The organism is Paenibacillus sp. ATY16, assembly GCF_003399985.2.
Taxonomy (GTDB): Bacteria; Bacillota; Bacilli; order Paenibacillales; family Paenibacillaceae; genus Pristimantibacillus; species Pristimantibacillus glycanilyticus.
Genome location: NZ_NMOK02000037.1, coordinates 1 through 57,671 on the forward strand (window position 1 = coordinate 1; position 57,671 = coordinate 57,671).

A 57,671-nucleotide genomic window follows, 5' to 3' on the forward strand; every position below is an offset into this window, starting at 1 on the left:
GGGTAACCGCCGCCGCAGCCGCCACCCCAACCGCCTACAAATCCGCAACCGCAGACGATGATCACCAGCAAGATGAACAGCACAAGAATTGAACCAACATGGTTAAAACCATGGCCAAGTCCTGACATAATTCACAACACCTCCTTACGTCTGGATATACTTTACTATATGAGCGAGAAGCGGATGTGCTTGGGTATTTGCCTCGGAGGCATTTAACCAATTCCATTTGCCCCTCCGGTACAGAGGTAACGGGTGGATAATCGCCATGCACAGCAAACAGAAGACCCGCAGAGGGGTCTTCTGTCTGCTGCATCTATTTAAAGAATTACATTCATCAGCATGCATGGAGGCAGTAACTGCATGGATTAGTAGTAACCTTTACCTGTACCTACGCCTCCAACTCCCGGGTAACCGCCGCCGCAGCCGCCACCCCAACCGCCTACAAATCCGCAACCGCAGACGATGATCACCAGCAAGATGAACAGCACAAGAATTGAACCAACACTGTTAAAACCATGGCCAAATCCTGACATAATTCACAACACCTCCTTACGTCTGGAGTATTCTTCAATATATGTGGGTGGAGGAGATATGCTTGGGTATATGCCCCTCGGGTACAAAAGCCGGGCTAAGCCAATTACACAAGCTTTCTCCGGATCGCGCCGGAGATAAGGTCAATGACGGTAATCATGACGATTATCCCAAGCAGAATAATGCCGACACGGTCCCAATGCCGCGTGCTTAAAGCGAAGATGAGCGGCGTACCGATTCCTCCTGCTCCGATAAAGCCAAGGATGGTCGCCGAACGGACGTTAATTTCGAACCGGTACAACGTATAGGACAAAAAGCTTGGAAGCACTTGCGGCAGCACGGCAAACCATAATTGCTGGAAGCGATTGGCGCCGGATGCAAGCAGGGCTTCGGAAGGACCGCGGTCGATGCTCTCGATCTCCTCGGCATACAGCTTGCTAAGCATGCCGACGGAATGAATGCCAAGAGCAAGAACGCCTGCGAACGAGCCCGGACCTACGGCTTTGATGAAGAGGAGGGCCATAACCAGCTCGGGGAAGGTGCGCACAAAGCTCAGAACAATCTTTCCCAATCCGGAGACCGTCCGGAACCTGCTCATATTTCTGGCCGCCCAGAAGGCAAAAGGAAAGCTGACCACCGCAGAAATAATCGTTCCCAGAACGGAAATAGCGAGCGTATCCAGCAATCCCCGCAGCAAATCCTCCCCGTCCGGCAAATAAACATAATCCCAATCGGGCTCAAAAAGTCCCGTTAAGATGGATTTCATAATGGTTCCGGCGGTTTCTTTAATGCCTGTAAAAGGCACGCCGCTAAAAGCCCAGATGTATACGGCGAGAACGGCGACATAGACCAGCCAGCGATAGGGATTTTTTTTCGGCTTTTGAAGGATGATGTTATTCATAACAGTCGCTCCCTTAGCTTCGTGCTGGCATAGTCGATGACAAGAACTACCGCAAGCGTAAAGAGGATAATGACGCTTGTCTTGTCGTACTCCAGGAAGCCAAGCGTTGCTTCGTAATATAGACCGATGCCGCCTGCTCCGACCAGACCCAATACGGCGGCGGCACGGACGTTAATCTCGAAGGTATAGAGCACAAAGGACATAAAATTAGCCTGGATTTGCGGTACAACGCCGTACACGATTTTTTGCGCAAAGTTGCCTCCGGCGGCCGTTAAGGCTTCAAGCGGTCCGTGGTCGATTGTTTCAATCAGCTCGTAGGTCAGCTTGGATATGAGGCCAACCGAGAATACGGTCAAAGCCAATATCCCGGGAATGGGACCCAAACCAAAGACGGACACGAAGATCGCGGCAAGAAGCAGGTCCGGTACCGTGCGAACCAGATTAAGAAGAAACCGGGACGGATAATAAAGCCAACGGGAACGCGTCAGATTAGCCGCGCAAAGCAGGGAAACGGGAATAGACAATATGGCGCCAATCGTTGTGCCGATCAGGGCCATGCGGATCGTTTCCAGCATGCCGTGAACAATGTTGTCGAAGTAGCTCCAGCGCGGCGGGAACATTTCCTTCAGCAGATCCCACATATTGGGCATGCCGGTAATAAGCTCGGGAAGGGAGGCTTCGGTTTGTTTGCTGCTTGCCCAGAGCAGAACAAGAATCAGAACGATGGTCAAATAATGCTTGATCCGGCTTGGCGGCTTCGGACGCGCGGACTTTTCGGACGCGAGGGGCTTCGTATTCACGCGAAGACTCATACGACGACCTCTCCAAGCAGTTCATCCCGCTGGGGCGGACGGCCGTAAATTTCGGCGAACCGTTCATCCGTCGCTTCCGATACGGGACCGTCAAAGACGACCTCGCCTGCGCGGAGGCCGATAATCCTGGTGGCATACGTTCTGGCCAGATCGATGAAATGGAGGTTCACAATCGTCGTAATGCCAAGCTCCATATTGATCTTTTTCAAATCGTCCATGACCTGTTTGGTCGTTAGAGGATCAAGGGAAGCGACGGGCTCGTCGGCCAAAATGATTGTTGCTTCCTGGGCCAGAACGCGGGCAATCGCGACACGCTGCTGCTGGCCGCCGGACAGCTCATCCGCGCGGGAATACGCTTTTTCCATAATATTGACCCGGCCAAGCGCTTCAAAGGCTAGATCGATATCCTTCTGCGGGAATCTGCCGGTTAAGGTCCGGAGGGTAGAGTGATAACCAACCCTGCCGGCTAATACATTGCGCAGGACGGAAGATCTTTTGACCAGATTAAAGCTTTGGAAAATCATGCCGATATCCCGGCGGATCAATCTCAGTTTTTTCCCTTTCGCTTTCGTAATCGATTGGCCGTTGATCAAGATATCGCCTTCGGTAATATCATGGAGCCGGTTAATCGAGCGGAGGAGGGTGGATTTGCCGGCGCCAGACAAACCGACAATCGCGATAAATTCTCCTTCTTGAATGGTCAAGTTGATATGGTTTAACCCTTTGGTCTGGTTCGGGTAAATTTTCGATACTTGGCGAAGCTCGATCATGGGAACCCATCCTTTTAGAAAGTTTCGGTAACGGGACAAGCCAGCACAAGCCGCGGGCGGCGTTGTACTGGCTTGTTCGATGCCTTAGTTGGCGTCAGTTGACGAAGACCGGAGGACTACTCGGTTTTTACTTTTTCGTTGTATTGGCGTACGATGTCAAATACGCTGTCATCCGATTTTACATAGCCCTGGTGCGAGTATACGTCGAAAATAATTTGGTGACCTTCCGGGTCAGTGCCGATGTCGATGAAAGCTTGCTGAATTTTGGCGACCCAATCCGCATTCATGTCCGAACGAACGCTGATGGTATCGTTAGGAATAGGTTCCGTGAAAGTAAGAACGCGGGTATCTTCAAATACTTTCGGATAATCCTTCGACACGAGCGTGCGTGCATCCTGGAAAATCGCAGCTGCATCCACGTCGCCGTTCAGAACGGCGAGAACGCCTTGGTCGTGGCCTTTTACGGTAACCGGTTGAACGTCCTTCAACGGATCAAGACCCGCGTCCATCAGCGCGGCTGCCGGCCATACGAAACCTGCGGAGGAAGTCACGTTCTGGTAAGCGATTTTTTTGCCTTTCAGATCCGCAACCGTTTTGATTGGCGAATCCTTCTTCACGATAATCATGGATTTGTAGCTGTCTACCAGCTCCGTAGTAGGAGCGCCGGTAGCGTCGTCTACGCCAAAGCGCTGCGCTTGCAGCATAACTTCAGCCGCGCCTTTTTCTTTCGCGAGTACGTAAGCTGTTGGCGGCAGGAAGCCTACGTCTACTTTTTTCGAAGCCATAGCCTCGATGATCGTGTTGTAGTCGGTCGATACGCTGACTTTTACCGGAATGCCAAGCTTATCGCCGAGCAGCTTTTCAAGCGGCTTTGCTTTCGCTTCAAGCGTATCCGCGTTTTGCGAAGGAACGAATTGGACAGTCAATTCCGTTGGCACGTAACCTTCCGGAGCTTTGCTTTCTTCCGGCGTGGACGGATCGGTTGATGCTTCGTTCGACGGGCTTGCAGCGTTCGCAGCGTTGTTGCTTGCGTTCGAATTGCTGTTGTTACCGCAGGCGCTAACGAGTAAAGCGAGCAATAACAGTGGTAAAACGATCAGATGCAGTTTCTTCACTTCCAAAACCCTCCAAAAATTTCTATATTTTTAATACTTGTCCACTATAGGTAATCTCTATTAACGGAAGGTCAATGGCGGGATAAGTATTTGTAAATACGCCTAAAGGCATATCTTGGCGAATAGGGCTCTGTTACAATAGCGCTTATTGAAAGGAGAGGAAGACCTGACAGTGGAAAGTGAGAAAATGAGATTCGTCATCCTGGTTACCAGCGATATTCACGGCTATATTCAACCGGTCGATTACCGGACAAGAGAAGAGATTCATTCCGGACTTGCCAAGCTGGCTACGCTTATTAAGGAAGAGAGAGCGAAGTGTCCGAATCTGTTGCTTATCGATAACGGAGATATGCTGCAGGGCTCGCCATTCGCCGCTTACGCCGCAGCGCATGCTTCCGGCATTCATCCGTGCATTGAAGTGATGAACCGTCTTCGATACGATGCGGCCGTACCTGGGAATCATGAGTTTAATTATGGATTCGAGACGCTGAAGCATGCTGCTCTTGCCTCGTGTTTCCCATGGTTATCATCCAATATTTTATCGAAGGAGTCGGGAGAAACGGCTCTCGGACAGCCATATTTAGTGAAGCGGGTAGAGGACAAGCTGAAGGTAGTCATTCTTGGGGCTACGACGCATTATATTCCTCATTGGGAGAAAGCAAGTCATATTATCGGACTGCAATTCCGGGATAGTCTTGAAGCTGTCAAAGCATGGGTCGCCTACATACGGGAGCATGAGCAGCCGGATCTTCTTATTGTCAGCTATCATGGAGGCTTCGAACGCGATTTGGCTAATGGCGAAGCTACCGAGCGGTTAACCGGGGAGAACCAGGCTTACGCGATGTGCACGAAGGTCCCGGGCATTGATGTATTGATTACCGGGCATCAGCACCGCTTGATCGCGGAGGAGCTGAACGGAGTGCTCGTCGTGCAGACGGGAAGCAATGGACAAGCCCTTGGACATCTTGCAATTGAGTTTGAGCATAACGAAGACGGCTGGCGAATTGTTTCAAAGGCGGCCCGGCTGCTCAAGCCGGAAGCGGATACTGCGGCGGATAGGGAGGTAGAGGCCCTAACCGGGGCTATGGAAAGAAAGACGCAGGAATGGCTGGACCAGCCCATTGGAACGACGGAAGGGGACTTGTTCGTACGCGATCCATTTGAATGCCGCAGGGCACCGCATCCCTTTGTGCAGTTTATTCATCAGGTACAGCTTGAGTCGACAGGCGCGGAAATATCAGCTGCGGCTTTGCTTAGCGAAGAGTCCAAGGGCTTTGGAGCTGTCATTACGGTCAGGGATGTGCTGTCGGCTTTCGTATACCCAAACACGTTAACGGTTCTTCGGTTAACCGGGGAGGATATCCGCATGGCGATTGAACAATCTGCGGCTTATTTCGATCTTGGCACGGATGGAAAACCAGGCATCAGCGATGCGTATCTTCAGCCTAAAGCCCAGCATTACAATTATGACATGTGGTCGGGGATTGAATATGACATTAATCTATCATTTCCTGTTGGCAAACGCATTACTAAGCTTTCCCGGAGTGGCGAGGAACTCCGCATGACGGCTGAATACTCGGTAGTTATGAACAGTTACCGCGCTGGGGGCGGAGGAAACTTCGATATGTTCCGAGGGAAGCCCGTTCTCTTTGAAGGGGCGGAAGATATGGCCGATTTAGCGGTTGGGTATATTCGGTCGAAAGGCCGGCTGACGGCCTCGGAAGATAGGAATTGGCGATTAACGTGGTAGGAAATAGAAAGAGGGCCGCTCTTCTATCGAAGAGTAGTCCTCTTTTTTCTATATTAAAACGAAGAGAAAATGCTTATATGTGAACAAATCGAACATCATCTCAAATAAATTTGAAAAAGGGGCTTGAAAAACCAAATTTACATGTTATATTAAATAACATCAAGTTGAAACGAAGAATGTAAGCTTACATTACGCGAGCAACTGAATAGCCATTGTTCTCTAGGGTTCCGCAGCAATCTATTCCGCTGGTCTGGTCCGAGAGAGGACGCACGGCCAACAGGCTGTGTCCACGGAGGGAGAAAAGCCCGGGAGGATATGAATAATATCTTCCCGCGGCTTTTTTTATTCTCCGGATCGAAACGCGTTCTGCCGCCTAAGGACGGCAAGCCGTTTTACCTTGTTTGTCCAGAGAAAGGGAGGAGTATGGAGATGAAACAAGAAATTACGCTGCGCCAATCACTTACGCTTGTTCAGGTCGTCGCGCTTGGCTTGGCCTGGATGACGCCAATGATTTACTTCTCGGTATTCGGAATCGCTTATGACGCTTCGAAAGGGATGATTACGGAAGCCTACTCGCTGTCCATAGTAGCGATCTTCTTCACGGCGTACAGCTACAGCATTATGGCCAAGATCTTCCCGGGTTCCGGTTCCTCTTATACTTATGTTAAGAAATCGATGCATCCTATTCCGGGCTTTACGGTAGGATGGGCGATTCTGCTCGATTACTTGTTCTCCCCGATCATTGCCTGCCTGACCTTCGGCATTTACCTGAATGCTCAATTCCCAGCGGTTCCGGCCTATGTGTGGATCATACTGCTGAACATCATTTTGGCGGTCGTCAACATCGCGGGCATTAAATTCTCCGCCAGCTTAAGCAAGCTGTTTGTTCTCTTCCAGATCATATTTATCGCTTTGTTCTGCGGCTATTTGATGAAAGGCTTGAATGGCGTGCATGACGTTGTGCTGCCTTTCACCCACATGGATGCCGGATTATCGACGCTGCTTGCCGGCGCTTCGCTGATCTGCTTCTCATTCCTTGGCTTCGATACCGTATCGACGCTGTCGGAGGAAACGATCGACGCGAAAAAGACGATCCCAAAAGCCATTATGCTCATCATTCTGATTGCGAGCATTCTCTACATTACAACATCCGTCCTGATTCAGGTGAGATATCCTAACCTGACCTTTAATAATTTGGATGCAGCAGGCTTTGAGCTGATGAAGCTTGCGGGCGGGGCGGCGTTAGGGGCTATATTTACGACCGTCTTGATATTTGCCATCTTCACGCAAGGGCTGACTTCCGTGACGAGCGTATCCCGGTTGATGTATGTGCTTGGCCGCGACTCGATTCTGCCGAAAAAGTTTTTCGGAGCCCTGCATCCCAAATACCGCACGCCGGTTAACAATATCGTGCTCGTATCCGTCATTTCTCTGCTTGCTTTAGTTATCAGTCTGGATATGGCCGTTAAGTTCGTAAGCTTTGGCGCATTAACCTCGTTTGCTTTTGTTAACCTTTCTGTCATTGTGGAATGCTTCATCAAACGCAAACAGCGTTCCCTTAAGCAAACGTTCCAATATTTGATTTTCCCTCTAATCGGAGCGTCGTTCATTATTTGGCTGATCACGCTGCTTGATTCTCAAGCGCTGCTTCTTGGCTGCATTTGGCTCGTTTTCGGCGTTACTTATTATCTGTTCCGCACAAGAAAGCTGCGCGCGGCGGAAATGAAGCCTTCAGCACCAATCTTTCCTTCATCAGCAGCGATCGAAACGGAATTCAAATAATTTTTATGTAATGTATATTGACAGGGAAAATCAATCCACTTATACTTGGGCTATGTTAGAAATCATTACATCTGAATAAGTTCCGGAATAGCCGGAGCGAAAAAGCTGTCTAGGGTTCCGTTGACGGGTAAACGTCAAGTCTGGTCCGAGAGACGGCGTATGGCGGAAGCTTATCGAAGCAGCCGGCCATATGACACGGAAGGACAAAAGCCTGGGAGATCATTCTCCCGGGCTTTTTTTATTCAAAGGGGGACATAACGATGAGCAGCATTTGGAAAACATCGATTCGCGCCGGGGAGAAATGGTCTGGGACGGTAAGCAAAGGCAGACGGATTCGTTTTACGGCTGAGGAAGCAGGCGCGAACCTGTCGATTATGCTTTTTAACGCGAAGGATTTGACGGAGCGCTACAACATGCCGGATTCGCTCAAGGCGCAATACACCGCGCATTTGACGAAAGGCCATACACTTATGAGCGATAACGGAAGAGTGCTTGCAAGCATCGTGGAAGACAGCCTGGGCTGGCATGATACGATCAGCGGCTACACGACAAGAGCTCTTACCGACCGCAAGTACGGCAAGACGACCTACCAGGAGCTCCGGAATGAATGGCTTCGGTCCGGGCAAGAGAACTTCGCTGTTGAACTGACGCGTAACGGGCTTGGCTTAAGGGATATGTCGCCTGTTGTGAATTTGTTTTCCAAGGTTTATGTGGATGACGATGGGCAAATGCATTATGAGCTTGGTCATTGCGAGGCCGGTGCATCCGTTGTACTTCGCACGGAAATGGATGTTCTCATTGTCGTATCGAATACTCCTAACCCGCTGGATCCAAGAACGGAATACCCGGCCGTACCGGTTGGCATTGAAGTATCCGCAGCCGAACCGGTGACCGAGGATGATTATTGCTTGAACTTCAGATCGGAGAACCGCAGGGCGTTCGAGAATACATGGAGCTACTATCAATTGCTGGAACTCTAATAGACGGAATATTACGAAAAGTTGAGGAGGATACACCAATGGGAAGCTTTAACCGGGTAGAAAGCACGCGCTTGCCTGAGGCGGCGATATATAACGAGGTAGTACTGGCAGGGGATGGCTGGATGCATGATCTGGAGCCTGGTCAAGTGCTCCGCATCGTGGATCTGGAAGGGAATCAAGCGGCTGATACGTTGTTCTTCGATGCGGATAATCCGGAGGATCATTACAGCGCGGTTGCTACGATTACGAATCAGCAGAACATTTACCTGACAACGGGTTCGGTCCTGCTTGCCGAATCGGGCAAAGAGCTGGTGAGGATTGTTGCCGATACATGCGGCCGGCATGACACGGTTGGGGGCTCCTGCTCCGCGCAGAGCAATACAGTCCGTTACGCCCATGAAAAGCTGCACATGCATAACTGCCGGGATACGTTTATGCTGCAGCTTGCACAACGCGGCGAGCCGTACAACAAGCGCGATTTGGCGCCAAACGTCAACTTTTTCATGAATGTGCCGGTTACGCCGGAAGGCGGCTTGAAATTCGATGACGGCGTCTCCTCGCCGGGAGCTTACGTGGAAATGCAATCCGTCGGTCGGACTGCCGTGCTGATCAGCAATTGTCCACAGCTTAATAATCCGTGCAATGCCTATAATCCGACGCCGATTCGCGTCTTGATCTGGAACGAATAGCCATCTTGGGAGAAGGGGAGAGATTACGATGTTTACAAAAGTACTGATTGCCAACCGGGGAGCTATTGCGGTTCGAATTGAAAGAACCCTTCGCAAAATGGGCATTGCCTCCGTTGCCGTATATACGAAAGCCGACCAAGACAGCCTCCATGTGGATATGGCGGATGAAGCGGTGCTTCTGGGTGAAGGGCCGGCGAAGGAAAGCTACCTGAACGCGGATCTCATTCTGCAGATTGCGAAAGACACCGGTGCGCAAGCGATCCATCCCGGTTACGGCTTCCTGAGCGAAAACGCGGATTTTGCCCGCGCATGCCGCGAGAACGGCATTGCCTTTATCGGACCTACTCCCGAGCAGATGGAAGCCTTCGGCCTGAAGCATTCCGCACGCGAGCTGGCCGAGCAAGCCCATGTTCCGCTCCTGCCGGGTACTCCTCTTCTGACCGAGCTGGATGAAGCTGTTGCTCATGCAGCCGAGATCGGCTATCCCGTTATTCTGAAGAGCACGGCCGGCGGCGGCGGAATCGGCATGCGGGTGTGCGACGATGAAGAAGCGCTGCGCGCTGCCTTCGATAGCGTGCGTCACCTAGCGGAAGCAAACTTCAAGAACGGCGGCATGTTCCTCGAGAAATATATTGCGAAAGCGCGCCATGTGGAAGTGCAGATCTTCGGTAACGGCAACGGCGAAGTTGCAGCCCTCGGCGAACGGGATTGCTCGGTGCAGCGCCGCAACCAGAAGGTTGTGGAAGAAAGCCCGGCTCCGCAATTCCCGGAGGAGGTGCGGGCTGAAATTCTTGCCTGCGCGAAGCGCCTTGCGGCCGTGGCCGGTTACCGCAGCGCAGGAACGGTTGAGTTCCTGTACGATCCTTCGAGCTGCAAATTCTACTTCCTTGAAGTAAATACCCGCCTGCAGGTTGAGCATGGCGTTACCGAGGAAGTGCTTGGTCTTGATCTCGTGGAGTGGATGGTGAAGGAAGCAGCGGGAGAGCTGAACGGCTTGGAAGCCCTTGTTCCGGTGTCCAAGGGTCATAGTATTCAGGCCCGTATCTACGCGGAGGATTGCCTGCAAGGATTCCGTCCAAGCGCGGGCCAGCTGGATCAGGCGTTATTTTCCGGCGAAGCGCGTACGGAAACTTGGGTTCGCGATGGCATTACAGTAACGACGCTGTACGATCCGATGCTCGCTAAAGTAATCGTGCATGGCGAGAACCGCGAGGATGCCATTGCCAAGCTGAAGCAGGCATTAAACGAAACACGCTTCTATGGCATTACGACAAATCTGCAGTATGTTCAGGCGCTGCTTGACGAGAAGCAATTCGTTTCAGGCGATGTATATACCCAGCTGTTAAACGGTTTTGCCCCGGCGGAGTCCGCGCTTGAAGTACTGGACGGCGGCGTTCAGACGACGGTTCAGGACTACCCGGGCCGGGTTGGCCATTGGGATGTAGGCGTGCCGCCATGCGGACCGATGGATCCGCTCGCTTTCCGGATCGGCAACAAGCTGCTTGGCAATGCCGATGAGGCGAGCGGTCTTGAACTGACGCTGCGCGGCGGCTCCTATAAATTCCGCGAGAGCATGCTGTTCTGCGTTACCGGCGCCGATATGAAGCCGGTTCTGGATGACGAGGTTATTCCAATGTACACACCGGTAAGAGCGGAACGCGGACAAGTGCTTAGCTTCGGAGAGTCGGAGGAAGGTCTGCGCACGTACCTGCTGATCGAAGGCGGATTAGATATGCCGCTTATTCTGGGCAGCGCGGCAACCTTTACGCTAGGCGGCTTTGGCGGTCATGGCGGACGCGCGCTGCGAACCGGGGACGTTCTTGGCGTGAACCGTAAACAAGGAACGGCTGTGAGCATAGTGAAGGAGCCGCTTCCTGCGAAGCTGCAGCCGGCTATTTCCCGCGAATGGACGATCGGCGTTATTCCGGGGCCGCATTGCACAAGCGAGTTTTTGAAGCCGGAATATCTGGAGCAGCTTGCGAATACAAGCTTTGAGGTTCACTTCAACAGCTCGAGAACCGGGGTGCGCTTAATTGGTCCTGCTCCGCTGTGGGAGAGAGAAGACGGAGGGGAAGCGGGGCTTCACCCGTCCAACATACACGATAATGCCTATGCGGTCGGAACCCTTGACTTGACCGGCGACATGCCGATCCTGCTTGGCCCGGACGGTCCCAGCCTTGGAGGCTTCGTCTGCCCGGTAACGACGGCATCCGCCGAGTTCTGGAAGCTGGGTCAGCTCCATCCCGGCGACAAAGTACGATTCCAGCTCGTTACGTTGGAAGAAGCCGAAGAGCTTCGCAAGCAGCAGGAGGAACTGCTGGATGCGATTGAGAAGGGTCATGCCAACGAGCTTCAAGCTGGCGGATTGCCGGCGGTGCATGCGGCCTTCTCGCCGGAGTATCCGGTTCTGTACCGCGAGGAAGCAGGGCGCAAATTCCCGATTACCATCCGCTGCAGCGGCGACGAGAATCTGCTTGTCGAGTATGGTTCCTTGGAGCTGGATCTTCTGCTTCGCTTCCAGGTGCATGCCCTTGTAGAAGCTATCCGGGAGAGCGGCGTTATTCCGGTGCTAGATCTGACGCCGGGCGTCCGTTCGGTGCAGGTGCATATTGACGCCGCACGGATGAGCGTCCGCGAAGCGGCCAAACAGCTGCTTGCTATTGACAGCAGCCTGCCGCCGCTCGAATCGATCCGCGTTCCGTCCCGTATTGTCCGTCTTCCGTTGTCTTGGGATGATCCGGCTACGCAGCTCGCGATTGACCGTTACCAGCAGAACGTTCGCCCGGATGCGCCTTGGTGCCCGAGCAACCTGGAGTTTATCCGTCGCGTGAACGGCCTTGACAGCATTGACGATGTTCAGCGCATTGTATTTGACGCCAGTTACTTGGTGCTTGGTCTTGGCGACGTTTATCTCGGCGCTCCGCTGGCTACGCCAATCGACCCGCGTCACCGGCTTGTTACAACGAAATACAATCCGGCCCGCACCTGGACACCGGAGAATGCCGTTGGCATCGGCGGAGCTTATATGTGCGTATACGGCATGGAAGGGCCAGGCGGCTACCAGTTTGTTGGCCGTACTATCCAAATGTGGAATAAGCTGCGCTCGACGGAAAGCTTCAAAGCCGGCAAGCCTTGGCTGCTCCGCTTCTTCGACCAGATTCAATTCTACCCGGTTACGGCCGAGGAGCTGCTGCAGCTGAGGGAGGATTTCCCGCGCGGCAGATTCGAAGCGGATATTACGGAAACAACGTTTGACCTTGGCGAATACCTGCAATTCCTGGATAGCATCGAGGAGAGCGCGGATAAGTTCCGAAGCCAGCAGCAGTCAGCTTTTAATGAAGAAAGAGATCGCTGGAAGGAGCTTGGACTTGCCGAGTACGTGTCGGAACAGGATTCGGCGAAGCCGGTTAGCGACGAAGAGCTGCCTTCCGACGTGGATGCGATGAAATGCTCCATGCCGGGCAGCGTATGGAAAGTGCTTGTAAACCCGGGCGATTCCATCAAGAAAGGCGATTCCCTTATTATCGTAGAATCGATGAAAATGGAGTTCTCGCAAAATGCTCCGTTTGACGGCATCATTCATTCCGTGCATGTCAAGCCGGGTGACGGCGTTAATGCCGGCCAATTGATTGTTGGCATTTCGAAACTAGCGGAAAGAGAGCTGACCCGCATATGAGCGAATTCCAATCGGTAATGACCATTTCATGGCTGCGCGAGCAATATACGAACGGTACGCTTACGCCTTCGCAAGTCATTCAATCCATTATTGATCGTGCCGAGGCCGATCGAGATAAACATATTTGGATCACGCCGCCGTCGCTCGCATACATCCAGCGCTACCTGGACCGGTTGAATGAACTGGACATGGCGTTGCTGCCGCTGTGGGGGATCCCGTTTGCGGTAAAAGACAACATCGACGTTGCCGGCATGCCCACAACGGCCGGCTGCGAGGAATACTCGTATCTGCCTTCGGAGCATGCGGCAGTCGTGGAACGTCTTATCCATGCAGGCGCAATCCCTGTCGGCAAAACCAATCTCGACCAGTTCGCAACCGGACTGGTCGGAACCAGAAGCCCTTACGGCGATACGCATAACGCGCTGCGTCCGGAGCTCATCAGCGGCGGCTCCAGCTCCGGCTCGGCCGTAGCCGTCGCTTTGGGGCAAGCGGTATTTTCCCTAGGCACGGATACGGCCGGCTCCGGCAGAGTGCCTGCCGCGCTGAACAATCTGGTTGGCCTAAAACCAAGCGTTGGAGCATGGCCGAGCAAAGGAGTTGTTCCGGCTTGCGAGAGTCTGGACTGCGTGACTGTATTTGCCCATACTCTCGAAGATGCGGAGCTGGTAGACCAGGTTGTCCGCGGTATTCAGCCGGATGATCCTTGGTCGAAGGAGATAACGGTTGGCGAACGCAAGCTTCCTGCGAAGCTGCTTCTTCCTGATGGTCCCCTGACCTTCTATGGTCCGTTTGCCGACTCCTACCGGGCGGCTTGGGAGAAATCCGTAAACAACCTGGAGGCTCTTAAGCTTCCCGTTGAATATGTAGATATTCAATTGTTCCAAGCTGCGGCCGCCTTATTATATGAAGGTCCGTGGGTGGCCGAGCGCTGGTCGGCGCTGGGGAGCTTTATTGAAGCCCATCCGGGTGTTACGTTCCCGGTAACGGAAAAGGTACTCCGCGGCGCGACTAAGCCGGAGTTTGACGCGGCATCCGTGTTCACCGCCTTTCACAAGCTGCAAGGCTACAAACTGGCGGCTAAAAAGCTTCTGCAAGACGCGGCGCTCGTCATGCCGACAGCAGGAGGAACGTGGACGCGCGAACAAGTGGCGGCTGACCCGATCAGCACGAATAGCGCGATGGGGCTGTATACAAACCACTGCAACCTGCTCGATTTGAGCGCGCTTGCCGTTCCTTCCGGCGCTGCGGCTACGGATTTGCCGTTTGGTATTACGCTGTTTGCCGCATCTGGTGAAGAAGGCAGGCTGTTCCAATTGGCCGAGGCGATTCGTGCGGCGCAAGAACCACAGCCAACTACGCTTGTGGCCGTCTGCGGCCTGCATATGAGAGGTCTGCCGCTAGAACGCCAGATGCTGGAGCATGGAGCCGTTTTTGTCCGCGAGGACCGGACGTCGCCATCCTATAAGCTGATGAAACTGCGGACGGTACCGCCCAAGCCGGGGCTTCTGAAGCTCCCGCAGGGCGGAGCATCCATTGAAGTAGAAGTATGGGAGATGCCGATTGCGACATTTGGTGCTTTTACGGCTGCTATACCGGCGCCGCTTGGGATTGGCAAAGTCGAGCTCTCGGAAGGAAGCATCGTGCCAGGCTTTATATGCGAGGCTTACGGAACGGTTGATGCCGAGGACATTACCTCCTATGGAGGCTGGAGAAAAGCGCTTGCCGCCATAGCCGAAGCGAAGGCTGAAGCTGCGCTGCAGCTGGATTGACTCCAAGAATAGCCAACGATTAAAATTTAAAAAGACAGACGCACTTCTCCTTATGGAAAGTGCGTTTTCTTTTTCTAGGAGGGAGAGTCGTCATGAATCATGTTTATATTATTTCCGGTCCGGCTGGTGTGGGGAAGTCCGCGACATCGAAGCAGCTTGTGCAGCGCTTCTCGAATTCTGGTTATATTTCCGGTGACTATATTAGCCATCTGCATGTAAAAGGCAGGCAAAAGCCCTGGGAGAGCAAAGAAGAACTTGCGCTTATTTGGACAAACCTATTGGCTTTGACCCGTAACTTTCTTGCTCAAGGCATTGATGTCGTTATCGACTATGTGACTTTTCCGAATGAAGCTTTATGGTTGAAGGAACAGCTGAGAGAGACTTTGGCGAACGTATCCTATGTTGTTCTATGGACGGATCGGGAAACGCTGCTTGCCCGGGATCAATCACGGATTCCCGAGCATCGGATGGGAGAACGCTGCCTTGTATTAATGAACGAATTCCTTGAATCGGGAGTTGAGAATCGGCATATTGTAATTAACAACAGCCGCTCTATTGAACAGGTCATAGAGATGATTATCTCAGGCGAACGGTATATAATGTAGGTAGGGCATGCATAAAGAGGTGACCAATGAGAGGTCTGGAAGTTATTTATACTTATACCGAAAGGCTTGATCAGTATACAATAGAACAATTACGTTACCGGATCGAGCCCGGAACCTGGTCGATTGGCCAGGTCTACTCGCATATCGTTGATGTTGCTCTCGAATATCTGGACAATATCAGGCAATGCGAAGAGTCCGGCGTCGAGCAGCCGCTTGGCAAAACGGAAGCAGGCGAGAGATTGTTCGGAGAGGGCGCTTTTCCGCCGGTCAAGATCAAATTGCCTGAAGGCATGGAATACAGCCCAAACGATGCGAACAATAAAGAAGATCATCTTCATGATTTGAATCGGTTAATAGATAACATGAGAGCTTGGGATTTGCGGATTGCAGGCATTCATCCCCTATATAAGGTGAGGCATGGCGGATTCGGCTGGTTGAATGCCAGAGAGTGGCATGATCTGATTGAGATGCATTCCCGTCATCATCTACGACAAATAAAGGAGATCGAAGAACGATGGAACAAAGTGACAGTCGACAGGTGAGCAGAATATGAAGGGGCTAATTGGTCCGGACAGACGTATCGCAGACCTGGTCAAACAAGTCGATCATCGCGTCCTGGCTTTATGGGCGGCGGATTGTGCGGATCGGGCCCGTCCATGCTTCGAAATTGTCCTCTCGGAGGATAATCGGATGCAGGAGGCTATACTTGCAGCCCGCGCCTGGTCGCGCGGCGAGCTTCCGATGTCCTCCGCGCGCAAAGCGGCATCTGCCGCGCATACCGCAGCGCGCGATGTCATTGCCGCGAGCAGCGCGGCTTCCCGCGCAGCCCGTGCCGCCGGCCATGCGGCCGCTACTGCCCACGTTGCCAGCCACGCGGTGCATGCCGCTTCTTATGCGGCTTCGGCTATCCGGGATCTGGCGGATAAAGCGCAGGCCAAGCTGATTGCCGATCAGGAGCGGGAATGGCAATATATGCGCCTTCTTGAATTGCTTGAACAATTAAGATAAAGACTTCAATTATTAATCTACAATGTTTAGACAAAGGGGCATTAGAACGTGCAGATCGGCGAAATTCAAGAAATATACCGTTATCCGGTGAAATCGTTTGCAGGCGAAAAGCTCGAGGATTGCGTAATCGAAGAGTATGGCATGCTCGGAGACAGGTTTGTCGCCTTTTACGATGAGACGAAGAAGGAATGGTATAAATACATAACCGCAAGGAATATACCCAATCTATTGAACTATCGGGCGACATTCCGGAACGGGATAATTCGGATTACGGGACCTGACGGACAAGAATACGGCTGGGATGAAAGGCTGCTGGAAGAAATCCAGAGCCAGACGAAGACAAGGCTGACGATGTCGGCCATGAAAGAAGCGCATCCCGAGCATCCGCAGCTGCTGTCCGTGGACGGAGCGAGCATTCTGATCATTACGGACAGCTCCTTGAACAAGCTTCAGCAGACCTGGGGCAAGGAGCTTGACGAGCGCCGTTTCCGTGCCAACTTCGTAGTTAAGGTCGCAGAGGATTCGTTTACCGAAGGAGATTGGATCGGTCGCAGGCTGACGATTGGAGATGCGCAGCTGCAGGTGGACAGCTTCTGTCAGCGATGCGTGCTCATTACGATGAATCCGGACACCCAGGTAAAAGACCCGTCTTTGCTACGAAAAGTGAATGAAGAGTTTAATTTGCACTTTGGCGTATACGCTTCCGTCGTCAAGACCGGAACAATCAAGCAAGGGGATAAGGTGTTGCTGGATTAAACGTCAATAACGGAAAGAAACCGTGGGCTGAAGTCCACGGTTTCTTTCCGTTATTGAACATACTTCCCATGCTCCGGAACCGCAAGGATATCGAAATTGCGGGTCAGATTATCCAGTCCGCTCGCGAGCAAGTCTCCCTTTATCGGCATCCCGTGCCCAGTGACGGCAACGGCTGGCTTTAAAGCCTCCAGCTTGCGGACCGATTCGGCAGCCGCCTTCCAGTCCGTCGTTAAATAACGGGGTGGACCGTTTATTTCAAGCTCTTGCGTAATAACGCTCCACATCGATTCTTGCTTGACGGTTACGAAAGCATCTCCGGCGAGCAAGGTTCGGTCGCTGTCCCGGAAGAAAGATACATGACCGGGTGAATGACCAGGGGTATGAAGCCAACGCCACCCCGCCAGATGGGGAACTGAGCCGTCTTCCGGCAGGGTCGTTAGATGATGGCCCAAGTTGATCGCATCTACAGGAAACAAGGGGGAGAGCTTCGCTACCAGTCCGCTATCCACGGAAGGGTCAGGATCCGGGTAATCGCGTTGGCCCGTGAGGTAGGGCAGCTCATAAGGATGGGCATAAACAGGCACGTTCCAATGTTCGACCAGTTCCACAATCGATCCGACATGATCGAAGTGACCGTGAGTAAGAAGAATCGCTTCAGGTCTTGCGCCGGAACCAAAGCGCTCTTCTGCTTCCCCGATAATGGTATCGGCCGCATGCGGCATGCCGGCATCGACGAGGACCCAGTTTTTTTGCCTTGGCATACCTATAAAACAGACATTTACGATTTGGACGGTCAGACAATGCAAGTCGGGCAGAACCTCCTGGCCCTTGCCGCTTTTAATTGAAGTAACCGGGAGGTAATGATAATCCTCGCCGTAGGACATATCTTCATGCTCGTGCATGGGTATCCCTCTCTTTCCTTATTGCCCGTAATTTGTCCCATTCCCCGGCATATCATTACCATCGAATGAAATACTCTCCTGATACACATGCTATTAGCGCTTAAGCCAACTTAAGGAGGTTTCCCCTTGTATTTCTACAAACAGGATTTGATTAACATGATCGTACCGGACAAGCCGGATCCGGCTGCCGCTAAGGTACTGCAGGAGGCGCTGGGCGGGCATTACGGCGAGATGCGCACGATGATGCAATATTTTTTCCAAAGCACGAACTTTAGAGGAAATGCGACGCAATACCGCGATTTGATCAGAGGCGTTTTTCTTGAGGAAATCAGCCATGTCGAGTTGGTGCAGACAACGATAAATCAACTCTTGACTGGTTCAGGTGAGGAAATTCCGGGTAATGCTGGTGTAGATCATGCTCCGCTCGACGAAGCGGTTAAGCATGCCAACCCGCATCACTACATAGTAGGAGCGCAAAGCTCGTTGCCGGTTGATGCGGGAGGCAATCCATGGCTTGGCAATTATGTTTATAATCATGGTAATTTGATTGCCGATCTGCTGGACAATCTGGTGCTTGAATCAACAGGGGTACTGCAAAAATCAAGGATTTACGAAATGAGCTCCAATAAAGCCTTCCGCGAAACCATCGCATTTCTGATCGTCAGGGATAACGCCCACCAGAATGCTTTTGCCAAGGCACTTGAAACGCTTGGCGTAAGCTGGGGGAATCTGTTCCCCGTACCGAATTACGATATCAACAAGTATCCGGAATGCCGGAAATACGTCGAAATGGGTTTCTATAACGCCCAATTCAACTTCAGACTGGACGATACGAGAATTGCCGAAGTATACAGCGGCAAATCGCCTAGCCGAAACGGCGGTGAGCTGAAGGTTACTCCGCCTCCGGAAGGCTATCCGGTACCCTATAATCCCGAGCTGCCTAATGAGCATGCTCCCGGACTTTCGGACATGGGCAGGTAGAGAGGAAGAACGGAAGGGATCGATCGCAATAAGCGGCTGATCCCTTTTGTAATACAAAAGGAAGGGGGAACCCGCTTGGAAATTTTTATTATCGTACTCGTCATGCTTGTCTTGATTGGCGTGTCCAATGTCCTTTATCGCTTTATTCCATTCGTGCCGGTTCCGCTTATCCAGATTGCGCTCGGAGCCGTTATTGCCGTTATTCCGATTGGGTTCCATCTGCATCTGGAGCCGGAATTATTCTTTATCCTGTTCATCGCTCCGCTCTTGTACAACGACGGAAGAAACACGCCGCGCGATGAACTGTGGAGGTTGCGTGCTCCTATTTTGCTGCTGTCCGTAGGGCTGGTGTTCGCAACGGTTGTAGTGGTTGGTTACACGATTCACTGGATGATACCAACGATTCCTATTGCCGCGGCTTTTGGTCTTGCTGCCATTCTGTCTCCTACGGATGCAGTTGCCGTAGGAGCCTTGGCCGGCCGGATCCAGCTGCCCAAAAGCTTGATGCGATTGTTGGAAGGCGAAGCCCTGATGAACGATGCCTCCGGTCTTGTTGCTTTCAAATTCGCCGTCGCGGCGGCGATGACAGGAGTATTCTCGCTGCACAAAGCAACGTTCAGCTTTATAGTGATTGCCGTTGGCGGGCTTCTGGTCGGGGCTGTGCTAGCCTTTTTGATCATCGGCATCCGGCAGCTGCTCAGAAGGGCGGGACTGGAGGACGAGACGATGCATATGCTGCTGCAGCTCGTTACGCCGTTTCTCCTCTATCTTATCGCAGAAGAGCTAGGCGTATCGGGCATCCTTGCGGCGGTTGCCGGCGGGATTGTCCATGCCATCGAGGATGACCGGGTGGATCACAGCATGCCAAGGTTGAAGGCGGTATCCGTCAATACCTGGTCGGTAATCCTGTTTATTTTGAACGGGCTTGTTTTTGTTATTTTGGGTCTTCAAATCCCGCAGGTCACCTCGGTAATCTTTAAGGATCCGGCCTTTAATAACGGGGTCGTCATTGGTTATGCGATCGTTATTTTTGTGTTGCTGCTGGTACTGCGGTTCGTCTGGACTTTTCTGTTCACTTGGATTGGCAAAGATAAGCTTAGTCTTAAAGTCATCGTACTTACGACGGTTTCCGGTGTGCGGGGGGCCGTTACGCTTGCCGGTGCTTTCTCGATTCCGCTTGTGCTGAACAACAACGATCCGTTCCCTCAAAGAGACTTAATTATTTTTCTCGCCGCCTTTATTATTCTGTTGTCGCTTCTGTCGGCCAGCATTCTGCTGCCGCTTATTGCGAAAAAACGGATTGTAGCGGATGAATCCGAGAAGGCCCATGAGGAGAGGGAATGGCAAATGAAAGTGATGGGGGCAGCGATCCGGCATTTGGAACGCGTCACCCATGAGGCGAATGAAGAGGCGATCGAGTCCGTTATTGCCGAGTACCGCAGGATGATCCTGGAGCTGGAGATGCGCGAGAACCAGAACAGACCGCTGCCGCGACGCCGTCAGCAGGAGCTGGAAATGCGGATTGTGGCGCTCGATATCGAGCGGAAATACGTAAACGAGCAGCTTGAGAACGGATCGATCAGCGAGAAGCATGCGGATTTCTACTATAAGATGCTGGATCAGATCGAGCTGATTTTGGCCAACCGGCTTCACCTATGGCGAATGGTGTTGAAAGGGCTATGGAGCAAAGTAAAAGCGAATTTTACAAGCGCGGGGCGAAAATTAGCGTTCTCCGAAGCGGATATTGCAACGCTCCGCGGTCTAAGGCTTCAATGCTCCGAGGCGGTCCTTGAAGAGATGGATGCCAGATGCCAGCCCGATACGAAAGACGATCCGACGGAATGCGTAACCGCGTATTATCATCAGATCATCAAGCGAATGAAGGCGATGCCGGTTCATACGAAGAACAAGACTCAGGACTTCAACGAAGCGCGGAAGGAGCTGCACTGGATTGCGATTCAAGCCGAAAGGGATGAGGTTCAAACCTTGTACGAGAAAGGAACTATCGACCGGGAGCTGGCTTCGAATCTGCGTCGGCATATCCGGGACCGCGAGGCGGCTATGTACGAAGAGGATGAAATCGGTTAATCTTAAAGTTGTGCTCTATTTTGCACAGTATACTTAAGATTGAAGGAGAGATGCACACCATGACGCAATCCTATCATATTGTTGGCCTGACCGGCAGCTTGCGCAAGGCTTCCCTGAACAAAACGTTGTTAAAAAACGCGGCGGTGTTTCTACCGGAAAATTATACATACACCTACGCCGAGCTTGGCGACCTGCCGCTCTATAACCAGGATCTCGAGGAGGATTTGCCGGAATCCGTCAAGCAGTTCGCCGAGCTGTGCAGCTCCGCGGACGGCTTCTTGATCAGTACTCCCGAATATAACGGCCTGATTTCCGGCGTGCTCAAGAACGCACTCGATTGGGTATCCCGGAAAAATATCGGCGCGCCGCTTGCGACAAAGCCGGTTGCGGTTATGGGTGCTACACCAGGCCCGAGCGGCACGGCACGCGCGCAAACAAACCTGCGCCAGCTCATTTTCGCCCTGGATATGGATCCGGTGAACCGTCCCGAGCTGAAGCTTGCCCAGGCGCATATGAAATTCGACGATGACGGCCGGTTAACGGACTTTGCCATCTTGCAGGTGCTGCAGCAATTAATGGATAAATTCATCCATAAAATCGAGCGTTCGAAGGAATAGCGGCATGAATAAGAGCGGGATTTATTTGCGTATGCTTGAGCCCGGAGATGCCAAGCCTATGGTGGATTTGAAGTTGAGGAACCGTGATTTTTCCCAGCCATTCGAACCGATCAAAGGGGATGAGCATTATACGCTCGAGGAGCAGATGAAGGATATCGGCAACGGAATTTCGGCGGCGCAGCAGGGAACGGCTTATATTTACGGCGTATTTCTGACGGAAACGGATGAGCTGATTGGCCGGATTGCCCTCACGAGCGTGACCCGCGGCGTGTTTCAGAATGCGTATATGGGCTACTTTATCGATCAAGCTCATAATGGTCGCGGTTATGCCACCGCTGCCGTAGCGGAAATGGTTGGCCTAGCCTTCAACGATCTTCGTCTTCATCGCATTCAGGCAAGCGTAATGCCGAAAAACGGGCGTTCCCTCCGCGTCCTCGAAAAAGCCGGCTTCCGGCAAGAAGGACTAGCCCGGCGTTATCTGAAAATAAACGGGCAATGGGAAGACCATCTCTTATTTGCAATCACACAAGAAGACTTGCCCTAACAAAAAAAGCGGCTGTGCAGTAGTAATTCTGCACAGCCGCCTTTTTCTTGAAAAGAAAACGGAGCATTTCGAATGATTCTGGAGAAGCGATAGCGCTCGCTTTTGATCGAGGATTCCAACAATCTTTCTTTATTCAAAGGAATCCTCGAGGAATGGCGATCGGAAGAACATTCGAATGAGAAGTTTTGCTTTTCCCCTCAAGTTTCAAACAAAACCTGCCCCGTCAAAGACAAATCATAACCGGATATGGACCGAAGCTCGTTCTGAAAAGCAGGGGAGTTGAGGATGCCGAGCACGGCTGCGATCCATGCCCTATTCTCGGGCTTCTTCAGCAGCACCAGATCATATTGCTCCTGAATGAGCGGAACAAAGTCTACATTGCTCACGATAGTAGCGGCTTTCTCGATGCCAACCCCAACATCGGCTTCCCCCGAAGCGACCTTCCCGGCGACTCCGAAGTGATTGCTTTCCTCATGTTCATAGCCGGAAAGCTGATCTGCCTTAATTCCGTGCAGCCGCAGCTGTTCGTCGAGCAGAACCCGGGCGCCGGAGCCTTTCTCCCGGTTTGCGAACCGGAGGCCCGGTCGTCCAAGATCGGCCCAGCTGCCAAGCTGAAGCGGATTTCCCTTGGCGACATATAAGCCTGCGCGGCGCTTGAGCAAATGAACCACTTTATAGGAGGAGCCAATCAGTAATCTTCGGATGTAAGGCAGGTTGTATTCGCCCGAATCGCCATCCAGCAGATGAGTGCTTACAATATCAGACTCTCCTTTATACATGGAAATCAAGCTATCCAGACTGCCTACATACGAGCGAAGGGGACGGATGCCGGGTATCTGTTTTTCCATATGCTTCGCTAGAAGATCAAGACTGACATCTTGACCGGTAATGACGATTGGGCGGCTTCCGCCAACGGGGAAGCTAGGCACGGACTGTGCAGCAGGATGTGCGGGTGCAGCATATTCCGTTCCTTTCCCCGCGTTTTTTGTTTTAAGTTTATAAGCTTCAAGATCGGAAGAGTCTACCCGCATCTGCTTGCCGACACGGTAGGAGGGCAGATCGCCTTTCTTAATCAGATCATAGACGGTAAGCTTGGATACTTTAAGAATCTGGGCGATTTCTTCGGTTGTATAGGAAATATCATCGGCCATAAAAGACTTCACCTTCAATTCAACGGTTTGGCCATATTGTAACATAACAGACAACTCTATTGTGCCCCGGCAACAAAAAGTCAATTTTCTATTGGATTGTATCATGATGCATGATATAAACTAGTTATAAATAGATATAAAAAGATATATTTGGAGGAGACCGGATGAGCGTGAAGTTTAAAAGCAGTTTGGTTTTATTAGGTCTGGCTATTGTAGTTCTTGTTATGACGGCTTGCGGCAATAACAATACAGCTGGCAATAACGCAGCCAGCAAGGTTGAGCTGACCATATCCGCGGCGGCCAGCTTGACGGATGCGCTTAACGACATTCAGAAAATATACGAGGAAAAAAATCCGAATGTGAAGCTGAATTTCAACTTTGGCGCTTCGGGGGCTCTGCAGCAGCAAATCGAACAAGGAGCTCCGACAGATCTGTTCCTGTCCGCTGCCGCGATTAACCTAAAGGCGCTGGTTGACAAGCAGCTTATCGATACGGATAATCAAACGAACCTGCTCAGCAATGAGCTTGTTGTAGTCGTTCCGGCTGATGGCGATGCTAAGCTTGCATCGGAAGCCGATCTGACCAAAGCGGAAGTGAAGCATGTAGCGATTGGCATTCCGGAGAGCGTGCCTGCCGGCAATTACGCGAAGGAATCGTTAACGAATGCGAAGCTGTGGGATTCGCTGCAATCCAAATCCGTGCAAGGCAAGGACGTTAGGCAAGTGCTTCAATATGTAGAGACGGGCAACGCGGACGCGGGCTTTGTGTACAAGACGGATGCCTTGACTTCGGGCAAAGTGAAAATCGCGTTTAACGTAGATCCGGCAACCTACACGGCCATTCAGTATCCGATCGGAATCGTGAAAGCGACGAAGCACAGCAAGGAAGCGGAAGATTTCTACGCGTATTTGCAATCGCGGGAAGCGCTTGACGTGTTCGTGAAATACGGCTTCTCTGTACCTGCGAAATAATAGTCAATACACAAGAACGGGCAGCCTCCGTTCTTTTTCTTTTGGTTTGTTTTACAAGGGCAGCCTATCGGATTAAACTGGAAATTAGCGAGAAGAGGAGGTATTCATGCGTAAAGTTTTTGTTGCCGCGGTTATTTTGTTCGTTCTGGCAGTTATGGTTTTATCCCGTAAGAGTGAGGAAGGTTTTCGGATTACGGTCCACAATCAATTGGATCAGGAGATTTCTCAGCTGACTCTTGTCTATCCCAAAGGTTCGCAAACATTCGAAATAAAGGCTCATTCGGACCAAAAGCTTCACGTTTATCCCCAACATTTTGGAGAAGGCTCCATAACCCTGCAGTATGAGGATAAGCTAACGAATCAGGAAATCACGATTTTTGGCTATATCGAAAATAATTATAGGGGAAAAGCCGATGTCACGATTATTTCGTTAGCGGACAATGGTGAGCTTCAGGCTACGGTTAAAACAGAAGATCATCTTTATTAAGCTGCATCATTTTATAGTTAGAAGCCGCGATCTTTCGATCGCGGTTTTTTTTGGTTAAATTTCAGGAAGATTATGCAAACTAAGATTTATTCTATCTGTGGCAGGTGAGTGCGGATGACATTTTCTAAAGCGTTGCGATACATGATCGTTAAGGAATCGGCGAGCCAGACCAATCAGGATAAGCAGTCTCCGCCCGAACAAGACTCCCAGCCGCCGACGCTCGCCCACACGATGGAGGAGTTCGTAGACTGCAGCGATATTACGCACCGTACGTTTCCGGATCATCAAACCGATCTCGTGTATTTCGATCAATTGACGGATAAGGATAAGCTCAGCCGGCATATTTTGTCTCCGCTGTTGAGCGGCAGCGACGAGGATGTAGCCAAGATGGTGAAGCATCTGCAGCCTTTTAAAACTACCAGCAGCAAGACGTTAATTTTGGATGTTTTGTCGGGCGGCATTGCTGTCTTTCACGGCCCGGATGCTTACGTATTCGATGTTTATAGCCCTGAAGCAAGGGCAATCAGCCAATCCGAGACGGAGACGGTCATTACAGGCCCGCATGATGCTTTCACCGAGCAGATCAATACGAGTCTCGCGATGATTCGTTCCAGGCTAAAAAGCTCCCATTTGAAGGTCATTAAGCTCGCAGTCGGCGAAGTCTCCAAGACGGACGTGTACCTGCTCTACGTGAAGGATATCGTCAACATGAAATTCGTTGAAGAGGCGAAAAAGCGCATCCAGCAAATCGAGGTTGATGCCATTCTCGATACGAATATGCTCATCCAATACATGGACGACAATAAATATTCGATATTCCCGCAGTACCTGACTTCCGAGCGGCCGGACGCGATTGTCTCGAAGCTGGTAGCCGGTCGAGTAGCGGGAATTGTGGACGGCAGCCCGTCCGTAATGACCCTGCCTACTTCGTTTTTCGAATTTTTCTCTTCATCGGACGATTACTATCAGAGGTGGATACTCGGCAGCGCCATTAGGCTGCTTCGCTTCATCGCGTTTGTTATAACGATCAGCTTTACCGCTTTGTATGTATCGGTTACGACGTTTCATTACGAGATGATTCCGGAAAACCTGCTTATGACGTTAACGGAATCCAGGAGCAGGGTGCCTTTCCCGCCCTTATACGAAGCTTTATTGATGGAAGTGACCATTGAGCTGCTTCGCGAAGCGGGAGCTCGGCTTCCAACCAAAATCGGCCAGACGATTGGCATCGTAGGCGGTATCGTTATCGGTCAGGCAGCCGTACAGGCGGGGTTGACCAGTAACATTCTTATCATTGCCGTTGCTTCCTCCGCCATTGCTTCCTTCGTCATTCCGAGTTACGTAATGAGCGCATCGATCCGGTTAATCCGGTTTGGACTCATCATGTTGGCGGGCTTCTTGGGCAATCTCGGACTGGTGTTCGGCATTGCCGCTATTGTCATTCACTTAAGCGGTTTAACCAGCATGGGAACGTCTTATCTAAACCCTGTAGCTCCGTTTAAGCCAAAAGATTGGAAAGATATCTTTATCCGAGCTCCCTTTACCGCCTTGCGGGAAAGACCATCGCAAAGCTCTTCCCCGAATAAGGTGCGCAATAAAACCAAGGAGTGACCGCTATGAATACGGAGACGAAGGAAAAGCTTTCTCCATTCCATACCACCATCCTCGTCCACATGATTCAAACGGGTGTCATGGCTTTAATTCTTCCGCAGCTGCTCGCGGAGACCTTCGGCACAAACGGATGGATTACGGTGCTGGGGTTTGGTCTTATAGCTACAATTAATATTCTATTGATAGCGGCCGTATATAAGCTTGGCAAAGGGCGCTCGATCTTTCAGATTCTAGAGCATTCGATCCCCAAATTTATGCTGGTACCCGTTTATTTGGCTCTGGCTGTTGTATGGATCATGCTTGGCTGCATGGCGGGGAAGGAATATATTCTTATTTTCCAGATGTACGCCTTCCCGACTACGGATCCGATGGAATTCAAGTTTATCATGGATCTCCTCGTTTTTTGGCTGCTGACTAAAGGCTTGTACAATATTACGAAAGCATCTACCGTATTTTTTGGGCTGTTTGTTTGGATGTTCTTTCTGTTGTTCTTTTTCTATACGGATTTCAGCTGGTCCAGGCTTACGCCATTCTTGTTCAAGGGAGGACATTTCACTTATCTTGAAAGCCTGGATATCTATTCGTCGCTTCTTGGTTACGAGGTTGTTCTTCTCATGTTTGCATATACAAACCGGAAGACAAAGTTCGTAAAATCGGTCTTGATCGGCAATGGCATGACCACTCTGACTTATTCCTATCTCTCGATCGTTACGTTTGGGGTTTATAGTCTCGAGCAATTAAAGAATAAGGCGTTTCCCGTGCTTGAAATGTTAGCCTATATCCGGTTTCCGTTTATGGAGCGGATGGAGAATTTGCTTTACGGGTTTGTTTTGTTTACCGTCCTTTTCTCGATCCTGATGTACGAATGGTGTGCCTTGGAGATGCTGAAGCAAATTTTTCCCAGGCTGAAAGCGAACTTCCTTGCTTTTATCGTTATGTTGACATGCTTTCTAGTCGCTTATATACCGGATACGCTAAACGAGGTAGGGGATTGGTTAAGCACGCTTAGCATGATCGAATGCGGAATTGCATTTGGTCTGCCTATTTTGTTATTAATCGTTCTTATGTTTCAGAATACGGGGAGAAGTCCTGCTCATGAATAGATTACCGATTTGCTTGCTGGCGATATTGATCCTTGCCGTTCTTCCCGGCTGCGACTATCGGATCCTGGAGCGCATTGGATTTACTTACGCGGCCAGCTATGATACGGCTCCGGAGAACCAGGTGGAAATTACCGTCAGCATACCGAGAGCCGAGCCAACGATAAAAGTAAAACGGGAGATCCATTCCGCAATCGGAAAAAGCTCAAAGGATGCGAGAGTTAAGTTTGCCAACGAAACAGACTTACTCCTCGTTAACGGACAAATCCGCGTTCTGCTGTACTCCGAGGCGCTTGCGCGCAAAGACCTGTCGAATGAAATTAACAGCGTATTAAGAGACACCTCGGTTTCCCCATTGGTCAAGATCGCTTTAGTAAACGGGAACGCGAAGGAACTCCTGTCCAAAAACTACAAGCAGCATTTGTCTACGGACAAATACATCAATCGGCTATTGGAGAAATCAAGCAGCAACAACCGCATTCCGAAAACCACTTTGTACGAGTTCGAGCGGGATTATTATGATGACGGGATTGACCCGATTGCGCCTATTCTGAAAGAAACGGGGGAAGATATTACGGTTGATGGCATTGCATTATTTCAGGATTATAAATACATCGCTAAAATCCCTAATCGAGATGCTTTGTTGTTCTCCATTTTGCGGGGAAAATTCAAGAAAGGGGACATGAGCTTGGAATTGAGCAGCGGCGAAGACAGTTCATCGGAATATATCATGTTCACTTCCGTACTCAGCGACCGCAAGGTGCATGTGGAACGCAGAGCCGGAGGTACCATGCATGTAACGATCAGTGCCAATTTCAAAGGCTCCGTACACGAATACATCGGGAATAAAAAACTTAGCGTTGACGCGCAAAGGCATGAGGTGGAGAGTAAAGTCTCCGAGATCATGACCGAAAGCGCGAATCGACTTGTAAAGCAGCTGCAGCTGCACAAGGTGGACAGTCTTGGCATCGGCATCCATGTCCGCAACTACATGTCTTACGAGGCATGGAAAAAGCTGGACTGGCGCGAGGAGTTTCCGAAGGTAGAAATCGAATGCAAGCTGCGTTTCAAAGCGAAGGATTACGGGAAAATCAGATAATAAAGCAAACCCGCTGCAGGCACCAGCCTGCAACGGGCTTGTTTGTGTCTTATTGCATCGAGCGGTATGGCGTCGAATGCATGCCATCGTTATTGGAGTTGAAGTTCGAATAAGAATGTTGCGGCTGCTGCGATGCATATCCCGTGTTGTAGGACGGAGTATGGGTGTTAAAGGATTGCGAAACCGAGGAGTTGAATTGCGTATGAATCATGCTCTCCACTTGTCTGCAAATTTGCGATACTTGCTGAAGCTGTTGAATTGCCGTTTGATGGCCTTGAAGAGCGGTTTGGATGATTTGAGCGGCTTTTTGTTCGCGTGCCGCGAGTTCTTCGAGACGTTGCGCATTTTGCTGCTCTTGCTGAAGCAGCATTTGATAATTTTGGCTGGCTTGCTGCGTTTGGTTAACCAGCTGTTGAATCACTTGCTCGCATTGATGAAGGGATTGGCTTGCTTGATTGTTGTTAGAAAATTGCATGTTCTGAAATTCCTCCTTTGGTTTGACGAACACGTATAGAATCCCTTTCGTCGCCATTACTATTCAATTTTTTTCGCCGACATAAATCGAATGGGAAAGGGTCATTCTAATAAGCGGTGCTCGACTTAATCCCGACTTGTTTACTTGGAGGAAGTAATGGAGAAGAAGAAGCAATTAGATCTGGCTTCCATCGCAACGATTCCTTTAACGATGACTTTAGCGAACTCGATATTGATTCCTGTCCTTCCTTCCATGCAGAAAGCAATGGGAATAACCGCGGTGCAATCCAGTTTGTTAATTACGGCTTATGCCGCTGTCGCAATCTTGTTTATTCCCATTGCCGGATACCTCTCTGACCGCATCGGCAGGAAAAAAGTGATTTTGCCAGGGCTGCTGCTGGTTGCGGCGGCAGGCGCCTTTTGCGGCTTTGCCGCTATATCGTTCGATAAACCTTATGCTCTTGTTATGACGGGGAGGTTGTTTCAGGGATTAGGCGCGGCAGGCTGCTTCCCGGTCGTGCTTCCTCTTGTCGGTGACTTATTCAAGAAGGAAGAGGATGTAAGCAACGGACTTGGCCTTGTCGAAACGGCCAATACGTTCGGCAAAGTGCTGGCCCCAATCATTGGTTCTGCTTTAGCCATGTGGACCTGGTATATGCCATTTTGGTTTATTCCGGTATTCAGCTTGATATCGTTTATTCTTGTAGCCGTATGGGTTAAGGCTCCCAAAGACAAAAAGCCGGCTGTTCCGTTTGGCCAATTTGTTCGGGATGTTATTTCCTTGTTTCGGGAAAAGGGAAGGTGGATTTGGGGCGTGTACGTAGCGGGCGGAATCAATATGTTCGCTATTTTTGCCTCCTTGTTTTATTTGTCGGAGATTCTGGAGGAACGGGGAAGTCACGGTATATTGAAGGGCTGTCTCGTGGCTATCCCGCTCGCAGCCTTGTGTTCCACCTCATGGGCGATTGGCAAATGGATCGGACAGAATAAGAAATTGATGAAATGGATCAGCGTAATCGGCTTTATTGAGGCCGCTGGCAGCCTAATATTTTTGGCATTTGGAGGAAGGGACTCTATTTGGTTCATTATTATCCTCCTTTTCGTTGGCTCTATTGGCCTTGGGGCCGCATTGCCGAGTCTCGATGCTTTGTTGACGGAAGGAATCGAGAAGGATCAACGCGGCACGATCACGTCCATTTACAGCAGTATCCGATTCCTTGGTGTTGCGGCAGGCCCTCCCTTAGCCGCGTTGCTAATCGCCCATTCGAAATCTTCCTTATTCTGGCTGTTAACCGGCTGCTGCGTTGCCGCTGCTCTTATCGCTCTCTTTACGATTAAGCCAAAGAAAGGTTAGGCCGTTATATCCGGGCGGATCCCTTCATACCTTCTAAAGGAACGGTATCGGAGGAGGGATCAGCGTTTTGGCCAAGTCTGAATGGTATGAGCATCGCTTCTGGCTGCAAATTTTGGGCGATCATGGCAGGTTTATTCTAAATACCTTGTCGCCTGTCGAGATCAACGATATCAAGCTTGCCAATTATTTCATAACGGCCTTTGACCAGCTGCTCGAGTATGCCAGACAATCCTCGTCTGAAACGGATTGTCTGTCCATCAGCAGACAGGCACTTGAATTGACGATCGAATTGCGGTCGTTCAAGCTGAGTTTGCTGGAGAGAGCCTTGTTGGGAAAAATAAAAATCATGCTGACTCCGACTTTTCTGAACCATATGGTCAATGAGCTGGAGGAATATCTTCGCATATTGAAGGAGCTTGCTGCGGGTAAGCCCGTTCCCGTATTTGATGCCCTTCACCATGATTTCTTGTGGCTGCCGGATGCGGCAGGTCATGCGGCTGCCATTGGCAGTGACCTTGATTTTGTAGAGAAGCCGCTGATCAAGCAGACTCAACTATTCGAGGAGCGCTTTAATCAGCTGTACTTAAAAAGTATCGAAATGGCAGGGTACATGAGAACGGAATTGAAGGATTTTCCCGCATTCCGCAGGCTCCATAAAGAAGTGGATGTGGAGATGAAGCTATTTGTGGCTTTTCTCAAAGAGCTCGAGGAGCTTGAGGTAACCGATGAGGTGCTTGACCGGATCAGCCCGTTAATGCCCGATCATATGATGCGGGAAGAGTGTTATTACCTTACGAAGCTGGCCCAGCTTGGACTGGTGCCGAACCCGAACTGCGAGGCGGATAAACCGAGGGTTCAACCCTGACGCTGGAATGACTATCTCGTGATGAGATAGTCATTTTTTTATGGCGAATGAAACAGAGGGAAACCATGAACCGTTCAAGGTATATTTTTTTATTTTCCATATAAAGGCCGGGTCCAAGTCGTTTCCTTGGTCCAACGTAAGCAACCCAGCGTATTATCCGGCAATAGAGGTTGCTGATCTGAATGAGGACGGCGATAATGAAATTATAATTAATCAAGCATTCTCATTCCAGTATTCAGAGTATAGGCGATAAGGTAAGAGTCACGATTGAAGTTGACGGACAAACCTATAGCAAGGACTACGCGAAATCTGCCGCCGGCACTTGGACGCCCGTTTACGATTAAGCTCGAATACGGGAAGGATCTTAAGGTAGTCAGATCAACAATATTAGAGCAGTAGGAGTTGAAGCTTTTGTTTCTAAGAAGCGTGGAGATCAGGCGGGATGAGCATGTAAATGAACGGGAATACCCGTTCACGATTCCGGCGATCAAGTCGATGGACAGGCTGCATTTCCGTTCAAACGTAACGTTTCTCGTTGGCGAGAACGGCTCGGGCAAATCGACCTTGCTCGAGGCCATTGCTTATCAATGCGGTTTCCATACGGCTGGCGGAGGCAGGAACAACGCTTATGAGGTGGATGCTTCATCGGCGATACTGGGCAATGCCATCAGGCTGGCTTGGATGCCAAAGGTGACGAACGGGTTCTTCCTGCGCGCGGAAACCTTTTATCATTTTGCGTCTTATATCGATACGCTTGATCCCGATGTGTTAAGCCATTACGGAGGCCGCTCCTTGCACAAGCAATCGCATGGGGAAGCTTTCCTGTCGCTATTCAAGCACCGGTTCGGCAAAAAAGCCATCTATCTCCTTGACGAGCCCGAGGCGGCATTATCCCCGGCTAGACAGCTGGCACTTATGCGCGTTATTAAAGATTTATCGGAGGACGCCCAGTTTATAATCGCGACGCATTCCCCGATTCTGCTCGGGTATCCCGAAGCGCAAATTTATAATTTCGATGAGCAGCCCATTGAGGAAATCGCTTATGAAGATACGCTGCACTACATTGTGACACGCAGATTTCTCGAGAACCGGAAGACGGTGCTCAAAGAATTGTTTGAAGACTAATGACCTTCAGGAGGGAGATTGTATTCGTGGAGGACCAATGGAGAATTGCCCAACATAATCCGCTGTGGCATGACAGGTTCCAGGAAACAGCCGCAAAACTGCGAGCAACCCTAGGCGACACTGCATTAAGAATTGATCATATCGGATCAACCTCCATCAGCGGTTTGGATGCAAAGCCTGTTATCGATATTCAAATTTCCGTTTCCCGGTTGGCCGAGATGGACCGTTATAAACCCGGGCTTGAGCAGCTTGGCTACGTGTATAGGGATGACAATCCCGACTTGTCAAAGCGATACTTCAGAGAAGCTCCCGGCAATTGCAGAACCCATATTCACGTAAGGCAATCAGGGAGCTTTTCGGAGCAGATGAACTTGCTGTTCCGCGATTATTTGCGGCAGCATCCGGAGGATTGCCTGCGTTACGGGCAAGAGAAGCATAGGTTAATGGAGCAGTACAAGCATGAACGGATGAAGTATGTTGAAGGCAAAGGTCCTATCGTATGGGACATTCTGCATAAAGCGCATCTCTGGTCGCAAAGCGCAGGCTGGCAGCCGGGCGAGACAGATAAGTAGAGGAGGGACAACGTTGACGTTAACTCAACTAAAATACATTATCGAAGTCGCGAACCGCGGTTCGATTAACGAAGCGGCGAAGAGGCTGTTTATTTCGCAGCCAACGCTGTCGAACGCGATTAAGGATCTGGAAGAAGAGCTGCAGCTGGCGATATTCGAGCGTTCGAATAAAGGAATTTCCCTCTCGAAGGAAGGAGTGGAGTTCCTCGGCTATGCCCGTCAAGTGGTGGAGCAGGCGGAGCTGTTGGAGGGCCGATACTTGAACAAAAAGCCGTCTCCGCAGCATTTTTCCGTATCCACGCAGCATTATGCTTTTGCCGTAAATGCTTTTGTTAGTCTGGTGCAGGAATACGGACAAGAGGAATACGAGCTGTCGCTTCGGGAGACGAAGACCTACGAAATTATCGAAGACGTAAAAAGCCTGCGAAGCGAGATTGGCATTCTTTATCTGAACGAATTCAACGGCAAAGTCATCAATAAGCTGCTGAAAGACTCGAACCTGCATTTCACGAGCCTGTTTACGGCCAAGCCGCATATTTTCATCAGCATCAAGAACCCTTTGGCGAAGCAAGCCAAGGTATCGATTGACCAGCTGGACGAGTTTCCGTATCTGTCCTTTGACCAAGGGGAGTACAACTCCTTCCACTTCGCGGAGGAGATTCTCAGTACGTTATCGCATAAGAAAAGCATCCGGGTCAACGACCGCGCGACGTTGTTTAACCTTCTGATCGGGCTGAACGGTTATACGATTTCGACCGGAGTTCTTAGCGCGGATCTGAACGGAAACGAGATTATTCCGGTGCCGCTTGATACCGACGAGACGATTAATGTGGGCTGGATTGCTCACAGGAGCACCGCGTTGTCCAAGCTGGGAACCGCCTATATCGAAGCCTTGCATCAGGCGATACCGCCGGCTCCATGATATAGCTATTGGCTATAACTAGATATAGCATTTTACAGTTACACTATAACTCGAAATCCATGATATCTTTCTTGTAACAAATATTGAGGAGTTGTTGCAAGATGGCAAAGAGCAGTGTATTGGGGTACCCTCGAATCGGTGAAAACCGCGAATGGAAAAAAGCGCTGGAAGCATTCTGGGCAGGCAAGCTGGAGGAATCCGAGCTTCACAAGCAGCTGCAGGAAATTCGCTTGAACCATCTGCGCAAACAGCAGGACAAAGGCATCGACTTCATTCCGGTGAATGACTTCAGTTACTACGATCAAGTATTGGATACGGCTGCTATGTTCGGAATCGTTCCGAAACGGTTTTCTTATAACGGCGGTCCGGTTCCGATTTCCGTCTATTACGGTATCGCCCGCGGCACGAAAGACGCTGCTGCAAGCGAAATGACGAAATGGTTCAACACGAACTACCATTACATTGTCCCGGAGTTCTATGGCGCTCAGCCGGCTCTTACGGAAAATAAACCGCTTATCGCATACCGCGAAGCGAAAGAAAAGCTCGGCATCGAAGGCAAACCGGTTATTCTTGGACCTTTCTCTTTCCTCAAGCTGTCGAAGGGATACGGCCGCTCCGAGGTTGACTCCTGGCTCTCGATCCTTCTTAAGCTGTATGTGCAGGTTCTTCAAGAGCTTGCCGCCGAAGGCGTTCAATGGGTGCAGATCGATGAGCCGGTGCTTGTGACGAAGCTGAGCAATGACGACGTGGCCCGCCTGAGAACGGTATACGGCAAAATCGCCGAAGCGGTCCCCGGTCTGAATATTATGCTGCAGACTTACTTCGAATCGGTTGACCAATACAAGGAAATCGTTAACCTGCCTGTACAGGGCGTTGGCTTAGACTTCGTGCACGGATTGAAAGGCAACCTGTCCGCGATTCGCCAATACGGCTTCCCGGCAGACAAAGTGCTTGGCGCCGGCGTGATTGACGGCCGCGGTATTTGGAAGGCACCGCTTGGGAAGAAGCTGGAGCTCTTGAAGGAGCTGAAAGGTCTTGTACCGGCTGACAAGCTGCTTGTTCAAACTTCCTGCAGCCTGCTGCATGTCCCTGTTACGACAAAGCCCGAGACCAAGCTTCAGCCTGAGCTGAAGAATGCGCTTGCCTTCGCGGATGAAAAGCTGGACGAGGTCGTTCTGCTTACCCAAGCCTTGAACAATGGCGAAGCATCCGTTGCCGAAGCGCTTGCGTCGAACCAGTCGGACGTTGGGGCATTGGAGCAGTCCGCTTCCCGGAACCGTTCGGATGTTCAATCCGCGGTAGCGCGCATTGAATCGCAAGTACCGGCAAGAAAATCCCCGTTTGCGGAACGCAACTCGGCTCAGCAGGAGAAATGGCAGCTGCCGTTGTTCCCGACCACAACGATCGGAAGCTTCCCGCAATCGACGGAAGTACGCAAGGCGCGCCAGTCTTGGCGCAAAGGCGAATGGAACAACGAGCAGTATTCGAGCTTTATTCAAGACCAGATTGATGCTTGGATCAGCTATCAGGAGGAAATCGGTCTTGACGTACTGGTACACGGCGAGTTTGAACGGACGGACATGGTTGAATTTTTCGGAGAGAAGCTTGAAGGCTTTGCGTTCACGCAAAACGGCTGGGTGCAATCCTACGGCTCCCGCTGCGTGAAGCCTCCGGTTATTTTCGGAGACGTCGCTTTCAAGGATGCGATGACGGTCGAAGAAACCGTGTATGCGCAATCCAAAACAGACCGTCCGGTAAAAGGCATGCTTACGGGTCCCATCACGATTATGAACTGGTCCTTCGTCCGCGACGATATCGAGCGCGAGCAAATTGCTTATCAGCTTGCCTATGCTCTCCGCCAGGAGGTGGAAGCGCTTGAGAATGCCGGCATCGGCATGATTCAGGTGGATGAGCCGGCCGTGCGAGAAGGCCTTCCGCTGAAGGAAGAAGAGCAGAAGCCTTATCTGGATTGGGCGGTTAAAGCGTTCCGCATGACAACCTGCACCGTTTCGGACACGACGCAAATTCACACTCATATGTGCTACTGCGAATTCCATGACATGATTGATTCGATCGAAGAGATGGATGCGGACGTCATCTCCATCGAGACTTCCCGCAGTCACGGCGAGCTGATCCACAGCTTTGAAGTGAATACGTACAAGCATGGCATCGGCCTTGGCGTTTACGATATTCACAGCCCTCGCGTACCGGATGTTCAGGAAATGACCAATATGATTGAACGCGCGCTTCAAGTTCTTGATCCGAAGCTATTCTGGATTAACCCGGACTGCGGATTAAAGACGCGCGGCAAGGAAGAAACCATCGCTTCGCTGCGCAACATGGTCGAAGCCACCAAGCTGGCGCGCGACAAGTTTACCGTTAAGGCATAAGATGATTCCGGAGACTCTACCAGATCGATTGGTAGAGTCTCTTTTTGAGTCATTTTATCTTTTTTTTCATATTTGGGCTCAAGGTGTTACAAAATAGAGTTGATAGCCGTCTTATACATGTCAACGTTAAGCCCGGGGCAAGCGTTAAGGCAATTGAATATCAAGGAGGCAATGGAGAATGAACCTATCCAATCCGGCGCCGGATTTGTTTAAAGATATCTTTCATAAGCATTATCCGTCCGTACTTCGAAAATTAATAGCACTCCTGCGGGATCAATCGGCTGCAGAGGATTTGGCCCAGGAGGTATTCCTGAAACTATACAAGAATCCGCCGTCAAGGCCGGAGGCCGTTGGGGCTTGGCTGCATCAGGTTCTAACGAGAAGCGCCTACGATTACTTGGATCAGAAGGCAAGAGAACGAATGCTGGTGCAGAGGCAGGAAAAGCAGCAGATGACGGAGCCGCAGACCTTTCAATCCGGGGAACAGGCCGTAATCAAGCAGGACGAGGAAGAGCAGGTTCAAGGCTGGCTGAACTCGTTGCCCGAAAGGGACAGAGATTTGCTGCTGCTCCGTTACTCGGGATACAGCTATTCGGAAATCGCGCAGGAATTAAACGTGCAGCAGCCTCAAGTAGGCATGCTGCTGAAGCGGGCGGGAGAACGATTAAGAAAGCAAGCGTTAAAGCATGAAAATCAATGGTCGCAAGAGTAAGGAGAGAGAGCAAATGACAAATTATCCAATGGATCAACGGAAGCAAGCGAACTTGTGGGCTTCGGAAGAGACGAACGATGCTTGGGCAAAGCTAGAACTTAAATTGAAAGAACAAGAAGGTTCTCCGGTGTGGGAAGCATGGACGAGGGAGGGCGTTACAGCGGAGGATACGGAGCATAAAGCCGCGGGTCCAGCTCCCATGCTCGGAGAGGAACAAGACGCTTATACCGGGAAAGTCGAGGAGAAGGAACGCTACGCAGCGAAACCTTTGCCTTCCCCTTATCGCAGCTGGTTGAAGAAGCATGGCGTGAAGACCGGCGTTGCCGCGGCTGCCGTACTTATCTGCGCTGCAATCGCGATACCGTCTACAAATGAAGCGCTGGCTTCCATTCTCGGCAAGTTTAAGATGAATCAGGTTGCGGTTGTGCAGGAGGATGATCTCAATACGGCATTGGAGGGCTTCTTCGGAGCCAATGCGTCCGTGGAATCGAGCAACAAGTTTGGTCAATTCGAGCGCACCTTTTCCGGTGAAGACGCCTCCGATCTAACGGTTGCGCAAGTACGCGAGAAGTACGGGATCGAGCTTAAGGAGAAGCTGGACCTGCCGACGTACGGGAAGCAAGCCGAGCTTCATATTTACGCACAGCAAGGGCAGGCTATTACTCTTCGTTTAGACGTGGATAAGATAAACGATGTGATGAAAAAACTCGGAGCGCAGCAATTGCTGCCGGCGTCCGTTGACGGCAAAGCGATCACGCTGCGGATGGGCGAGGGAATAAACGCCGATTACAGCTTTGTGGATTTAAACGATAAATCGCATTATGTCGGAGTCAACGTCATTCCTGTTCCGATGGTCGAAATGGACCCGTCTATTGAGGCGGAGGACGCTTATGAAGCTTTGATCCGATTCCCCGTTCTGCCGACTAACTTGAAAAACGTATTGATGCAGAGCACGCGTATGTCCGAAGGGGAGGTGCCTTTCCCGATTATTACGAACGGCAACGTGACGAAATCGGCAGTGAACGGTGTGGATGTCTATTTCGAGAACAGCAAAAACGTTTGGAATGGCTGGAACGCCACTTGGCTGAAGAACGGAAAAGTCACGCAAGTTCAAATGTATGATGCCGATTCGCGCGAAGAGGCCGAGCAGATCGTGAAGGAATTGATTGCGCAATGAGTTATGCCATCGAAACATTCGGTCTAACGAAAAACTACGGGAACGGGCGTGGCTGTCATGATGTCTCGCTCCGCATTCCTGCCGGGGAAGCCTTTGGCTTCCTTGGCCCTAACGGGGCCGGCAAGAGTACCATCGTTAAAATGCTGGTAGGGCTAACCGCGCCAACGGAAGGGAAAGCGTTATTGTTCGGCCAGCCTGCCGGTTCAGTGGAAGCCCGCAGGCGAATCGGCTATTTGCCGGAATTATTCCGTTACCCGGGATGGCTAAGCGGCGAAGAGGCGATGGTTTTCCATGCCAAGCTTTGCGGAATGAAAGGGACGGAGCTCAAACGCCGGATTAACCGATTGCTGGACGAGGTTGGGATCGGGCAGCGAGGAAAGGATCGGATAAAGGGCTATTCCAAAGGGATGCAGCAGCGGCTGGGTCTCGCCTGCGCGTTGTTGGCCGATCCGGACATCGTATTTCTGGACGAACCGGCATCCGCTTTGGATCCCGTTGGCCGACATGAAGTACGTGAGCTGCTCCAGCGTCTGCGCAAGGAAGGCAAAACGATTTTCCTGAACTCCCATCTATTGGAGGATGTGGAGCAGTTATGCGATCATGTGGCACTGCTGAACAATGGCAGAATTCTGGCTGACGGACGCGTATCGGACGTACTCCGGGCTTCGACCCGCTGGCGCTTCCGGGTAGGGGGCATGACTCCGGAGCTGCTGGACTGGCTTCGCGAAACGATGATCGCACCGGTCGATATCATTCCTTGGGAGGGCAGCGAAACGCCTGCTTGGGGAGAGCATTGGCTGGAAGCCGAGCTTGCCGAAGACGAGCAGGTAGGCTATTTTAACCGTCTGCTGATGGAGCAGGGACTGACTTTATACGAGACGCGCAAAGTGAAGTCAAGCCTGGATGAATGGTTTCTGCAGGCAGTATCGGGTTTGGAGCATAGGGGGGAAAACCGGTGATTGCCGTGTGGATGTTAACCTGGAAAGAGTTGATACGCAAAAAAGTCACTTTGATGACTTTGCTGCTTACGGTTTTGTTTTGGATCGCTTTTTATTTTATCGCGCGAAGCGCGGGAGCGTCGGTATCGCATTACGAATCCGGCATCATAAGCCTGGATAATTTAATTGACCGCTTCAGGGGAAGCGCTATTTTGCTGTGGATCGGCTTTTTCTTCGCCTCTTTTGCGACAGGATTTTTGGCTATATTCAGCTCCGTGGCTGCCGTAACCGGTGAAGCGGAGCATGGGGTGCTGCAATCGGTATTCGCAAGGCCGATTAAACGCACGCACTGGTATTTAGGCCGTTGGCTCGGTTTTGTTACGTTTTGTCTTGTTTATGCGCTTATTTTATTCATATCCATACTTGGTATCGTAACTTACGCGACGGGTGTTCACCCGGATTGGTCCTCCATAGGGCCGGCACTTGTTTTGTTCGTCAGCCCGGTGTTGCTGATGGTTACGCTGACGATGCTTGCGTCCTGCTGGCTTGCGCCGCTAGGCAACGGGGTTGCAATGGTGCTGCTCTTTGGGATGGGCTGGCTTGGTACCATGCTCGACCGGGTTATTGCAGCCGGCATGTTCGCATCCAACGATTCGACGAAAACATCCGATACGATGGAAATGGTGTCGGGTCTGATCCGGCTTCTTATTCCAACCGATGCCCTGCAGCAGCGTATGTTATCGGACTTATTCCAGGTTAAGGACCTGGGACAGTCGTTTACCTCCAGAGATTCCTTAGGCTACTTTTCAATCGTAAATCCGCCATCAGACGCTTTCTTATATTACACGGCCGTTTATTTCGTATTTTTCCTTGCGGCCGGTTTGTTTGCTATTCGACGGAAGGACTTTTGATCCAGCATGTTTAATATATCGGAATTTCCCGGTCCCCGTAATGGGGACCTTTTGTCTTTAGGTCTGCTTGGATCGGGTGTAGCGAACCCGAACGTTCCCAATCATCCATAGCAGCAGAGGGATCGCGAACAGAAAAATCGGGAAGGCGATGTTCTGCCAGAAGAGCGGGAATATCATTTCGGAATCGTCCGAACGAGGAGGGAGGAAGGCGATAGCGAATATGAGTACGCCAATGATCCAAAGCATACTCCTCCATTTCCGAATGCGGATTAATTGAGCTGTTCCATAGCTCGCCATAAACAAGTAAATGCATAGCTTGACAAAAATGCTGAAGATAGCACCGATTACCATCAGAATATCGAGATTCTGAATAAATTCCATAATGGAAATGTATTGAATAACGGAATAAATCGGGTATTTAAGCTTGGCGGGAACGGTATTGTCCAATATCATCAGTACGTTAATGATACCGCTTAATAAGAGAATTCCGGTTACGCCAACGCCCCATAACCCGCTCGATACTGCTTTTTTCTTATCCGCAAGAAAGGCAACCAGCATCACGATGAGAAACGATTCGCTCAAAAAAGAAGCCGGCGACGCGCTTCCTTTCAGCACGGGCATTATTCCGGCAGCCGGCATTAGCGGAAGCAGTCTCGATGGCCGTAAATTAGGAATGCTGAAGAGCAGAATCACAACGATGCTCAGAAGCAGGAAAGGACCGATGAGCTCGCTGCAGCGGCCAACGATGTGAATACCTCCGTGTACCGCATAGATGATAACCAGCACCATGAATAACACCAAGACCCACAACGGAGTGGCGGAAAATAAAGTTAGATGCACAAAGTCCGCATACTCGCGCAGCATGATGCCGGCATGGGCAATCCATAACAGCAGATACGCGAAGACGACGGTGTTGCCCAGCCATTTGCCTATAATCTTCGGAACGAATTCAACAAACGTATCCTCCGGAAAGAGCAGGCTCAGCTTGACTGCGATAAAGGTGACGGCAATGGCGGCCAGACCGGCCAGGAGCATGGCAAGCGGCGCACCTTGTTTTGCCTCTTTGAAAGTAGGGGTAATGGTCAGCAAATAAGTCATCCCGAGCTCCATGGAGAAGAGCAGCCAAAATAATTGATATTTCGTAAGCTTCATCATAATCTCCTTACGGTTTATCGTGATTAGGCGGTGGACCCTGAAGCCCGATTTGCTTGATCTTTACATGGGAATGAACCGAGACCTTCGCGCCCGAGAAAGCCTGCTCCCACCTTGAATTCAACGCTGTCCATTGTTCTGGATGCTGCCGGCTGAGCGTTCTCCCGAAGAGAAACACATCCACCTTAAACTCCTTTTGCGCTTTTTGAATAATGCTCGATACAGCCGCCTCGACGTGACGGTTCAATTCGGCCTCATAGGTTTGCAAATCATTGGTCTGGCGAAGATCCCATGACGTATTGCTCTCTTGGACGATAGCTCCGCCTTTCAACTTGACTTCAATGTTCACTTGCCCGCTACTGGCTTCCATGCGTATCTGGCATGTCGTGCGCTGGATCTCCACGCTGAAGGTTCCTTGTCCGTTAGCCATCTGAACGGTAATCGGAATCCGTTTGGTTTCACCAATAACCCATAACCGGTAAGCAGACTCCATGGCATCATAATAGCCGGCTAACTGCTGTTTGCGGTTAAGAATCGCGCGGCCATACACATGGAACGTTTTTTTTCGCAGCTTCCGGTCGTAGAAAAGCTCAACGGTCGGCAGGGTCGGACCGTTTCCTTCCACGTTCTCCGCTATCAATATTTCGAGTACCGAGTTGCCGATTTTTTTGCCGATGATTTGTCTGGATTTGGAGAGGGCGATAGCCGGCATCTTCTCAAGCGGAAAGGTCATTTGCATAAACTCGAGAGCGGTTCCTCCCTTGACAACCCAAATATCCGATCGAATCCGGCTGTCTGGATCCCGGGTTACCGAGTCCAATAAATTAGATATACCGGACTCCGCCATCTTTTCTCCAATGTAGATATTGTGCCGATGCGCCCGGGTTATTCTTCTGGACAGCTTCAGCTGCATGTCGAATAACCCGTCGAACGCATTTTTACCGGTTCCCGTCTCAATAAAATAGGACTGCTTCTCGCCGCTTCCAGTGTCACCGGATTTCGCCGGAATCATGAATTGGCCAACCATCAGTATTTTACCGTCTTCGATCAGATCGACACCGGAGCCAAGTTCGAATAAACGGTCGTTCAATTCACGCCTGTCCCAGCAACCGAACAACGGAAGCAACAGAAGAATAGAGGCGATTAATCCAAGTCGTTTAATACGCATATTACCTCCGTTTAAGTGCAGTTATTTTCTCCCAAGGGGCGCGAATTAGAACGTCCTTGATTTTGTCAGGCTGAAACGGGGCGATCGGAGACAAGAAGGGGACTCCGAATGATTCCAGCTTGGCCATATGAATCATAATGATGATCGTGCCCATGGCGATTCCGAACAATCCCAGCGCTCCCGAAATAAGAAGAAGCGGAAACCGTAAAATACGGAAGGCGATGCCCATGTTGTAACGGGGAATTGCGAAGGAAGCGATTCCGGTAATCGATACGATGATGACCATTGGCGCCGACACGATTCCCGCGTTAACCGCGGCTTCTCCAATAACTAAAGCTCCAACGATACTGACGGCAGAGCCGACGGCTTTGGGCAGGCGGACACCGGCTTCACGCAAGCCCTCGAATAGAAATTCCATCAAAAGCGCTTCGATGACGGCGGGGAATGGCACGCCTTCACGTGCTGAGGTGATGCTTAGCAAAAAATTCGTTGGCAGCAGCTGCGGATGGAACGTCGTAATGGCCACGTACAGGGAAGGCAAGAACAACGACACGGAGAACAGGATAAACCTTGTCCATCTGATCAGCGTGGAGTATAGGAACCGCTCATAGTAATCTTCAGCAGCCTGAAAGGCTGTCCAGAATGTGATCGGAACAAGAAGCACGTATGGCGTCCCATCAATTAATATGGCGATTTTACCTTCCATCAGGTTGGCTACGACGATATCCGGACGTTCCGTGTTCATAACCTGGGGGAAGGGGGTAAATGATTTGTCCTCAATAAATTCTTCGATAAAGCCGGTATCCAGGATAATATCCATTCGAATGCGGGAGACCCGTTGTTTAACGAGCTCGATTAAATCTGGACGGGCCACGCCATCCACATAAGCGATGACGACTTTCGTCTTGGAAAATGTGCCAAGCACGACGGGATCAAGCTTTAGTTCAGGCGTTTGAATTCTTCGGCGAATGAGCGTCGTGTTGATGACAAGGGTCTCGGAAAAGCTTTCCCTCGGCCCTCGAATAGCCATCTCCGATGCGGGCTCATCAACTCCACGGTGCTCCCAGCCGGAGGTATCCATCAGGATGGCTTCCGGATGCCCGTCAACAAAGACGGCTAAGGAGGCCTGAAGAACCGCTTCGGTTATTTCTTTTAATCGATGTTCGTTATGGGTTGGCCGTAAGGCTGAAAAATGCTCTTTCAAGACCGAGAAGTCAATCGTTTTATGGCTGCTTTCGCTGGATTTCTCCATTAGCCACGATTGAAAAAACGACGAATTGAAGACGTTCTTGTCTATCATTCCATCGATGTAGACCATGAGAATGCTACATTCGCCGGACAATTCAACCCGTTGGAAGACGATATCGAAGCAATGCTCGAACAATTGCCGAAACAGGGCTTCATTTCCGGCTATATCGGTACTAATCGTTTCCCGGGGATAGGAATAAGAATTCCGCGTCGGCCTCATGATCTGCAGCTCTCCTTAAATTTTTCCAATATTATGTTCCCGGTTGGGTTTTTTATGCAAAAAAGACTTGTTCCACTTACTCCAGAATCGCCGTGTTCAGAATTTTTACGGTTACTTTCGGCTTAATGCGGAGTGTGGGATATTGCTCCCGCCAGTTGAGATTTTTGTATAGGCTCGGATGAAAGACGGCCACCTCATGGCCCAGCTGCAAGAAATCGCAGTTCGCCTGCTGGAGAGCTGCCATGACTTTAGTTGTTCTAGTTGTAAGATCCGCTGCGATAAACATCTCCATATCCTTAAGCATTTTATCCGTATGCCTTTTGAACTCGGAGCCGTCCTCAACCAATTTAACCTGCAGCTGCATCGAGATTTCGATCTCATTGAGCTTATCCGCATTCGTCAACACATGAAAACGGCGTTTGGCGGATTGAATAAGTACCGAATACTGCTTTCCATCCCGTTGGCTGGATAGCAATTGGTTCTTTCCGGACGGATTTTCGATCAAGGTGGCAAGCTGAGTCTCTTCATTATTCAAATTTTTCCCGGTATACCGCCCATCGCTGAATAAAGCTGTACCGGCCAGACGTGCTTCGTCCCGATAGGGCTCGAACCGGTTTAAGGCGAAATCGTTCATGAACTGGTTACCCCCGAGGATGTAATGAAGCAATTTATTGGAAGGAATCTCTCCCCTGCGGATTTCATCATCAAGAAGACCAATTAGGAAATTGGATACGGTCTGATCATTCATGCTTTTTTTGCTGAGCAGCTCCGAGAGATTGCCATCATAAACGGCTAAATAAGCGTATAACGGGTTGGAAGCAAATTGACTGGCAATGTCCAGATGCCGCAATGGTTCATCCTTTGCGAAGCGGGAGCTTATCAGATAAAGCCTCGTCTCAAGAACCGAAAGGATACCGGGCATTTCCTTGTTTGTATTGGAAACAGCATCATAGAGGTTGGTTCCGGTTGTCTTCATATGCAAGGAGGTTTGTCTTCCGCCGCCCTGACTTGCTTCCCGAAGGGAAGAGATGACGTAGTCCACTTTAAGCTGCTTGCTGTTTCCCTCGTAATCAATCCCGATAATATCGACAAAAAGCAGCTTTTTCAATTGAAGCTGATCCCAGCAGCCCGTCAGAAAAAGACAAAGCACCAGGGCTACAACCGTTCTTGTTCTCTTCATACCCGATGCCTCCCGGCACTCCGAATTCCGGAAATAAGGAGCAGGAGAAGGGGTAACGCCACAACGGCGAGAATCGAGAGCTGATCCTGAAAGGCGGCGATTCGCAATATATCATTGCGCTTTGTTAGAAAGAAGCTTGCAGCAAAGCAAATCGTTACAATAGCCCAGACCCAGTGATAAGACTTGCCGAGCCCCGCGGTGCGCAAATGCACAAAGGCTTTGGAAGCCAGAAAGAAGTACACGTAGATCGTGGTGGAGACGACGAAGACATAAAAGACAAGAAACAGAATATCCAGGCTTTGCAAGACCTGAATGCGGTAGTTTTTCAAAATAAAAACAATCGGCTCCGGCACGATAATCAGCTGCTTCTGGCCAAACATCGTTGTACAGACGAGGCAGACGGTTACATAAAAGACGATCGTGAAAGCATTGGCAATCGACATCGCAATCAGCAGTTTCTTTTTGCTGCCACCTTGCACATAGGGGTAAGCATATAGAAGCAGATCGTATCCGATATAAGCGCTATAGGCGACATACACGCCTTTTATGACGGGGGCCCAGCCATGCGACAACACTGGCAGAAGATTTCTAGCATCCAGTCCGTATATCCCGCTAAACGCAATCAGCAGGAAACAGATAACGGGAAAGATTATAAAGGACTGCGAGATGAAGGCCAGTCTCTTAAGTGAAGAAGTGGCTGCATATCCGCAGATGATCATAAGCATAAGGAAAATTAGCCACCTTGGCGTAAGCAAGAACATCCATCGTTTTAAAATATCGGTGTACAGCGCGGTAATGAGCAGTCCGGAGAAGGAATAGTAGCATCCATACAGCAGGTTGAGGACAAAACCAATCGGTCTGCCGACAACTTCCCGGGTATATGCGTAGAAGTTCCGATTCGGATACCGGCTGCCGAGCCACCAGATTAACAAGATTCCGATTTGCGCGGCTACACCGCTAATCAGCACAGCAAGCCACGTATCTTGCCGGGCATTTTCTGCTCCTACGTGAGGAAGGGATAGAACCTCGGTACCGAGCTGTGCCATTATAGTAAGCGTGATCAACTGTCTTCCGTTGATAGACTCTTCCCTCATCATCTTTTCCAACTCCTCGGATGCCTCAGCCTGGTTTGATTATATGGCGAGGTTCCTGCCGGTCTTTTTTTCAGATTCCAAATAGGTGAACGGATCAGCGTATCTCTTATCCCGCTCAAAGAGAAGGGAGGAGAAAAATAAGGCTGTCCCATTGTGCTCATTTGACACAAGTAAATAAAGATGATCATGAAGAAAAACGCCAGACCCAGCAGCCCAAAGACAGAGGACAATAGAATCGCCGGATAACCGAGTAGTCTTACCGCGCTGCTCATTTCGTAGGATGGAATAATAAAAGAAGCCAAACCTGTTAAAGCGGCTACGATAACCATCGTGTTGGAAGCCAGGTTCGACTGCACAATGACGGTTCCGATAACGATACCGCCTACTACGCCTATGGTTTGGCCGGCTGGACTGGCAAGCCGTATGGTGGATTCCCTTAAGATTTCAAGCAAAAGCATCATGGCAATCGTCTCGATTAACGGCGGGAAAGTCACGTATTTCAGCGAGCTTTGCAGCGTATTCACGAAATTAATCGGCAGCAGCTGGGGGTTAAAGGAACTGACAGACACATAAAAGGCAGGCAGCCCAATGGTCAGCAGAAAGCAGGCAAGACGAAGAAGCCGGAAGAAGGTTCCAAGCAGCCAGCTAATATGGTAATCGTCAGGGCTTTGAAAAAAGGACCAGAACGTTACAGGCAATATAATCGCATCCGGTGAACCTGAGGTTGCAATGACCATTTTGCCTTCCATTAAATAAGCGCGTGCACGGTCTGGGCGTTCGGTAATTAAGAGCTGCGGGAACAGGCTGAATTTTTTGTCCCGGATCAGTTCGTCAATAAAACCGGGCGATTCCGTATAATCGCTATCGATGCTCAAGAGACGCCGGTCCAGCTCCTCAAATAATGACGGATCCGCGACCGACTTTATGTACATGACTGCTACCTTAGTCTTGGATAAACGGCCTATCGTATACGTTTTGACGACAAGCTCGGTTGAAGGAATCAGCTTGCGCATCAAATTCAGATTGGTATCCAGATTCTCAATGAACGCTTCATTTGCTCCGCGAAGAATACGCTCATTTGACGGAATGTTAATGGTGCGCTCTTTCTTCAAATCCGCGCCAAGCAAATACAATTTGCTCTCTCCGTCGCGATGCAGCACCGTCTTGCCGCATACAACCGCTTGAACCGCTTCTTCGAAGTGATCCGTTTCCTCATAGTCGAGTATCGATATAACCTCGCGTACGTCATTCAAAGGCTTAGAAAGCAGAGGTTTCAAGATGAATTCCTGGACATGGGAGGAATCAATCAAAGTGTCCAAATAAAATAGTCTGTACTCGATTCCGCCAATCAACAGCTTTTTTGATTGAAAATCGCTTTGACCGGAGAATTGCTCGTAGAAAAATTGCTCTGATGCCGAGACGGACGGGTTCACATGGATCTCCTCCTATGCCATTGATTTCCTTACTATAGCCATCGGATGGGAAGATTATGTGGCAAACAGTGATTCGGCGAAGGTAAGAATGATGAGTATGGACAAGAAACGAAGCACCTTCTAAATCGCGAAGAATACGGCAACCCGGACGTTTATATGACGGAAAATAAAAAAAGAGGGTTATTGAAGATTGAACTTCAATAACCCTCTATTCGTAAAGATCACCTTAATAATAGGGTTCCATCATTAGGAACACAATTACCCCGGTTAAGCTGACATAAAGCCAGATCGGCATCGTCCAACGGGCGATTCTGCGGTGTTTGTGCAGCTGGTTTGTCCATCCCCATACGAGAGTGAACAAAGCTAATGGCACGATGACGGCCGCAAGAAAGCTATGAGTGATCAGGATGAAGAAATAAATCGGCCGGACTATGCCTTCTCCGCCGAAACTCGCCGTCTCCGAGGACATGTAATGAAACGTTAAATAGGAGACAAGGAACAGCAGCGTTGAAGAAAAGGCAGCAAGAATGAACCCTTTGTGAAGCCTTACGTTCTTCCGTAGGATCGCGATTAACGCGGCTAGCAGGAAGATGAAGGTGAAACTGTTCAACAGCCCATTGATTCTGGGGAAGATGGTAAGGTCGAAATCGATATTTCCCTTGTAGCCAATCGGCGAGAAGAACAAGAGTAAAATAACGATATTTGCGATCAGCGAGATCGTGACGATAGCAGCCGTATAGTTTTTGTTGCTGGCTTGCTGCGTTACATTCTGTTTTTTGCTCATTACAACCGAAGAACTCCTTTCCAACCACATGGTAATGGCTTCATTATAGACGGGTTTTGCCGATCATTAATCAAGCTTTGATGTCAAAATAGCGAATTCTTATTGACTATTTCGAGGCGGAGTTTTAAAACTATCCAATGTTTAACCGTGTTCTTAAATGTGTTGCCCACTGTTGATGTACTTCCGACGAAGGGGAAGAGAAAACAGTTTCAAAATCGTTTGGTGTTCTATTTGAAAGCCTCTCATACTCTCGAAATCCCAAGTGTCATTCTCCAGTTCTGAAAACGTGGGGATTTCACCTCGCGTAACCAAGTCCATTATGGATTCATTTATATAATCTCTTGTCATTAGTCCAGCTTCATAACCGCCTATTCCTTGATATAGCCACTTCGGTGCCAATGGATTTATATCTTTAACTAACCATATTGTAAAGAGGTGCACGGTTGACTTTAGTATGGATTGATAAGTGTGCTCCGGGCCGGGGTTTAAAGGGGATGTGATTTTTATCGTATCCGCTTCAATCATGCCCATAAACCAATTCGGAGCCTCGGGTTCGTTAACGTCCTTGGTGGAAAGAGTTAAGATCCGGATAGATCTCAATGGTTATTCTTTTTGAAGGATGATGCTTTAATTTTGAACAAATACGATCAACGTTAACTCTAAGATGTTCGATAATATCCCGGTAAATCTTATGATCCGGTGTGGTTGTGCGGGTTGACCCGACATCTTTACTCACAATCGATATGGTATCCAGGACGGACATCATTTTTTGAGCCTCCCAATCATCAAGTTCGTTTCTTAACTTTACCAGTGCTCTATATAGTCTGTTTTTTACCGCACTCATCCTCATCTCGACAAGCTCCGATATTTCTTTAAATGTGCAGCCTACATCAAAATGAAGCGAGATTATTTCGCGGTCAAGCGGGTTAAGTTTAAGCAGCGCCGTAGTTACGTCTATTCGTAGTTCAACATTTTTAGTGAACTCAAACGTGATAAAGCGATTTTCCATTTCTTGAAAATTTACCGAAGTTTCTAAGCTTCGCTCTCTTTTTCTAAACTCATTTTTTAATAGGTTGTAGGCTATTTGGCTTATCCAAGTGAATACGCTGGAATCTCCTCGAAAGGTGTGCCAATTTTCAAAGGCTTTAACGAATGCTAACTGAGTTGCGTCCTCTGCGGTTTAGTGATCCACTTTAAGGGAGAGGAATCGAAAAATTTTTTTTATAATATTGCTCAAAGATTTGATCGAATTCGTCGTTGGGCCCAGACACAAGCGAACCTCCTTTGCTTTCACTTACATTAGACACCACAAAATTGAAAATAGCCACATAAACGATAAATTTATATTTGTTTCGTGGCTTTTTAACGAGTTGAAGTGTCTAATTCGATGAATTTACTTTTGGTGGTGTATCATGAAAGACATTAGGATAGAACAACTTGCAAAAAACGTTGTTACATACTCTGTAAATCTACAAAAAGGAGAGAAGGTACTAATTGAAGTTGAAGGGCACGATAATTTATTAGCCAAGCAATAGTATTAGAAGCTTATAAAGTAAAGGCATTACCTTTTGTAGTGTTTACGGATAAAGAAATCCTTCGAACACAATTAATAAATGGTTCGTCCGAACAATTAGAACGGTTAGCGTCATATGATATTGTTGGGATGAATGATATGGATGCAAAACGGATAAAGTGAGAATTGTCGGAAAAGACACTGATTTAACACTGTCAGTTTAAAATATGCCTGTCAGAAAAGATGCCGGTCTTCAAAATCTGCCTGATGGTGAGGTTTATTGTGTTCCAATTAAACATTCCGTTAACGGATGGATCACATTCAATACTCCTGTCAATTTTAGAGGAACAACTTTTGAGCATATCGCATTCGTTTTTGAAGATGGCAGAATTACGGAAGCTTCGGCTAATGACACAGCAAAGCTCTTGGCGATATTGGAGATAGATGAGGGTTCAAGATTTATTGGAGAATTCGGTATTGGATTAAACCCTTATATTATAGAGCCGATGAACGACAAGAGTCTGAACGGAATTGGCCATTAAACCTTCGGGCTTTACTAACAATGATTGTGGAGGAGCTGTCGCGGACAGCTCTTTTTTTATGTTTACTGCAGTTTTTAACCTAGCGATTCCATAACTCATAATTAAATCAAATGATACAATAAAATTGTAATGAAAAGTTAAAAATCAAAAATTTCACTGAATGATTCATATAAATTGTAATAAAGCGTTGACAATTTCTAGAAAGTGTCGATATACTCTCGATATATTGGATTAAAGTAATGAAATGAGGTGATTGGGACAATGGTGTAAAGGGAAGATCATCATAGTCAGTCATTGATGAAAGCGCTTTAAATAAATTGATGAGGTGATAGGTTTGATGTTGAAACGAAGTATAGTGACTCTGTTGTGCGTACTGCTATTGTTTGCCCCCCAGGCGGCATTCGCCTATAAGAATCCAACATCGCTGCCGGACGAATGGGGACAATATGGGCTTGGCGACCCTTACGTGCTGAAGTTTAACGGTAATTATTATTTGTACGTGAGCACGAGGGATACCGATATAGGGGTCAAGGTGTGGAGCTCGCCAGACCTTGTCCATTGGAGCTATGGAGGATTGGCCGCAACCGATCCGGTTACAAAAGGAGCCTACGCTCCTGAAGTCGTGTATTGGAACGGATATTTCTACATGTATACCTCACCTGCCGGCAATGGCCATTACGTGCTGCGCAGCGAGAGCCCGACCGGTCCATTCACCGTGCAGACGGGTAATTTGGGCCATTCGATCGATGGAAATGTCTTCATTGACGATGACGGCAAGTGGTATTTCTATCATGCGAACGGAGCGGGAATTCTCGCGGCTGCGATGCCTACGCCAACAACGATCGGCAACAGCGTAAACACAGGCGCGAACATGAACGGTTGGACGGAAGGCTCTACGTTGTTCAAGCGGAACGGAAAATACTATATGACGTATACCGGCAACCATGTATTCAGCAAAGGTTACCGGGTCGACTACGCGGTCAGCTCAAATCCGCTCACGGGTTTCGTGACTGATACGGATAACCCGATTCTGATCAGTACGGAAGGCTCGACAGTTGGCCTCGGCCATAATACGGTAGTCGTTGGACCGAACTTGGATGCCCGCTATATCATCTACCACAATCTCGAAGGACCGGGCATTGTTGGACCTCTTCGTCATATGGGTATGGACCGGGTCGTATTCAACGGGGATAAAATGTCGGTGCTTGGACCAACGACATCCGAGCAGCCGGATCCGCAGATGCCAGATTTCGAGGACCGGTTCAATGGCGCGGAGCTCGGCGCGGCGTGGACGAATGCGGACGGTGGCAGCTGGAGCGTTGATTCCGGTATTCTGAGGCAGCAGACCGCCGGTACAAGCAGACTGGTAACTGCAGCTGCGACGGAAAACAGCTATACGGCAGAATTCAATCTGCAGCTGGCTGAGTCTAGCGATACCGGAAGTTCGCAGCTTGGGGTCGTATTTTCCTACAAGGACGATAATGATTTCGGAACGGCATTGTTAGATCCGGCGAGCAATTCGGTGAAGACGCAGTTCCGGGTAAATGGGTCCGATCTGGGATGGGTGTCGAGCACGCTGCCGGAAGGGTACGATTATACAAAACTTCACAATATCCGGGTTGAGAAAGCGGAAGACACGTTCAAGATCTATGTCGACGGCATGCTAAAACAGACACGCAGCGTGACGCTTGGCGGCGGCAGCATCGGCTACGTCACGGAGAACGCGAAGGCTAATTTCGGGTATGCTGCTTTTAGCAACGACGTGAACGGCAGCAGCGATTTTGACGCTGCGAAACCGGTTCCGGGTCAAGTCGAGGTCGTTCATTACCTGTCCGGCGGCGAAGGAGCCGGGTATCACGACCTGACGCCGGATACAATCGGTGATTACCGAGGAGAAGGGATGGATACGGGCAAAGCAGAGAATGGCACCTCGCATATTACCGCTTTCGAGAAAGGCGAATGGCTGCGGTACCGGTTAAACATCTCGGAAGCAGGCAAATACGATATCGATCTTTCTTATGCGGATGCAGCCATCGGCAGTAAGGTACAGCTCACTCTGGATGGTGGACAACCGCTGGGCGAGTTCGAATTGACAGGAGACGTTGATACTGCTAATAAAGGATGGCAAACCGCACAGCTGAATGGGGTAGAATTGCCGGCAGGTGTACATGACTTGAAGGTCGCTGCCTTATCAGGCACTGTGTCTATGGATAAGCTAGCTTTCCACAAGCACGTGGACGTTCCGGTTCTCTATGATAACTTCGATGATGGCCAGGATGACGGCTGGAAACGGTATGAAGGCTTCTGGAGCGTAAAGAGCGACATTGCCGAAGAAGAGCCGGCTTACGATGCTTATCATTCGATCCCGGGTTCGATTGGAACGGTCCATTATATCTCCGGCGGCGAGGGTGTCGGATATCATGAGAATACACTCGAGAACATTGGCGGCCAGTACCGGGGAGATTCGGTCGACATTCGCTCCAATACGGTTGGAGGCGGGTATAACGTCGGTTGGAACCAGACAGGCGAATGGCTTAAGTTTAACATTGATGTGGCGGAAGCCGGATCCTATAACGCGGAATTCAAAGTAGCTACTACGCTGGACGGAGGTCAGATCCGGCTTTGGCTGGACGATACGACGGATCTTACCGGCATCGTTGACATTCCGAAGACCGGTGACTGGAACATCTGGAATGTGGTGCGTAAATCCGGCGTTACGCTGCCGGCAGGCAAGCATACGCTGAAAGCCGAGACGGTACGCGGAGAATTCGATTTTGCGGGTATAGCGCTGACGAGGATGGAGCAGCCAATACCAGTACCCGGCGTCATCGAAGCCGAGCATTACAAGCCCGGCGGTGAAGGCGTAGGCTATCATGATTTAACTCCCGCGAACATTGGAGGCAAATACCGCAGCGATCAGGTAGATATTCGTTCCGCTGCATCCGGCGATCAGATCGTAGGCTGGAATCAAACAGGCGAATGGTTGAAGTACAATATCCACGTCGCGGAAGAGGGGTTGTACGATCTACACTTATGGGCAGCTACGACGTTCACGGATGCGCAAGTCCGGTTATGGCTGGATGACACAACTGATTTAACCGGCGTGTTGAATGTTCCTGCTTCCGGAGACTGGAATAAATGGAAGTCGGTTAAGAAGTCCGGTGTTCAGCTGCCGGCCGGCGATCATGAACTGAAGGTCGAGATTGTCAAAGGCGAGTTCGATATGACAAGATTGTCGCTTACCCAATTCGATAAAGCGCACGTGCTGCCCGGATTTATCCAGGCGGTTGATTACAAGACAGGAGGCGAAGGCACGGGCTACCATGATCTGACTCCCGCTAACATCGGTACGGAATACCGGAATGAATCGGTTGATATTCGCCAGAATGCGGAGGGCAGCTACAATGTGGGTTGGAACGCAACCGGAGAATGGCTGGCCTACAACGTAGATATAACCGAAGCCGGCGTGTACAACGTCGATTTCGTAACAGCTACATCGATGGACGGTGCTAAAGTCAGGCTGTGGCTGGACGATGCAACCGATCTAACCGGTGAGGTCGATATTCCGAATTCCGTTACCTGGGAGAACTGGGCAACAACAACGAAGCAAGGCATCTATCTCCCGGTTGGGAAACATACCTTGAAGGTCGAAACCGTGAAAGGTGAATTCGACTTTCAAGGAATCCGGATTCATCAGAACCCGGTCGAGCCGAATGTTGCTCATACCGGCGAATACCAGGCGGCGGTTGGCAGCTTCGCAAAGACGACGATCGGCGATGCCAACTGGTCGGATTACAGCGTGGAGTCCGATATCAAGCTGATTAACGATTCAGGTGACGGAGGTATTCTGTTCCGGGCAAATAATCCGGCTCACGGCAAGGAGCTGAATCAGAACAATGCGAACTTCGTGCAAGGATACGTCGCGTATCTGAATAAACAGGGCGTTCATCTCGGCAAGCTGAATTACAACTGGACCTATCTGACGGGAGTGCCGCTCGAGATAAAGACAGGCGAATGGAAGCATGTGAAAGTCGTCGCGCAGGGAGCGCGTATCCTGGTATATGTGGATGATATGAGCAAGCCGGTTATCGACTATACGGACCGCAGCGGAAATCCATTCACGCACGGCAAGGTCGGCATGCGGACGTACATGAATGAAACAAGCTACGACAATTTCACGGTTCTTCCAGCTCCCATAAACGCTCCTGCCGTCGGAAAGCTGCTCGATTGGTTTAGCTCAGCCGGACAGCTGGACGAGAAGATTCGGAAGCAGCTGGATAAGGAGCTTGAGCATGCAGCCGATGCGGTTAGCAAGAAGAAGCCGGACTGGAAGCAGGGTATTAAGCATTTGGAGAATTTACAGAAGCAGCTGAACAAAGAGAAGAAGCAGGAAGAGATATCCGAACAAGCAAGGACGACGCTCAATCGGAGCGTTAACGCACTCATTGAAGCGTGGAATGCGAATCTGGGCAAATAAGCGACAAGGCCAAGTTCAATTAGTAAATAACAACGACCCTGTACCGAAGCTTCTTCGGTACAGGGTCGTTTTTGCATCATTGTATCCGGTAATAGCTATGATGTTGTACCTTATGCCCGATTGGCTTGAATGGAATGACTTTACGCGCTGAACTTCCTTGCGCGAGCCTCCTTATTCGCTGCTCGGGAAGCCGCACCGACGCGAAGGTAACCGAATGAAGCGGCTGAAATGAGTGCGGCAATGGCGACGCCGGCAGCGCCGATCCAAGTGATGGCAGCAAGTGTTGCCCCTTCTACGACGACGCCTCCGATACCCGCGCCTGCAGCCATGGCCAGCTGTATAACAGAGCTGTTAAGGCTAAGCATGATGCTGGTTGCTTCGGGAGCGAGTGAGATCAGATGGTATTGCTGCGTCGGGCCGGACGACCATGCGGAGAAGGACCAGAGCATGAGCAGCGGGAACATGAGCGCTGGCGAATGTGCGGCTAACGAAATCACGACTAGCCAGACCGCGTGAAGCAGCATGCCGTTCACCAAAGTTCGCTTGAACCCCCATCGGTCGGTACTGAAGCCACCAAGTTTGGAGCCGATTAGACTAGCGATGCCAAACGCAAGCAGCGCGATGCTGACGAATTTCTCGCTCATGCCGGTAATATCAAGCAGGAAGGGGGAAATATACGTGTACGTTATGGAATAGCCGCCAAGCCAGAAAAACGTAATGCCAAGCGCGACGAGAATTTTAGGATTCTTGAGCAGTTTGAGTTGATCGCGCAGCGGTACCGGCTGCTCGCCATCCGTCTTTGGAATCGCTAAGGCAATGAGCAATAGCGCAAGCAACCCGAGCAGTCCGATACCACCGAAGACCAATTTCCAGTCATAGGCGGAAGCGACAAGCCTGCCGAGCGGTACCCCGACGATCAATGCCGTACTGAAGCCCATAACGAGCGTGGCGATAGCACTGCCCTGCTTCTCCGCAGGCGCGAGCTTTGCGGCGACCGTGAGTGCCGTGACGACGAAAACGCCGCTGCTGAGTGCAACGATAACGCGGGAAACGATGAGGGCGGTAAAGCCGGTGAAGAAGTAAGCTGCGACGTTGCCAACGATAAATATCGAAAGAGCATACAGCATCAGCCTTTTGCGGTCGACTTTGGCAGCGGCGGCCATCAGGAATGGCGTCCCGAATCCGTAAGCAAGGGAGAACACGGTGATCAGCTGGCCTGCCGCTGCCACCGAGACGCCAATGTCGTCGGATACTTTATCCAGAATGCCGGCAATGATGAATTCGGACGTGCCGACGAGAAAGCTGACTAAAGCCAGCATATATATTTTTAAATTGTAAGACAAATGTTCCAGCTCCTTATCCGTATCTCTCTGTATTATAGTTTTATATTTCTAAATCTATCGAAATATAGACCAAAAAAAGGCTACCCCAAAAGATACGGGGCATATTTCAACGCGACTTCTTTATTGACACTGTAATAAATGTACGTGCCGTCCTTGCGCAGCGTGAGCAGGCCGCATTCCGTAAGCTGCTTCAAGTGATGAGACAGCGTTGAACCGGCAACGGACTCCAGATTGCTGCCGATGTCGGAGCAGCAGAGATTCTGCTCTTCCGTAAGAAGCATCGCTATTTTGATCCGGGTCGGTTCTCCGAGTGCTTTGTATACTTTCACTGCCTGTTTAACTTCCTCGTTATCCTCGACCATGGGTTCTCACCGCCTTTGCAAATGTATTTCGAAAACTATGGAAATAACAATAGCACAACTCAACAGCCGTTGTAAATGGGCAATTCGGGCGAGTGTCATTTGAACTCGTGTGGTAAAATGGCTTCTTATTAACCATGCTGACGGGAGTGGATATTCACAAAGCAGCTATATACAGGATGAAATTTTAATAACTTTCAGCTCTAAAAGTATTCAGGTGAAATCGCCAGATTTGTTCGATTTTCTTACTGAAATCACTTACGTGAATGCTCGAAACGGCGGAAGACACTAATAAAAATTTATTAAGTAATTCCACTTCGTACCGCTTTTGTGTTATCGTCATTGTGCTAGCTGATAGATCACCAAGATCGAATATCCTTTTCCAGCTGAATGCGCAGTTAAGTCGAATTTAGTTTCCATTTCTTGCTTCTGGTCGAGTAAGCACTCTTTTATCGAAATTTAAATCAACTATTATCTATGAAGGTGAACGGTATGAAAAAGATTGTCTTCGCATTTGCCATAATTGTTATGATGTGTTTTAGTTCTTCCGCTGTAGCAGCTGACAAAATCAGCATCATGGTAAAGAACAAACAAATACAAACTGATAGCGCTCCTGTTGTCGTTCAGGGCAAGGTGTTGATTCCCCTTCGCGCCGTCTCGGAATCGCTTGGCGCAATAGTCGAGTGGAATCAACAACAGAAAACCGCGGTCGTATCTAAATGGTCCAAAAAAGCTTCGCTGACCGTCGGAAAAAAGACAGCAAGGGTTGAGAATTTGGCAGCTCCTGAATTGTCAGCAGACAAATCATTAGATGTTTCGGTCCAATTGATCAGTAGCCGCGTTTACGTACCTTTGAGGTTCATTTCGGAGCAGCTCGGATATACGGTGGACTATAAAAACAATATTGTTTCGATCCGATCGCCATATGAAGGTCTGCCTAAAGAGAATTTCTTCGCCCAGATTCTCTCTGGTGACTTGGGGAGAAGCAGAAGCATCATAACGGCTAATAATAGTGCATACGGA

Annotated in this window: 49 protein-coding genes, 1 pseudogene and 2 riboswitches (1 of these 52 running past the window's edge); of the genes and pseudogenes, 32 read left to right on the top strand and 18 right to left on the bottom strand. The window is 50.0% G+C overall.

Translation table 11 applies throughout. The features are described from left to right. Window positions 1-365 precede the first annotated feature (365 nt). The 5 genes from CFI03_RS20315 to CFI03_RS20335 form a co-directional block, all read right to left on the bottom strand. The gene (locus CFI03_RS20315) at window positions 366-533 is read right to left on the bottom strand and encodes a hypothetical protein (RefSeq protein ID WP_248759041.1); all 168 of its coding nucleotides are present in this window, start codon (window positions 531-533) and stop codon (window positions 366-368) included. A 104-nt stretch (window positions 534-637) separates the two neighbouring features. Continuing rightward, window positions 638-1,432, bottom strand: coding sequence for a phosphonate ABC transporter, permease protein PhnE (phnE, locus tag CFI03_RS20320; RefSeq protein ID WP_248759042.1), 795 nt, complete (start codon window positions 1,430-1,432; stop codon window positions 638-640). Further along, the gene (phnE, locus tag CFI03_RS20325) at window positions 1,429-2,244 is read right to left on the bottom strand and encodes a phosphonate ABC transporter, permease protein PhnE (protein ID WP_283094636.1); all 816 of its coding nucleotides are present in this window, start codon (window positions 2,242-2,244) and stop codon (window positions 1,429-1,431) included. Before phnE (CFI03_RS20325) ends, phnE (CFI03_RS20320) begins: the two co-directional genes overlap by 4 nt. Then, the gene (gene phnC / locus CFI03_RS20330) at window positions 2,241-3,014 is read right to left on the bottom strand and encodes a phosphonate ABC transporter ATP-binding protein (RefSeq protein WP_248759043.1); all 774 of its coding nucleotides are present in this window, start codon (window positions 3,012-3,014) and stop codon (window positions 2,241-2,243) included. Before phnC ends, phnE (CFI03_RS20325) begins: the two co-directional genes overlap by 4 nt. Window positions 3,015-3,130: 116 nt before the next feature. Then, a complete protein-coding gene (locus tag CFI03_RS20335; protein ID WP_248759044.1) occupies window positions 3,131-4,129 on the bottom strand; it encodes a phosphate/phosphite/phosphonate ABC transporter substrate-binding protein in 999 nt (332 codons plus the stop codon). Between the two features lie 172 nt (window positions 4,130-4,301). On the opposite strand from CFI03_RS20335, the gene CFI03_RS20340 reads away from it, so the two are divergent. The 10 genes from CFI03_RS20340 (at window position 4,302) to CFI03_RS31355 (ending at window position 17,144) form a co-directional block, all read left to right on the top strand. Continuing rightward, window positions 4,302-5,879, top strand: coding sequence for a bifunctional metallophosphatase/5'-nucleotidase (locus tag CFI03_RS20340; RefSeq protein ID WP_248759046.1), 1,578 nt, complete (start codon window positions 4,302-4,304; stop codon window positions 5,877-5,879). 208 nt (window positions 5,880-6,087) lie between these two features. Next, window positions 6,088-6,193: riboswitch (guanidine-I (ykkC/yxkD leader) on the top strand. 115 nt (window positions 6,194-6,308) lie between these two features. Beyond that, window positions 6,309-7,661 (top strand): APC family permease, encoded by a 1,353-nt coding sequence (locus CFI03_RS20345; protein WP_248759049.1) that lies wholly within the window; start codon window positions 6,309-6,311, stop codon window positions 7,659-7,661. 98 nt (window positions 7,662-7,759) lie between these two features. Continuing rightward, a riboswitch (guanidine-I (ykkC/yxkD leader) is annotated at window positions 7,760-7,881 on the top strand. A 40-nt stretch (window positions 7,882-7,921) separates the two neighbouring features. After that, the gene (locus CFI03_RS20350; protein WP_248759050.1) at window positions 7,922-8,641 is read left to right on the top strand and encodes an urea amidolyase associated protein UAAP1; all 720 of its coding nucleotides are present in this window, start codon (window positions 7,922-7,924) and stop codon (window positions 8,639-8,641) included. A gap of 38 nt (window positions 8,642-8,679) precedes the next feature. Continuing rightward, the gene (locus tag CFI03_RS20355) at window positions 8,680-9,330 is read left to right on the top strand and encodes an urea amidolyase associated protein UAAP2 (protein WP_248759051.1); all 651 of its coding nucleotides are present in this window, start codon (window positions 8,680-8,682) and stop codon (window positions 9,328-9,330) included. Between the two features lie 28 nt (window positions 9,331-9,358). Continuing rightward, complete coding sequence (uca, locus tag CFI03_RS20360; protein WP_248759057.1) at window positions 9,359-13,006, top strand: urea carboxylase; 3,648 nt, start codon at window positions 9,359-9,361, stop codon at window positions 13,004-13,006. After that, window positions 13,003-14,775 carry an allophanate hydrolase gene (gene atzF, locus CFI03_RS20365; protein WP_248759061.1) on the top strand — a complete coding sequence of 591 codons (1,773 nt, stop codon included), beginning with the start codon at window positions 13,003-13,005 and terminating at the stop codon, window positions 14,773-14,775. The genes uca and atzF overlap by 4 nt, the downstream gene beginning before the upstream one ends. A gap of 92 nt (window positions 14,776-14,867) precedes the next feature. Continuing rightward, complete coding sequence (locus CFI03_RS20370) at window positions 14,868-15,380, top strand: AAA family ATPase (RefSeq protein WP_248759063.1); 513 nt, start codon at window positions 14,868-14,870, stop codon at window positions 15,378-15,380. 26 nt (window positions 15,381-15,406) lie between these two features. Then, on the top strand, window positions 15,407-15,922 hold the full coding sequence (locus tag CFI03_RS20375) for a DinB family protein (protein WP_248759065.1): 516 nt from the start codon (window positions 15,407-15,409) through the stop codon (window positions 15,920-15,922). Window positions 15,923-15,929: 7 nt separating this feature from the next. Continuing rightward, the gene (locus tag CFI03_RS20380; protein ID WP_248759067.1) at window positions 15,930-16,388 is read left to right on the top strand and encodes a putative immunity protein; all 459 of its coding nucleotides are present in this window, start codon (window positions 15,930-15,932) and stop codon (window positions 16,386-16,388) included. Between the two features lie 48 nt (window positions 16,389-16,436). Next, a complete protein-coding gene (locus CFI03_RS31355) occupies window positions 16,437-17,144 on the top strand; it encodes an MOSC domain-containing protein (protein ID WP_248759068.1) in 708 nt (235 codons plus the stop codon). 50 nt (window positions 17,145-17,194) lie between these two features. On the opposite strand, the gene CFI03_RS20390 is transcribed toward CFI03_RS31355, so the two are convergent. Continuing rightward, complete coding sequence (locus CFI03_RS20390; RefSeq protein WP_248760078.1) at window positions 17,195-18,028, bottom strand: MBL fold metallo-hydrolase; 834 nt, start codon at window positions 18,026-18,028, stop codon at window positions 17,195-17,197. Between the two features lie 144 nt (window positions 18,029-18,172). On the opposite strand from CFI03_RS20390, the gene CFI03_RS20395 reads away from it, so the two are divergent. From CFI03_RS20395 to CFI03_RS20410, 4 genes are all read left to right on the top strand, one after another. Then, complete coding sequence (locus CFI03_RS20395; RefSeq protein ID WP_248759069.1) at window positions 18,173-19,027, top strand: manganese catalase family protein; 855 nt, start codon at window positions 18,173-18,175, stop codon at window positions 19,025-19,027. A gap of 75 nt (window positions 19,028-19,102) precedes the next feature. Then, window positions 19,103-21,115, top strand: coding sequence for a Na+/H+ antiporter (locus CFI03_RS20400; RefSeq protein ID WP_248759070.1), 2,013 nt, complete (start codon window positions 19,103-19,105; stop codon window positions 21,113-21,115). Window positions 21,116-21,174: 59 nt separating this feature from the next. Continuing rightward, window positions 21,175-21,732: an NADPH-dependent FMN reductase gene (locus CFI03_RS20405; RefSeq protein WP_201008062.1), complete on the top strand. Its 558-nt coding sequence runs from the start codon at window positions 21,175-21,177 to the stop codon at window positions 21,730-21,732. A gap of 4 nt (window positions 21,733-21,736) precedes the next feature. Next, window positions 21,737-22,276 (top strand): GNAT family N-acetyltransferase, encoded by a 540-nt coding sequence (locus tag CFI03_RS20410; RefSeq protein ID WP_248759071.1) that lies wholly within the window; start codon window positions 21,737-21,739, stop codon window positions 22,274-22,276. A gap of 197 nt (window positions 22,277-22,473) precedes the next feature. Here CFI03_RS20410 and CFI03_RS20415 read toward each other — a convergent pair whose 3' ends face one another. Next, the gene (locus tag CFI03_RS20415) at window positions 22,474-23,427 is read right to left on the bottom strand and encodes a substrate-binding domain-containing protein (RefSeq protein ID WP_248760080.1); all 954 of its coding nucleotides are present in this window, start codon (window positions 23,425-23,427) and stop codon (window positions 22,474-22,476) included. 164 nt (window positions 23,428-23,591) lie between these two features. Between CFI03_RS20415 and modA the strand changes: the two genes are divergently transcribed. From modA to CFI03_RS20440, 5 genes are all read left to right on the top strand, one after another. Continuing rightward, window positions 23,592-24,398 carry a molybdate ABC transporter substrate-binding protein gene (gene modA / locus CFI03_RS20420; RefSeq protein WP_248759072.1) on the top strand — a complete coding sequence of 269 codons (807 nt, stop codon included), beginning with the start codon at window positions 23,592-23,594 and terminating at the stop codon, window positions 24,396-24,398. Window positions 24,399-24,504: 106 nt separating this feature from the next. Continuing rightward, window positions 24,505-24,885 carry a hypothetical protein gene (locus tag CFI03_RS20425; RefSeq protein ID WP_248759073.1) on the top strand — a complete coding sequence of 127 codons (381 nt, stop codon included), beginning with the start codon at window positions 24,505-24,507 and terminating at the stop codon, window positions 24,883-24,885. A gap of 114 nt (window positions 24,886-24,999) precedes the next feature. Beyond that, a complete protein-coding gene (locus tag CFI03_RS20430; protein WP_248759074.1) occupies window positions 25,000-26,496 on the top strand; it encodes a spore germination protein in 1,497 nt (498 codons plus the stop codon). 5 nt (window positions 26,497-26,501) lie between these two features. Next, window positions 26,502-27,599 (top strand): GerAB/ArcD/ProY family transporter, encoded by a 1,098-nt coding sequence (locus CFI03_RS20435; protein WP_248759078.1) that lies wholly within the window; start codon window positions 26,502-26,504, stop codon window positions 27,597-27,599. Further along, window positions 27,592-28,695, top strand: a complete 1,104-nt coding sequence (locus CFI03_RS20440; RefSeq protein WP_248759080.1) for a Ger(x)C family spore germination protein — start codon at window positions 27,592-27,594, stop codon at window positions 28,693-28,695. The genes CFI03_RS20435 and CFI03_RS20440 overlap by 8 nt, the downstream gene beginning before the upstream one ends. Before the next feature lie 49 nt (window positions 28,696-28,744). Here CFI03_RS20440 and CFI03_RS20445 read toward each other — a convergent pair whose 3' ends face one another. After that, a complete protein-coding gene (locus tag CFI03_RS20445; protein ID WP_248759082.1) occupies window positions 28,745-29,170 on the bottom strand; it encodes a hypothetical protein in 426 nt (141 codons plus the stop codon). A 156-nt stretch (window positions 29,171-29,326) separates the two neighbouring features. Between CFI03_RS20445 and CFI03_RS20450 the strand changes: the two genes are divergently transcribed. The 10 genes from CFI03_RS20450 (at window position 29,327) to CFI03_RS20495 (ending at window position 40,135) form a co-directional block, all read left to right on the top strand. Next, complete coding sequence (locus CFI03_RS20450; RefSeq protein ID WP_248759084.1) at window positions 29,327-30,523, top strand: MFS transporter; 1,197 nt, start codon at window positions 29,327-29,329, stop codon at window positions 30,521-30,523. A gap of 67 nt (window positions 30,524-30,590) precedes the next feature. Continuing rightward, entirely contained in the window at window positions 30,591-31,388 is a 798-nt protein-coding gene (locus CFI03_RS20455) for a DUF2935 domain-containing protein (RefSeq protein WP_248759086.1), read from the top strand. 411 nt (window positions 31,389-31,799) lie between these two features. Beyond that, window positions 31,800-32,513, top strand: a complete 714-nt coding sequence (locus CFI03_RS20460; protein WP_248759087.1) for an AAA family ATPase — start codon at window positions 31,800-31,802, stop codon at window positions 32,511-32,513. Window positions 32,514-32,539: 26 nt separating this feature from the next. After that, entirely contained in the window at window positions 32,540-33,085 is a 546-nt protein-coding gene (locus CFI03_RS20465) for a GrpB family protein (protein WP_248759089.1), read from the top strand. A gap of 13 nt (window positions 33,086-33,098) precedes the next feature. Then, entirely contained in the window at window positions 33,099-34,007 is a 909-nt protein-coding gene (locus tag CFI03_RS20470) for a LysR family transcriptional regulator (RefSeq protein WP_248759090.1), read from the top strand. A 101-nt stretch (window positions 34,008-34,108) separates the two neighbouring features. Continuing rightward, window positions 34,109-36,397, top strand: coding sequence for a 5-methyltetrahydropteroyltriglutamate--homocysteine S-methyltransferase (gene metE / locus CFI03_RS20475; protein ID WP_248759092.1), 2,289 nt, complete (start codon window positions 34,109-34,111; stop codon window positions 36,395-36,397). 178 nt (window positions 36,398-36,575) lie between these two features. After that, window positions 36,576-37,109, top strand: coding sequence for a sigma-70 family RNA polymerase sigma factor (locus CFI03_RS20480; protein WP_248759094.1), 534 nt, complete (start codon window positions 36,576-36,578; stop codon window positions 37,107-37,109). A gap of 13 nt (window positions 37,110-37,122) precedes the next feature. Next, window positions 37,123-38,286 carry a hypothetical protein gene (locus tag CFI03_RS20485; protein WP_248759096.1) on the top strand — a complete coding sequence of 388 codons (1,164 nt, stop codon included), beginning with the start codon at window positions 37,123-37,125 and terminating at the stop codon, window positions 38,284-38,286. After that, window positions 38,283-39,245 carry an ABC transporter ATP-binding protein gene (locus CFI03_RS20490; RefSeq protein ID WP_248759097.1) on the top strand — a complete coding sequence of 321 codons (963 nt, stop codon included), beginning with the start codon at window positions 38,283-38,285 and terminating at the stop codon, window positions 39,243-39,245. The genes CFI03_RS20485 and CFI03_RS20490 overlap by 4 nt, the downstream gene beginning before the upstream one ends. Further along, complete coding sequence (locus tag CFI03_RS20495; protein ID WP_248759098.1) at window positions 39,242-40,135, top strand: ABC transporter permease subunit; 894 nt, start codon at window positions 39,242-39,244, stop codon at window positions 40,133-40,135. The genes CFI03_RS20490 and CFI03_RS20495 overlap by 4 nt, the downstream gene beginning before the upstream one ends. 57 nt (window positions 40,136-40,192) lie before the next feature. Here CFI03_RS20495 and CFI03_RS20500 read toward each other — a convergent pair whose 3' ends face one another. The 8 genes and pseudogenes from CFI03_RS20500 to CFI03_RS20535 form a co-directional block, all read right to left on the bottom strand. Beyond that, complete coding sequence (locus tag CFI03_RS20500; RefSeq protein ID WP_248759099.1) at window positions 40,193-41,287, bottom strand: GerAB/ArcD/ProY family transporter; 1,095 nt, start codon at window positions 41,285-41,287, stop codon at window positions 40,193-40,195. 10 nt (window positions 41,288-41,297) lie between these two features. Next, complete coding sequence (locus tag CFI03_RS20505) at window positions 41,298-42,455, bottom strand: Ger(x)C family spore germination protein (protein ID WP_248759102.1); 1,158 nt, start codon at window positions 42,453-42,455, stop codon at window positions 41,298-41,300. A 1-nt stretch (window position 42,456) separates the two neighbouring features. Beyond that, the gene (locus tag CFI03_RS20510) at window positions 42,457-43,923 is read right to left on the bottom strand and encodes a spore germination protein (RefSeq protein WP_248759103.1); all 1,467 of its coding nucleotides are present in this window, start codon (window positions 43,921-43,923) and stop codon (window positions 42,457-42,459) included. 76 nt (window positions 43,924-43,999) lie between these two features. Further along, window positions 44,000-45,103 (bottom strand): Ger(x)C family spore germination protein, encoded by a 1,104-nt coding sequence (locus CFI03_RS20515; protein WP_248759104.1) that lies wholly within the window; start codon window positions 45,101-45,103, stop codon window positions 44,000-44,002. Beyond that, complete coding sequence (locus CFI03_RS20520; protein ID WP_248759106.1) at window positions 45,100-46,200, bottom strand: GerAB/ArcD/ProY family transporter; 1,101 nt, start codon at window positions 46,198-46,200, stop codon at window positions 45,100-45,102. The genes CFI03_RS20515 and CFI03_RS20520 overlap by 4 nt, the downstream gene beginning before the upstream one ends. Beyond that, window positions 46,197-47,630, bottom strand: coding sequence for a spore germination protein (locus CFI03_RS20525; RefSeq protein WP_248759108.1), 1,434 nt, complete (start codon window positions 47,628-47,630; stop codon window positions 46,197-46,199). The genes CFI03_RS20520 and CFI03_RS20525 overlap by 4 nt, the downstream gene beginning before the upstream one ends. A 226-nt stretch (window positions 47,631-47,856) precedes the next feature. After that, window positions 47,857-48,414, bottom strand: a complete 558-nt coding sequence (locus CFI03_RS20530) for a DUF420 domain-containing protein (protein WP_248759109.1) — start codon at window positions 48,412-48,414, stop codon at window positions 47,857-47,859. Between the two features lie 556 nt (window positions 48,415-48,970). After that, window positions 48,971-49,579 (bottom strand): annotated as a pseudogene (locus CFI03_RS20535) (RNA polymerase sigma factor); the annotation flags it as partial. A gap of 575 nt (window positions 49,580-50,154) precedes the next feature. On the opposite strand from CFI03_RS20535, the gene CFI03_RS20540 reads away from it, so the two are divergent. Both CFI03_RS20540 and CFI03_RS20545 read left to right on the top strand, forming a co-directional pair. Next, window positions 50,155-50,469: an aminopeptidase gene (locus tag CFI03_RS20540; RefSeq protein WP_248759111.1), complete on the top strand. Its 315-nt coding sequence runs from the start codon at window positions 50,155-50,157 to the stop codon at window positions 50,467-50,469. Between the two features lie 337 nt (window positions 50,470-50,806). Then, window positions 50,807-54,946: a carbohydrate-binding protein gene (locus CFI03_RS20545; protein ID WP_248759113.1), complete on the top strand. Its 4,140-nt coding sequence runs from the start codon at window positions 50,807-50,809 to the stop codon at window positions 54,944-54,946. A 140-nt stretch (window positions 54,947-55,086) separates the two neighbouring features. Here the strand turns inward: CFI03_RS20545 and CFI03_RS20550 are convergent, their stop codons facing one another. Both CFI03_RS20550 and CFI03_RS20555 read right to left on the bottom strand, forming a co-directional pair. Further along, entirely contained in the window at window positions 55,087-56,289 is a 1,203-nt protein-coding gene (locus CFI03_RS20550) for an MFS transporter (protein WP_248759115.1), read from the bottom strand. An 80-nt stretch (window positions 56,290-56,369) separates the two neighbouring features. Beyond that, window positions 56,370-56,651 (bottom strand): ArsR/SmtB family transcription factor, encoded by a 282-nt coding sequence (locus CFI03_RS20555; protein WP_248759117.1) that lies wholly within the window; start codon window positions 56,649-56,651, stop codon window positions 56,370-56,372. A gap of 489 nt (window positions 56,652-57,140) precedes the next feature. Between CFI03_RS20555 and CFI03_RS20560 the strand changes: the two genes are divergently transcribed. Continuing rightward, a protein-coding gene (locus tag CFI03_RS20560) for a copper amine oxidase N-terminal domain-containing protein (protein WP_248759119.1) crosses the window boundary here: on the top strand, window positions 57,141-57,671 show its 5' portion. 450 nt of this gene lie beyond the right edge of the window; 531 of the gene's 981 nt are visible here — the first part of the coding sequence; its start codon is at window positions 57,141-57,143; its stop codon lies beyond the right edge, outside the window.

What these genes read in the sequence shown, in the direction of transcription:
- CFI03_RS20315 (WP_248759041.1), bottom strand. Translation starts at nt 533, where the DNA reads ATGTCAGGATTTGGCCATGGTTTTAACAGTGTTGGTTCAATTCTTGTG.
- phnE (WP_248759042.1), bottom strand. Translation starts at nt 1,432, where the DNA reads ATGAATAACATCATCCTTCAAAAGCCGAAAAAAAATCCCTATCGCTGG.
- phnE (WP_283094636.1), bottom strand. Translation starts at nt 2,244, where the DNA reads ATGAGTCTTCGCGTGAATACGAAGCCCCTCGCGTCCGAAAAGTCCGCG.
- phnC (WP_248759043.1), bottom strand. Translation starts at nt 3,014, where the DNA reads ATGATCGAGCTTCGCCAAGTATCGAAAATTTACCCGAACCAGACCAAA.
- CFI03_RS20345 (WP_248759049.1), top strand. Translation starts at nt 6,309, where the DNA reads ATGAAACAAGAAATTACGCTGCGCCAATCACTTACGCTTGTTCAGGTC.
- CFI03_RS20350 (WP_248759050.1), top strand. Translation starts at nt 7,922, where the DNA reads ATGAGCAGCATTTGGAAAACATCGATTCGCGCCGGGGAGAAATGGTCT.
- CFI03_RS20355 (WP_248759051.1), top strand. Translation starts at nt 8,680, where the DNA reads ATGGGAAGCTTTAACCGGGTAGAAAGCACGCGCTTGCCTGAGGCGGCG.
- uca (WP_248759057.1), top strand. Translation starts at nt 9,359, where the DNA reads ATGTTTACAAAAGTACTGATTGCCAACCGGGGAGCTATTGCGGTTCGA.
- atzF (WP_248759061.1), top strand. Translation starts at nt 13,003, where the DNA reads ATGAGCGAATTCCAATCGGTAATGACCATTTCATGGCTGCGCGAGCAA.
- CFI03_RS20370 (WP_248759063.1), top strand. Translation starts at nt 14,868, where the DNA reads ATGAATCATGTTTATATTATTTCCGGTCCGGCTGGTGTGGGGAAGTCC.
- CFI03_RS20375 (WP_248759065.1), top strand. Translation starts at nt 15,407, where the DNA reads ATGAGAGGTCTGGAAGTTATTTATACTTATACCGAAAGGCTTGATCAG.
- CFI03_RS20380 (WP_248759067.1), top strand. Translation starts at nt 15,930, where the DNA reads ATGAAGGGGCTAATTGGTCCGGACAGACGTATCGCAGACCTGGTCAAA.
- CFI03_RS20390 (WP_248760078.1), bottom strand. Translation starts at nt 18,028, where the DNA reads ATGTCCTACGGCGAGGATTATCATTACCTCCCGGTTACTTCAATTAAA.
- CFI03_RS20405 (WP_201008062.1), top strand. Translation starts at nt 21,175, where the DNA reads ATGACGCAATCCTATCATATTGTTGGCCTGACCGGCAGCTTGCGCAAG.
- CFI03_RS20410 (WP_248759071.1), top strand. Translation starts at nt 21,737, where the DNA reads ATGAATAAGAGCGGGATTTATTTGCGTATGCTTGAGCCCGGAGATGCC.
- CFI03_RS20415 (WP_248760080.1), bottom strand. Translation starts at nt 23,427, where the DNA reads ATGGCCGATGATATTTCCTATACAACCGAAGAAATCGCCCAGATTCTT.
- modA (WP_248759072.1), top strand. Translation starts at nt 23,592, where the DNA reads ATGAGCGTGAAGTTTAAAAGCAGTTTGGTTTTATTAGGTCTGGCTATT.
- CFI03_RS20425 (WP_248759073.1), top strand. Translation starts at nt 24,505, where the DNA reads ATGCGTAAAGTTTTTGTTGCCGCGGTTATTTTGTTCGTTCTGGCAGTT.
- CFI03_RS20430 (WP_248759074.1), top strand. Translation starts at nt 25,000, where the DNA reads ATGACATTTTCTAAAGCGTTGCGATACATGATCGTTAAGGAATCGGCG.
- CFI03_RS20435 (WP_248759078.1), top strand. Translation starts at nt 26,502, where the DNA reads ATGAATACGGAGACGAAGGAAAAGCTTTCTCCATTCCATACCACCATC.
- CFI03_RS20440 (WP_248759080.1), top strand. Translation starts at nt 27,592, where the DNA reads ATGAATAGATTACCGATTTGCTTGCTGGCGATATTGATCCTTGCCGTT.
- CFI03_RS20445 (WP_248759082.1), bottom strand. Translation starts at nt 29,170, where the DNA reads ATGCAATTTTCTAACAACAATCAAGCAAGCCAATCCCTTCATCAATGC.
- CFI03_RS20450 (WP_248759084.1), top strand. Translation starts at nt 29,327, where the DNA reads ATGGAGAAGAAGAAGCAATTAGATCTGGCTTCCATCGCAACGATTCCT.
- metE (WP_248759092.1), top strand. Translation starts at nt 34,109, where the DNA reads ATGGCAAAGAGCAGTGTATTGGGGTACCCTCGAATCGGTGAAAACCGC.
- CFI03_RS20480 (WP_248759094.1), top strand. Translation starts at nt 36,576, where the DNA reads ATGAACCTATCCAATCCGGCGCCGGATTTGTTTAAAGATATCTTTCAT.
- CFI03_RS20485 (WP_248759096.1), top strand. Translation starts at nt 37,123, where the DNA reads ATGACAAATTATCCAATGGATCAACGGAAGCAAGCGAACTTGTGGGCT.
- CFI03_RS20490 (WP_248759097.1), top strand. Translation starts at nt 38,283, where the DNA reads ATGAGTTATGCCATCGAAACATTCGGTCTAACGAAAAACTACGGGAAC.
- CFI03_RS20500 (WP_248759099.1), bottom strand. Translation starts at nt 41,287, where the DNA reads ATGAAGCTTACGAAATATCAATTATTTTGGCTGCTCTTCTCCATGGAG.
- CFI03_RS20505 (WP_248759102.1), bottom strand. Translation starts at nt 42,455, where the DNA reads ATGCGTATTAAACGACTTGGATTAATCGCCTCTATTCTTCTGTTGCTT.
- CFI03_RS20510 (WP_248759103.1), bottom strand. Translation starts at nt 43,923, where the DNA reads ATGAGGCCGACGCGGAATTCTTATTCCTATCCCCGGGAAACGATTAGT.
- CFI03_RS20515 (WP_248759104.1), bottom strand. Translation starts at nt 45,103, where the DNA reads ATGAAGAGAACAAGAACGGTTGTAGCCCTGGTGCTTTGTCTTTTTCTG.
- CFI03_RS20520 (WP_248759106.1), bottom strand. Translation starts at nt 46,200, where the DNA reads ATGATGAGGGAAGAGTCTATCAACGGAAGACAGTTGATCACGCTTACT.
- CFI03_RS20530 (WP_248759109.1), bottom strand. Translation starts at nt 48,414, where the DNA reads ATGAGCAAAAAACAGAATGTAACGCAGCAAGCCAGCAACAAAAACTAT.
- CFI03_RS20540 (WP_248759111.1), top strand. Translation starts at nt 50,155, where the DNA reads ATGCCTGTCAGAAAAGATGCCGGTCTTCAAAATCTGCCTGATGGTGAG.
- CFI03_RS20545 (WP_248759113.1), top strand. Translation starts at nt 50,807, where the DNA reads ATGTTGAAACGAAGTATAGTGACTCTGTTGTGCGTACTGCTATTGTTT.
- CFI03_RS20555 (WP_248759117.1), bottom strand. Translation starts at nt 56,651, where the DNA reads ATGGTCGAGGATAACGAGGAAGTTAAACAGGCAGTGAAAGTATACAAA.